This window comes from Pseudomonas sp. B21128 (genome assembly GCF_044218865.1).
Taxonomy (GTDB): Bacteria; Pseudomonadota; Gammaproteobacteria; order Pseudomonadales; family Pseudomonadaceae; genus Aquipseudomonas; species Aquipseudomonas iridis.
This window is the reverse complement of the sequence record NZ_CP162590.1, coordinates 1,666,504-1,721,651: the sequence shown is the minus strand read 5'-3', so window position 1 is coordinate 1,721,651 and position 55,148 is coordinate 1,666,504. Positions and strand designations below refer to the sequence as shown.

Here is a 55,148-nt window from a genome sequence, read left to right as displayed (position 1 = left end):
AGAACCGGGTAAAGCTGATTCCGCTGCAGGAAAAGTATCGGTTGCAGCAGCACATCGGCGTGGTGTTTTTGAAGGCCAAGGAGCGCGATCCGAATTTGCTCGCGTTGTTGGCGGAGTGTCGGATGTATGCCAATCGCCAGGTCTGAAACCGAGTTGTCTGAATCGCTGGCAAGCCAGCTCCCACAGTGTGTTGCGCCGCACAATAAATCTGTGTTCAACACATCGCCCTGTGGGAGCGGGCTTGCCCGCGATGGCGTCAGCTCAGGTAACAAACAACCAAAGCCCTACCCCACCAACCCCCGCATCACCAAAAACAACACCGAAGGCCCAAGCAAACACCCAAGCGCGGTATAGAACGCCGCCGTCAGACAACCGTAAGGCACCAGCTTCGGATCCGTCGCCGCCAGCCCGCCAGCCACGCCACTGGAAGTGCCCATCAACCCGCCGAAGATCACCGCGCTGCGCGGGTTGTTCAAGCCGATCATCGGCGCTACGAACGGCGTCATCACCATCACCAGAATGGCCTTGATCAACCCCGCGGCAATCGACAGCGCCATGACTTCAGAACTGGCACCAATCGCCGCACCGGTCACCGGGCCGACAATGTAAGTCACCGCCCCCGCGCCGATGGTGGTCAGGCTCACCGCATCGGTATAACCGAATGCCATCGCCACACCTACACCGGCGACAAACGACGTGCCCACCCCGACAAACAGCGCCAGTACACCGACAAACCCGGCTCGTTTGAGCTCTTCAACACTCACGCCGAACGCCGTGGCAACGATGGCGAAATCGCGCAGCATCGCTCCGCCCAGCAAACCGATACCGGACAACAGTGGAATATCCACCACGCCTTTCTGTCCACCGGTCAGCGCACCGCCAACGTAGGACAACACCAGCCCGAGCAGAATGGCGATCGCCGAACCGTGCAACCGGCCCTTGGTGAAGGTGTTGGACATCCAGTAGGACACCCACATGGTCAGGCCGACAATCAGGAAACCGCTGATCAGGCCGTAACCGGTGATGACTTTCATCAATGATTCGTACATGGCGATCACCCCACAGTCTTGGGTGGAATGACGGCGGTCGACTCCTTGTTACCAAGGCGTACCAGCACCGGCACCATGGCAAACGCAATCACCACAGCCAGCGTCCCCGCCAGAATCGCCATCGGCCCGCCCTTCAGTGCGCCGTAAACGTTTTGCTGCGCCGCCATGGCGACCACGATCGGAATGTAGATCGCACTCCAGAACTCGACTCCCTGTTCAGTCTTGCCCTTGAGCCAGCCGGTTTTGTTCAGATAACTGCCCAGGCCGATCAACAGCAGCATCGCAATGCCCACGCCGCCGACGTTGGCCGGCACGCCGATCAGCTTGCCGAGCAGTTCACCGACCCAGATACCCACCAGCGTACAAAAGGCGAGAAACGCCACACCGTAAATAATCATTGTTGTAGTCCTCAAAGTGCATCGTCGAATGTTGTTTTTGTTGTTCGAAGCTTGAGTCGGCGTTTTAGGTTCGGCGGCTTCCCTCCTCACGCAACAGCGCCTGCAAGGTGTCGAGGCGAGCACTGTCGAAGGCAGTGACAGTGCCTGATTCAAACACCCGGCGCGCCAGCCCGGTCAGCACCGCACCGGGCGGCAGTTCGATCTGTAGCCGCACGCCGCGCTCGTAGGCGCTTTGCACGGTGCCGCGCCAGTCCACTACGCGGCACATGTTGAAAGCGAGGTCGTCGCGCAGGGCATCGACCTTAGTCACCGGGCGCGCCCGGCTGCCACTCAGGTAAGCGATTTGCGGGGTTTGCAGTTGTATTTTGGCGAAGGCTTCAGCGAGGGCCTGAGCCGGGTGATCCAGCAGCGGACAATGCGACGGCACGCTGACCGCCAGACGTTTCGCCAGCCCCGCGCCACGACTGCGCGCCAGTTCGGCAACCGCTTGCATCGCCTTGTCACTGCCAGCAATGACCGCTTGGTTATCGGCGTTGATGTTGGCCAGATAAACCGGCGTTTCGGCGCTATGAACCTGCACCAGCAACGCTTCGACTGTGGACAACTGCAAGCCGATAATCGCGGTCATGCCAAAGCCCTGTGGATAAGCCTGCTGCATCAACTCACCGCGCAGGCTGACCAGATGCAGTGCATCGCTGAAGCTCAAGGCACCCGCCACCACCGCTGCCGGGTAAGCGCCGATGGACAAACCTGCGACGTAATCCGCCGTCAGTCCGTGCTGCAGCAGTTGCCGCGAAGCGGCTGTGCCTGCGATCAACAGACACAACTGAACCGCCCTTGTCGTGCGCAACGCTTCGGCAGAGTCGAGCAGCAACACGTTTTCGCCGAGCACATCGCTGGCCTCGACTAAGGTTTCCCGAGGCAACCGCTGGAGCATGCCCGGTTGCTGCGCGCCTTGGCCTGGGAACACCAAAAGGCTGCTCACGCTGCCTGCTCCTGCACATTCCATGGATCTGCCACCAGACACGCCTGATGGGCGTTTTTCAGCAGCACCCGCGCTGAGGGGCCAGCCCATTCGCGCAGGGCCACCGCGCCGAATGGCGTCTGCAATTGCATGTCGACCCGGCAGGCTGCCTGATCGAAAAGCGCTACCAGTTTGCGCGCCTGATTACGCGCCAACAGGTGCGGCGTACGCAGGATCAGATCGAGATCGCTGCCCTCATGCATCGCCGCAAAGCCACTGGCCAGTTCAAACCCGGCACTGCCACTGACGCCCCAGACCCAACCGCAATCATCGAGCATCGGCCGCAACCGTTCGAGCGCGCGCAGGGCCGGCACGTCGCGATCACTGTCGACATGACAAAGCGCTTCCGGACTGACCCGACAGGCAATCGAATCGACTGCCATGAACGCCGCCAACCGCTGCTCGCGCAAAACACCGCGCACGCCAACGGCAACAAAACCATCAGCGCTCATTGCCCGGCGCACCACCACCGGTTGCCCGACCCTGAGCGATTCAACCGCCCACTGCGGCGCATCCACCGGCAACTGCGCAGGCGTCATGCCCCAGAGCAGATCGTGGGCCAGAGGCATGTTCACCACTGCGCCCTCAGCAGTTCGCGCACGCGGCTGGAAGCTTCACGATTGTTCGCACCGAGACGACCGCTCAGATCATTGATGCTGACATCGTTGATCGCTTGGTTCAGGCATCCAGTCACCCGGGCCAGATCCTCGGCTGTCGGCTGTTCGATCTGCTGCACCGACAGGGTTTCCCAGAGCAAGCCGAGGCTGGCGTAGCTGTCGATGTCATAAGCCATCGGCGGCACGCTGGCGGCCAGTGCTTCGAGTTCTTCGACGCTGCGCAACGTGACCCGCGCCGCCGACGCCTTGCCCATCGCGTGCACCATCACGCCGGGATCGCGCAGGGCAATCAAACGGTTGGCCTGATAACCGTGGGCAAGAAACGCCCCGGACATCGCTTTGCCCACCAGAAGCCCAATCACCGGATGCCCGGCCAAACGTGCGCGGGCATAACTGTCCGCAGCACCGGCCAAAGCCTGATGAATGCCCAGCGCTTCTTCGCGACGACCATAGGCCTGGCTTGGTACATCGACGATGGCGATCAGTGGGCGCTTCTGTGATTTGTCGCGGTCAGCCGTGATCGCGTCATCCACAGCCTTGGCCAAACCCCAGCCTTCCAACAGCCCGACTTCACCGTTTCGAGCACGGGGAAAACGATTGTGCGGGTCAGCGACCACGGCGATAAAACGCCCGAGCTGGCCATCGGCAACTTTCAACGATGACGGCAACCCTTCGACCTCTACGGCGCCAGCGCTCAACGCGTTGAACCAGTTCAAACCGCGCACGGAATAGCTACTCATGAGCGCTCTCCTTGATACAGATCGCGAACCACCGAAGGCTCGATTTGCTTGTCAGTGTCAAGGCTGGCCAGACGCTGCAGGAACCACTCGGCACGCTGACTGCGCGGTTGCGTCGGCAATCCTTGCTGCAGTAATTCGCCGACCTGCTGACGAATCTGCGCCACATCATCGGCGACATAACGATCCACCAACCCACTGGCGAAACGCTGCTCGCCACCGGTCAGGCTCCAGATAAATGGCCGGTCGCGTGAGTCGTATTCTTCGATCCCGGCTTCCTGCTCGATCACTTGCGGGCCGTTCAGGCCAAGGCGTGCTTCCTGGGTCACCAGCAGATAGCTGCACAGCGCAGCGGCAATCGACATGCCGCCAAAGCAACCCACGCTGCCCGCCACCACACCGACGACCGGTTGGTACTGCTGCAAATCGACAATTGCCGCGTGAATATCGGCAATCGCCGCCAAGCCGAGATTGGCTTCCTGCAAACGCACGCCACCGGTTTCCAGCAGCAATATGGCGCGGGTCGGGATGCCTTTGCGGTTGTCCTCGGCGGCCAGCTCCAGCGCGCCGGCAATCTTCGCCCCGCCGACTTCGCCGAGGCTGCCGCCCTGAAACGCGCCTTCGATGGCGGCGATCACCACCGGCAGCCCATCGACGCTGCCCTTGGCGATCACCACGCCGTCATCGGCCTGCGGCACCACGCCCTGGCGTTCAAGCCATGGCGACATGACGCGCTGGAACGGGTCAAGCAATTCGCGGAAGGTACCGGCATCGAGCAAGGCTTTCGCCCGTTGCCGCGCGCCGAGTTCAACGAAGCTGTGTTTGTGCAAAAGCGCTGCGCTGTCAGTCATGGCCGATCTCCTCGAAACCTTGCTCCAGACGCAACCGCACCACACCCGGCGTCGCGCCGAAATCGTGGATATCGATGGCCATGGCGGGCGGCGTGGTGCCGTCGAACATCCGCGCAAACAAGTGCTGCCAGCGCTGCTGCGCGCCGTTGACCGAGGTCTGCACGTTGATCGTCAACTTGCCGGCCAGTCCCGGTTCGATCAGCACTTCCAGATCGCCCGAGCCAACACAACCGACCAGCGCGCGACCGCGTGGCGGCTGCCCGGCGGGGAATTCAAACGATAGGGTTTCCATCAAAACGCTCCCTGAAAGAGGCCTTCGCGCTCGATTCGGTCGAGCAGTAGCGTGGCGGCGAGCAAGTCGGCGGCGCCACCGGGCGAGGCATTCAATGCGATGAGTTGTTGATCCAGTTCGTGCAGTCGACGGCGGCCGGTGAGGCTGGCGCTACCGCCGGCATCCAGCACCGCTTGCGCGCCTTGCTGCATGGCTTGCAACCCCGCTTCGCCGGCGCGATAGAGCACGCAGGTGTCGGCCAGGTCAGTCATGATCGCCAGCAAGGCGTCGAGTCGGGCGTTCTGTTCGCCCTGACCACAGGCGCGACTGCTTTTGAGCTGCGGCAAGCCGCGTTGCAGCACCGACGGAAAACCCAGTTGCGCTTCTTCGCGAGCACCGCGTGCGCCGTACCGCAGTGCGACTTGCGCGCCGTGACTTAGCGGGCGCGGTGCGTAGCGATCATCGAGCAGCGCCAGACGTGCGGCCCTGACGGAAACAGCACCAACCGTGCTGGATTTCACGTCCAGTGCCGCCGCTGTCACGATCAGGCCCAACGCCCAGATCGCGCCGCGATGGGTATTCACGCCATCAGTGGTCGCGAGCATCGCTTGCTCGCCTTCACGGCCAATCCGCCCAATCGCTTCGCGCAACGGCAAAGCGACTTCGCCGATGTCGACAGCCGCTTCGGCCATCTCCTTGAACGCTGGCCACAACGACAGCGCCGAAGCGTGCATCAGGCCCAGGTGCAGATCGGTGTGCGCGCCGTTGCCACGACGATCCACCAGTGCCGGTTTCGGTGACAGATCCGCTTCGTCGATCAATGCGTCGACCGCCAGATCCGCCAGTCGCTCGGCCAGGCTCAGAGGTTTCGTTTGCAGGTTGAATGCGTGCATTACCAGCTCCTGAACTTGGCGGGCGGGTTGTAGAGGCCGCCGGACCACTCGACCAGATCGGCCACGCTCTTCGCCGCCAGCAGTTCGCGGGTGGCGTCGGTGCGGCGGATGCCGAGGTCTTCGGGCAAGGCGATCAGGCCTTCGCGGCGCATGCGTTCGGTGTCTTTGGGGTTGTGGCGCAGGCCAATGGCGGTGACGCCCGCAACGGCTGCGATCATCGCTTGGCGCTCTTCCAGCGAACGCGCTTTATAGAGGTAAGCGATGCCTTCTTCGGTCAGCAGGTGGGTCACGTCGTCGCCGTAAATCATGATCGGCGCCAGCGGCATGCCGCTCTTCTTCGCCACTTCCACCGCATCGAGGGTTTCGACGAAGGTCGGTTTGCCCCCCTCCTGGAACGTCTCGACCATTTGCACCACGAGTTTCTTGCCGCGTTCTAGCATCGGTTGCTGCGAGTCGTCGTGGCGCATATCGAGCCATGCAGGCGTGCCATGGCGGCGGCCACGCGGGTCGTGGCCCATGTTCGGTGCGCCACCGAACCCGGCGAGTCGGCCACGGGTAACGGTGGAAGAATGGCCGTCTCCATCGACCTGCAGCGTCGCGCCGATAAACAGATCCACCGCGTACTGCCCGGCTAGTTGGCAGAACATCCGGTTGGAACGCAGCGAGCCGTCGCGACCGGTGAAGAACACGTCTGGCCGGGCGGCGATGTAATTTTCCATGCCCAGTTCGGTGCCGAAGCAATGCACGCTTTCAACCCAGCCACTTTCAATCGCCGGGATCAGAGTCGGGTGCGGGTTGAGGGTCCAGTTGCGGCAGATCTTGCCCTTGAGGCCAAGGGATTCGCCGTAGGTCGGCAGGATCAGTTCGATGGCCGCGGTGTTGAAACCGATGCCGTGGTTGAGCGACTGCACGTTGTGTTTTTCGTAGATGCCGCGGATCGCCATCATCGCCATCAACACATGCACAGGCTTGATGTGACGCGGGTCGCGGGTGAATAGCGGTTCGATGTAGAAAGGCTTGTCGGCCACCACCACAAAATCAACCCATGACGCCGGAATGTCCACGCGGGGCAGCTCGCTGACGTCGTCGACCAGTTGATTGACCTGGACGATGACGATGCCGTCACTGAACGCCGCCGGTTCGATCAGCGCCGGGGTGTCTTCGGTGCTTGGGCCGGTATAGATGTTGCCGGCGCGGTCGGCCATGAACCCGGCCGAGAGCACGACGTTGGGGATCAGGTCCACCACCAGCCGTGCGTAGAGTTCGATGTAGGTGTGGATCGCGCCGATTTCCAGCAACCCATCTTCAAGCAACTGGCTGATGCGCAGGCTCTGGGTGCCGGCGAAGGAGAAATCCAGCTTGCGAGCGATGCCGCGTTCGAACAGGTCGAGGTGCTCGGAGCGGCCGACGCTGGGCATGATCATGTGCAGGTCGTGGAGCTTTTCGGGATCAGCCTTGGCGAGAGAGCGGGAGAGGAAATCCGCCTGCTTCTGGTTATTGCCCTCCAGCACTACACGGTCTCCCGGCAGGATCAACGCCTCAAGCGCCGCGACGATCTTGTCGGTGGGCAACACCACACCGTCGGCCAGCCCACGCACCTTGTCGAGACGGCGCTGCTTCTCATCGCGCCGCCGCGTCCAGCGCGAGTCGGGGGAAATTGTTGTTGTCATGCTCACTCCACGGGTTCGCTGTCGTGGAGCTAAGTTAGGCGTGTGGGGTGGGTCCATCAATCAAGCAGGGTGGTGAATCATTACGCTTGGCGTAATGATCAAGAGCACCCTCACCCTAGCCCTCTCCCGGAGGGAGAGGGGACCGATTGGGGGATGCTCAAGAAATATGCCGACCTGACTGTGCTTTACCGAATCCATAATCGACCGGGTTTTCAGGTCGGTGCATAACACCAGACACTGCGATCGGCCTCGTCTCCCTCCGGGAGAGGGCTGGGGTGAGGGGCTTTTGGCTTACTCGGTTGGCACTAACCTGTCCTGCACCCGATTAACCGCCAGCTCCGCCAGCATCACCACTTGCGCGATGCCTTGCAGGGTTTTGCGGTGGGTGCCTTCGACCATCGCCACATGGTTGTGCAGCATGACGGTGGCCGAGCCGAGGGTTTCGCTGGCATCTGCCAAGAGAGACTCGGTATCAGCTTCGGGGTCTGTCATGTACAGCTTGTTGGAGGTTCCCGGGCGTAACACCGAGTGTCTTTAAACATCAGCGCCGGAAAGGGTTTATTGCACTACAGAAATTGCGGATTTGCCTGTCGGCATCTAGCGACGCGACTGGCCTCATCGCTGGCAAGCCAGCTCCCACAGGATTTTGTGTGGTTCACAAGACTCGACTACAACTCGGACACTGTGGGAGCTGGCTTGCCAGCGATAGGGCCATTCAGAGCACCACAAAGGCTGGATTAATGGACAAGCCCCGCCTCCACCAACAACTTCTCCAACCCCAACAAATCCGGCACCTTCGCCACTTGGTCGCCGACCTGCACCGCTGCCTGTTCCAGCGCACACAACGGCACATCAACATAGCTCAACTGGCTATCAAGCTTGTAAGAACGCGGAATTCCCTGCACCAGCAGCGCAATAAACTTCAGCTCCGGCAACCCGCCCAGCGCATTGAGGATGACGATCCTTGCCCGCTCGCCAATCACGATTTTTTGCCCGCAGGCGGACTCAAAACTCAACAGCGGAATCTGCCGCTCGCGCCACGTCACGCGCCCCAGGTACCACGGTGGCGTATCCAGATCGAAGGCGCTGGCCTGATAGTCGATCAGCTCCGCGACTGCCACGTTCGGCAGGATCAGATTGCGATCCGCCAGCGGCAGCAGCAGCCCGGTAAGTTGGCTGGTGCGCGGGTTGTGCCGGCGCTCATGCATGTTTCTTGCTCCAGTGGGCAATGCTTTCGAGCAGCACCGATTCCTGATACGGCTTGCCGAGGTAGTCGTTGACGCCGATGGCCATGGCGCGGTCGCGGTGTTTCTGGCCGGTGCGCGAGGTGATCATGATGATCGGCAGGTGTTGCAGGCGCGCGTCGTTGCGTACCTGGGTCGCCACTTCGAAACCGTCCATGCGCGGCATTTCGATGTCGAGCAGCATCAGGTCGGGCATGTGTTCTTCGAGCAGGAGCATGGCGTCGACGCCATCCTTGGCGGTCAGCACGTTCATGCCGTGGCGCTCAAGCAAACGGCTGGTGACCTTGCGCACCGTCACCGAGTCGTCGACGACCATCACCAGCAGCGGTTTCTGCGGTTCGCTGTCGATTTCCGGGAGCGTCGGATGCTGCGTAACGCGCGCCTGCATCGCGCGGATCGGCGCGAGCAAATCAAGAATCAACACGACCCGACCATCACCCAGAATCGTCGCGCCGGACACGCCCTGCACCGCCGCGAACTGCGCGCCGAGGCTCTTCACCACAATCTCGCGAGTACCTGCCATGGCATCAACCTGCACCGCAATGTGCCGGTCGTTGTAATGCACCAGCAGCACCGGTAATGGCAGATTCTGGCCGAGCAGTTTCGGCCGTGGCGCGGTTTTCAGCAGTTCGCCCAGATAGCACAACTCATAGCGCTGTCCGCCGTATTGATAGCTCGGCGGGTCGAGACGGAAATGCCCTTCGAGGTCATTCGGCAAGACACGGACGATGCCTTCAATGGTGTTCAGCGGAATCGCGTATTGATCCTCTGCGCACTGCACCATCAACGCGCGATTGACGGACACCGTGAACGGCAAACGGATGCGGAAGTGCACGCCCTGCCCCGGCACCGAGTCGATGCTCATGCTGCCGCCAAGTTGGCGGACCTCTTCGTGAACCACGTCCATGCCGACGCCACGCCCGGAAATCTGGGTAATTTTTTCGGCGGTGGAAAACCCCGGCTGAAGGATGAACTGCAACACATCGCGGTCGCTGATCTCGGCGTTGGGTGCCAGCAAGCCACGTTTTATCGCCTTGCGCCGCACGGCTTCCAGCGGCACGCCTGCGCCATCGTCGCGAATGTCGAAAACGATGTCGCCACCCTCGCGAGACAGGTCGAGGCTGACCTGTCCTTGCGCCGGTTTCCCGCCGGCCAGGCGCACCTCGGCAGATTCCAGACCATGGTCGACGGCGTTGCGCAGCATGTGTTCCAGCGGCGCGACCATGCGCTCGAGGACGTTGCGGTCCATCTCGCCTTCGGCATTGCCGACGACGAACGCAACGTCCTTGTTCAGCTCTTCAGCCACCTGACGGACGATGCGTTTGAGGCGCGGCAACATGCGTTCGAAAGGCACCATGCGCGTACGCATCAGGCCTTCCTGCAATTCGGTGTTGATCCGTCCCTGTTGTTGCAGCAGGTTCTCGGCGTCGTGGTTGCGACGGTCGAGGGTTTCCTTGAGGTCGAGCAAGTCCGAGGCGGATTCGAACAGCGCTCGCGACAGTTGCTGCAACTGCGAATGACGGTCCATTTCCAGCGGATCGAATTCTTCATAGCCAAGGCGCTCGGCATCGACCTGCTGCCGGCTGAGAATCCGTCCCTGGGTTTCGGTGTCGAGGCGACGCAGTTGATCGCGCATGCGCTCGATGGTGGTTTCCATCTCGTTGAGCGCTATCTGCGCGTCGTTGACTTGCTGTTCGATACGCCCGCGGAAAATCGAGGTTTCCCCGGCCAGGTTGACCAGTTCGTCGAGCAGTTCGGCGGAGACCTTGACCATGTCAGCGCCGGCGTCGACGGCAGGTGGCGCGGTCTCGGTCTTGACCGCAAGCGGCAACGGCGGTGGGGTTTGCGGCGTCGCTGGATGACTGAAATTGCGAATCGCATTGATCAGCCGATCCGCCGGCGGGCACGGTTGTCCGGCGCGCACGGCATCGAGCATTTGCGCCAGTCGGTCATGGCCACGCTGGACCAATGCGAACAACTCGGTTGACGCTTGTAGCGTGCCGGCGGAGAGACTTTCGTAAAGGTATTCCAGCTCATGGGCAAGGTCGCCGATCGGGCCGATCTCGACCATCCGCGCGCCGCCCTTGAGGGTGTGCAGATCGCGCAGCAGGGTTTCCACTTCCTGGCGATTGCCCGGTTCGGCCTGCCAACGCAGCAGCGCGGCGCCGGAGTTTTCGATGATGTCGAAACCTTCCCCGAGGAAGATTTCCAGCAACTCCGGATCGTGCCCGGCACCTTCGTGATCGACGGCAGGCTGCGTTGTTTCGACACTGGCGCACGAACCTTGGCGAAATTGTCGAATCGCCTCAATCAGATCCTGCGCCGGGTTCAGCGGTTGATGGTTTTGCAGCTGTTCCAGCAGCAGCGCCACACGCTCATGGCTCTTGTGCAGCAAGCGACCGAGGGCTTCGCTGTGGCTGTGGCGCCGATCAACCAGGTCTTCGTAAAGGCTTTCCAACTCTTGGGCCAGGTCCCCAATGGCTTCGACTTCAGCCATCCGCGCGCCACCCTTGAGGGTGTGCAAATCGCGCTGCAACGAGGACAGCGGCGCGGCGTTGTCCGGGTCGTTCAACCAGCGCTGCAAGGCTTGCCCGGCGCTGTCGAGAATGTCCACGGCCTCTTCGAGGAAGATGTCGACGATCTCGTCGTCCGGCGCGGGAACAGACGTGGATTGTGCAAGCTCAGCGGTCGCGGCGCCCAGTTCGCGGATGCTCAAGGTGCGGCTGCCGTCGCTGCGGATCAGGCCCATGGACGAAGGATCAAGACTTTCATCAAGCAGGTCGTGCAATGCACGAATCCGCGCAGGCTGCGGCGTGACTTCCTGGCCGGCGGCCAGCTCGTCGAGCATGTTGATCAGCGCTTCGTGGGCGTTCTGCGCTTCGTGGAAGAACCGGTCGCTGACCGCCAGGCTGCTTTCTTCCACAGCGCCATACAGATCGAGCAAGGCTTCGCACAACACATCGACCGGCAGCAGATCCGCCAGGTGTGCGCCTTCGCCGAGGGTAGTCAGCTCATCCAGCAGCGCGCTCAATTCCTGCCGTTCGCCGGGGTGTTGCTGCCAGCGCTGCAAGAGACTTTCGGCGTCGAGCAGGATGTCCATGCCTTGCGCGAGGAAGTTGTTGATCAGTTGCGGATCACGCTTGATCCGAAGACCGGTGTTCGGCGCATTGAGGATCGATTCCAGACGCTCGGCGAGCAGCGCTTCGGTGCGTTTGATCAGTGACTGCGCGCCGACAATCGGCGCCAGCGGGTCATGCTTGAGCTGACGTAATCCGACACGGAACAGGCCCTCGGCTTCGAGGAGCAATTCCACTTCATCGAGGTCGAGCGGCAGTTGATGCGCCTTGAACTCGCGGGCCAGTTGATCGAGCGGCGCGGCCAGTTCGGCAATCGGCAACACACCCGCCATCGACGCGCTGCCCTTGAGCGTGTGCAAGGCGCGCTGCAATTCGTCGCTGGCTTGCAGCGGCACGTGTTCAGCGGCCTGATCGAGAAAGCGGTTGAGGCTGGCGAGATGGGTTTCGGCTTCGTTGCGGAAGATCTCCAGCAACAATGGATCGAGCGCCGCGACGTCATCAACGTCCTCGGCGGCCAGTGGTTCGTCACCCTTGGCCAAAGAATGAGCACGCGCGGCGAGTTGATCGACATCGCTGCGCTGACGCTGGCGGTTGGTGGCGAACTCGTTGATCAGTTCCGGCAGCAACAACACCGTGTCGGTCAACAGTTGCTGGACTACCGAGCCGGGTTCGACGCTTTGTTCCAGCACGCGGTTGAGCAAGTTTTCCACGGCCCACGCCAGTTCGCCGAGAATCAGCGCACGCACCATGCGTCCGCTGCCCTTCAAGGTGTGGAAGGCGCGGCGCAGTTCGGTCAGCGCGGCGTGATCCTGCGGATTGGCCGACCAGCGCGGCAAGTATTCGTGAAGGACCTCGAGAACCTCGTCGGTCTCTTCGAGGAACACTTCGCGCAGCTCGTCATCCACCGGTTCTTCATCCGCCGGTGGCGGCATCAGGCTGCCGGGCGTGATCCGCGCGGGCGGGTTGAGCACCGACACCGGGCTGGCCAGGACCTCGGCCAGCGACTGCACGACTTCAGGATCGTCCAGCGCCTGTGCGTCCTGCATCACCAGTGCTTCGCTGGGACTGAGCACGTCGTCGAGCACCGGTACAGGTATCTCGCCGGGCTGCTCGCTGGGAAAGAAACCGAGGCTGGCGAGGCTCTTCTGGGCGATATCCAGCAGTTGCTCGCCGGGCGCCAGCGGGTCGTCGGTCAAGCGTTCCAGATAGTACTCAAGACTGCTGATGACATCGGCCAGGTTGTCCAACTGCTCCCAACCCGGTTCATGCGGATCGAGCAGCAGATGTTCGCGAATAAAACCGTTGCAGGCCTCGACCAGGCTCGCCGCACGCGCAAGCGGAATCATCGCCAGTGCACCGCGCACTTGAGTCAGCAGTGCAGGCAGTGGTTGCAAGTGCTGGCGGTCCCAGTCGGCGTCAATGTAGTCGACGATCATGTCCTTGGCCTGTTGCAGGCAGATGCGTGCTTCCTTGATCACGATCTGGTGAATCTGCGTGAGGTCGGTGGTCGGCAGGCGCGCGTCTTCCGGACTTTCCGGTTCGACGGTGCCGACCATCCCGGCCAGGGTCGCTTCGACGTAGAGCAAGGCACCGGCGACGTCCATCAGGACGGCGTCGTTCGGTTCACGCTGGCCTTGGGCGATGCTCAAGACCACCGCCAGTTGGTCAATGATGACTTTGCGCGGCTGGCCGAAACCGAGCACGGCCAGGGTGTCGGCGATCTGCCGCAGTGGTGCCAGCAGACTTTCCAGATCGGACGTATGTTGGCGGTCGCTGCGCACGAACAGGTCGAGCCGCTCCTTGACCCGCACCAGTTCTTCGCACAGTGCCGCGAGCACCGAGCGCATCGCATCGCGGTCGGGACCGGCCAGGCGCGCGCGCTCTTCGTCGACCATCGCGCTGTCGGGCAAGGCATCGTCCAGCGAGTAGCGATCTTTCATGGTCAGCATCTGCCCGGTGGGATGTTCGGCTTTGGCAATATAAAACAACAGGCTTTTGAGCAGCTCCGCCGGCGGCGGTTGATTGAGTCCGCGCAGGCCTTGTTCGAGCAGGCGCTTGAGCTCCTTGTCGGCATCCTTGAACAGGCTGCGTAGCGCCGGGCTGTTGGCGATCACACCCTCACGCATGCCTTCGACCAATGCCGATGCAACTTGCCACAACGGACTCAACGGCGCATCGCCGCTCAGTGCTTCGAGGCGGCTGAAGACCTTGGCCAGATAATCGAGATGCGTCTGATCATCCTGCTCACGCAGCAGCCCGACCAGCGCCATTTGCAGCATCTGACGCAACTTGCGCAGTACGTTCGGCAGTTCGGCCGGCTCCAGCAGCGCCAGCGCTTCTTCACTCAGCGGCGCCAGTTCCGGCAGTTGCGGGCTGAACAGGCTGGTTTCCGAGAGCAGGCTTTCGCCGCGGGCGCTGCGCAAATCATTGATCAGCGGCAAGACCACCAGCGGCAGATCGCGACGGGCGCTCTGCACACGTTCAAGGTAAATCGGCAATTGCCCCAAGGCTTGTAACAGCAGGTGCAGTGCTTCGTCGCGATGGCTGACGCGCTCGTGCTGGAGGGCTTCGACCAGATGCTCCATTTCTTCGGCGAGCAACGCCGCGCCGTAGAACTCGACCATCTGCAAACTGCCGTGGACCTGATGGATGTAACCCAGGCACTCGTCGAGCCCGGGAAAGGCCTGCGAATCATCGAGCACGGCTTCGATCGCCTGATGCGCCTGTTTCAGCGTTTCGGCAATTTCGCCCTTGACCCATTCGAGGGCCACGTAATCGTGCCGATCACCCATAACCGCTCCAATCACACTTTATCCGTCGCCGACGCGAACGCCGCCGGCAAGGTGAAACCGGACACCGAACGGCGCAACTGACTGGCCATTTTCGCCAGATTGCCAATGCTTTCGGCGGTGGCCGTGGAGCCGGACGACGTCTGCGACGTGATCTGCTGGATCACGTTCATGGTCAGGGAAATCTGCCCCGCCGAAGACGTCTGCTGTTGCGCCGCGTTGGAGATGCTTTGAATCAGCGCCGCAAGCGTCTTGGATACGCCTTCGATTTCTTCCAGTGCCACACCGGCATCCTGCGCCAGTCGCGCGCCGCGCACCACTTCGGTGGTGGTCTGTTCCATCGAAATGACGGCTTCGTTGGTGTCGGTCTGAATCGCCCGCACCAGGGTTTCGATCTGGCGTGTGGCGGCAGATGAACGCTCGGCCAAGCGCTGCACTTCGTCGGCGACCACGGCAAATCCGCGCCCGGCATCCCCGGCCATCGATGCCTGAATGGCGGCGTTGAGGGCGAGGATGTTGGTCTGGTCGGCAATGTCGTCGATCAGGCTGACGATGTCGCCGATTTCCTGAGACGACTCACCGAGACGCTTGATGCGTTTGGCGGTGTCCTGAATCTGTTCGCGAATGTTGTCCATGCCGTGGATGGTGTTGTGCACCACCTCGTTGCCCTTGTTGGCGATTTCCACAGAACGCTCGGCCACCGCCGAGGATTCGGCAGCGTTGGCCGACACCTGATCGATGGACTGGGCCATATCGCTGATCGCCGTCGACGCTTCGGAAATCTGCTGGGCCTGATGTTCCGAGGCTTGGGCCAGATGCATGGCAGTGGCCTGGGTTTCCTGCACGGCGGCGGCGACCTGGCCGGCGGTGAGGTTGATGGTCGCCACCAGATCGCGCAGTTGGTCGACGGAATAGTTGATCGAGTCGGCAATGGTGCCGGTGAAGTCTTCGGTCACCGAAGCGGTCACGGTCAGGTCGCCGTCAGCGAGATCTTCGATTTCGTCGAGCAAACGCATGATCGCGTTCTGGTTGCGCTCGTTCTTTTCCGCCGTTTCGCGCAGTTGCCGATTGGTCTCGCGCACCATCACCAGACCGATAAGGATGATCGAGGCCAGCGCCAGCAAGCCGAGCACGTAGCCGCCGATGGTGTCGGTGCTGCGCCCGCCGGCGAGGTTTTCGAAACCGTTGGCCAGGTGTGAGGCTTCGTCGAGCAGGGTTTGCGAGAGGCTGAAGATGTTGCTGGCCGACTCACGGACCTTGAACAGCTCCGGTGAGGTTTCGAGGATTTCATCCACAGAGCCGGAGACGAACTGGAACAGCTCGGAGATTTCACTCAGGCGAGCACGGGCGTCGCGGTCTTCGACCTGGCTGATTTTCAGCGCCGGGTTGCCCTGGAGCATGCCATTGAGCACCTGACCGAAACGCGTGGCATCGCGGCCGAAGGCATCCGCGGCTTGTTGCGAATTTTCGTCGCCAGCAAGCACGGTGTTGACCGCGCCGAGGATGCGCTCAGCCAACAGCGACTGACGCTGGGCCATCGCCACTTGCGTTGCGGGAGCGCCGCGCTGCAAGAGAATTTCGACGACTTTTTCGTATTCGATCTGCAACTGCGGCACGGTTTCAGCCAGGGTCGCGGCGACCTGATGCAGCGACAGCACGGTCTGTTCACTGGAGAGAATGGCGTCGGTGTTTTTCAGCAGGCGCTCCCAATCGAGCTGCACGGCGCGCATTTCCGGGCGCACGGTGGACGGCGCCGGCGGCAGGCCGGTGGCCGGGTCGCCTTTTTTCAAGTAACCCCAGCGCTGGGCGAAATCGTTGCGGGCGTCACTCAGCAGTTTGAACGCGGCAGCCTTGCCGGCGGCGGCTTCGGTGGCGTTCTTGGCGATGCGTTGCGAGAGCACGCGCAGTTCACCGGCATGGCCGATGTACTGCTTATCGTAATTCGCCTGGGTGTTGAGGTACGCGAAGTTGGCGAACAACAGCATGATGAACACGATCAATGCAATAAACAGCACGATGATCTGCGAGCGACTGCGCGATCCCTCTGCTGACTTGCCTGTTTTTGCTTTTGTCATCGGTCCTCGCCTATTCCCGCGCCATTTGAAGCTCACCGAAAACCCTGTGGGAGCGGGCTTGCCCGCGATAAGGCCGGCACATCCGACATCTATTAGCGACTGATCTGGTGCCATCGCGGGCAAGCCCGCTCCCACAGGGTTGGGTGGTGTTTCGACTAAATTGCTACGCTCATGAACACCGGGGATCTGGCCAGCGCAAACAAACTGAACACCCGCCAGTTCTGCTCGCGCCGGAAATAGCCTTTGACGAACTCGGCCTTCGAGCCCTGGCGTTTGCTGATCGACAGCGGTTCAAAACTGTCTTGTTCGAAGTGCTGCAAGCCGATGACTTCATCGACCATCAACCCGGCAAACACCTCCTCATGCTCGACCACCAATACCCGCCGCTGTTTGCGTAGCGGTGACAGTTCATGCCCGAAGAAACCGCACAGGTCCATGATCGGCAGCAAGCGCCCACGCAGGTTGGCCACACCCTTGACCCACGGTTTGACTCCGGGTAGTTGGGTGAAGCGCGGTTCGTGCAGCACCTCGCTGACTTCGCCCATCGGCGCGACATACCAGTGTTCGCCGAGGCGAAACCCGATACCGCTCCAGCGATCCTGGCGCGCGGGTTGCGACGGCAGGTCCGCCGCCAACAAGCGGCAGCGCTGGTCGATCTGCCAGAGCAGTTCGAACGCAGTCAGTGTTTCGCTCATGGCTGCGCGATCAACCGTTCAGCACGTTGTTCAGGGTTTTGATCAGGGTGTCTTCGTCGACCGGTTTGGTCAGGTAATCCTTGGCGCCCTGGCGGGTGCCCCAGACCTTGTCGGTATCCTGATCCTTGGTGGTGATGATGATCACCGGGATATGCCCGGTTTCCGGATCCTTGGTCAACTGACGAGTCGCCTGAAAACCGTTGAGGCCGGGCATGACGATGTCCATCAGCACCGCGTCGGGTTTCTCCTGACGGGCCAGTGCTACGCCGTCGGCGCCGTTTTCGGCCTTGAGCACTTGATGGCCATGCTTTTCGAGCATGCCGGTCAGTTTGTACATTTCAGTCGGCGAATCATCGACGATCAGGATACGTGCCATGGTCTTCCCCATTTTTCTTGCCGACACCCGGCCCGCTGGCCGAGCGTCTCAGTGCTTTTCTTACTGCGGCAAAACGGCGGCGAAGCCCGGAACATGGGCCTGGATCGCGCTGAGCAGTTCTTCCTTGCTGAAAGGCTTGGTCAAAAATTGATCGGAGCCGACAATCCGCCCCTTGGCCTTGTCGAACAGTCCGTCCCGGGACGACAGCATGATCACCGGCGTGGCCTTGAACGCATTGTTGTTCTTGATTAAAGCGCAGGTCTGATAACCATCCAGACGCGGCATCATGATGTCGACGAAAATGATTCCGGGGTGGTTGTCGGCGATCTTCGCCAAAGCGTCGAAACCGTCGATTGCCGTGATGACTTCACAACCGACATTCTTCAACAAGGTTTCGGCGGTACGGCGAATCGTTTTCGAGTCGTCGATCACCATGACCTTCAAGGCGCTGGACTGCTGTTCCATAAGAGGGCTCTACCGTCGCCTTTGCGAATCAATTTGTCCGTTTTGCTATCAGTAATGGCCGGAAACCCTTGATGTTCAAGGGCCGGCACTGCATGGCAGCCTTTTTAGCACAGTCTCCAGATGCAATCTATCGACGGGTTTTCCCTTGACCGAAAACCCTGCCGGCGCCACTCTGGCGGCACTTTTTTCATACCGATCCGGTAGCCAATTTTCGAGGAAAACCCAATGAGCGTTCGCGTCGGGATTGTCATGGACCCTATCGCCAGCATCTCCTATAAAAAGGATAGCTCGCTGGCCATGCTGCTGGCCGCGCAGAAGCGCGGCTGGGAACTGTTCTATATGGAGCAGCGCGACCTGTATCAAGGTGAAGGTCAGGCACGGGCGCGCATGAAGCCGCTGAAAGTCTTCGCCAACCCGGAAAAATGGTTCGAACTGGACGCCGAGCAGGACAACCTGCTGAGCGATCTGGACGTGATCCTGATGCGCAAGGATCCGCCGTTCGACATGGAGTTCGTCTACTCCACCTACTTGCTTGAACAGGCCGAAACCGCCGGCGTGCTGGTGGTCAACAAGCCGCAGAGCCTGCGTGACTGCAACGAAAAGCTGTTCGCCACTCTGTTCCCGCAGTGCACGCCGCCAACCGTAGTCAGCCGCCGCGCCGATGTGTTGCGCGAATTTGCCGCGAAACACGGCGACGTCATCCTCAAACCGCTGGACGGCATGGGCGGCACTTCGATTTTCCGTCACCGCGCTGGCGATCCGAACCTGTCGGTGATTCTGGAAACCCTGACCGCACTCGGCGGCCAGCAGATCATGGGCCAGGCCTATCTGCCGGCGATCAAGGACGGCGACAAGCGCATCCTGATGATCGACGGTGAGCCGGTGGATTATTGCCTGGCGCGGATTCCGGCCCAGGGCGAAACCCGTGGCAACCTGGCGGCTGGCGGTCGCGGTGAAGCCCGTCCGTTGACCGACAAGGATCGCTGGATCGCCGCTCAAGTCGGCCCGACCTTGCGTGAAAAAGGCCTGTTGTTCGTTGGCCTCGATGTGATCGGCGAGCATCTGACCGAAATCAACGTCACCAGCCCGACCTGCATCCGTGAAATCGACAACGCTTTCGGCACTGACATTGGCGGGATGCTCATGGATGCTATTGAAAAGCAGCTGCAAGCTATTAGCCGCAAGCCACAAGCCTGAAGCCAAGCGACAAGCTTCTTACTTGCAGCTTGTAACTAGTAGCTTGCAGCTGCCCCTGTGCATCTTGTCGCTTGAAGCTAGTCACTTGCAGCTAAAAACCAACATTGCGTTATCATGCCGTGCCTTTAAAAACGCGATGTTGGTTTTTCTGTCATGACCCTCCCGTCCGATCTGCCCACTGAACTCGCCCATCGTGGCGTGCGCCCGGCCGATCGCCTCGGATTTACCCTATTCCTCGCCGCGCTGATTCATTTGGCGCTGCTGCTCGGCGTCGGTTTCACGATGGTCGAGCCGAAACAGATCAGCAAAACCCTGGAAATTACCCTCGCCACCTTCAAGAGCGAAAAGAAGCCCGAAAAAGCTGACTTTCTCGCTCAGGAAAATCAGGAAGGCAGCGGCACGCTGGACAAGAAGGCGACGCCGAAGACCACCGAGATCGCGCCGTTCCAGGACAATCAGGTCAAAAAAGTCACCCCGCCACCGGCCGCCAAGCCGCAAGTGCAGGAAGCCGCGCCCAAGGCTGCCGTGACTACGGTTGCGCCGAAGCCAAAGAAGGCTCCGACCAAGAAAGAAGAAACCAAAACCGAAGTCAAACCGTCGGTCGACGCGCCGACGTTCGACAGCTCGCAGCTGTCCAGCGACATCGCCAGCCTTGAAGCCGAGCTGGCCAAGGAACAACAGCTTTATGCCAAGCGCCCGCGAATCCACCGTTTGAGCGCTGCCTCGACCATGCGCGACAAGGGTGCCTGGTACAAAGACGACTGGCGCAAGAAGGTCGAACGTATCGGCAACCTCAACTACCCCGAGGAAGCACGGCGCAAGCAGATCTACGGCAATTTGCGCCTGATGGTGTCGATCAACCGCGACGGCTCGCTGTATGAAGTGCTGGTGCTGGAATCGTCCGGCCAGCCGCTACTGGATCAGGCCGCGCAGCGCATCGTGCGACTGGCGGCGCCGTTTGCCCCGTTTACCGGGGATCTGTCGGATATCGACCGACTGGAAATCATCCGCACCTGGAAATTCGCCCGGGGCGACAAGCTCTCAAGCAATTAAAGAACACCGCAGAACCCTGTGGGAGCGGGCTTGCCCGCGATGGGGCCGGCACATGCGGCATTGATCGTGACTGATCCGACGCCATCGCGGGCAAGCCCGCTCCCACAAAGATCAGCATCGCTCACGGCTTTTGCAGCATTTCCCAGACATCCTCAGCTTGTCAGTTCGCCCCTTGAACGCCACACTAGCGCACATGAAAAACGTCAGCCCCAGCTACCTCAAGCATCAATTCCTGATCGCCATGCCACACATGGCCGACCCGAACTTTGCCCATACCTTGACCTACATCGTCGAGCACACGGCCAATGGCGCCATGGGGATCGTGGTCAATCGACCGCAAGAGCTGAATCTGGCTGACATCCTCGAGCAATTGCGCCCGGACATCGATCCGCCGGCCCTCTGCCAGCATGTGCCGATCTTCATCGGCGGGCCGGTACAGACCGATCGTGGTTTTGTTCTGCACCCGGCGGGCAAGACCTTCCAGGCCACCGCCGAGCTTGAGGGCGACCTGGCACTGTCCACCTCGCAGGACGTGCTGTTCGCCATCGCTGACGGCATGGGGCCGGCCAAAAGCCTGATCGCGCTGGGTTACGCCGGTTGGGAAGCCGGGCAACTGGAGGCCGAAATGGCCGACAACGCCTGGCTGACCTGCCCGTACGACGCCGACATCCTGTTCAACACCAGCAGCGAACGGCGTCTGGAAGCGGCGGCCAGGCACTTGGGGATCAACCTCAACCTGCTGACCAGCCAGGCAGGGCACGCCTGATGGCCCTGCGCCTGATTCTCGGCTTCGACTACGGCACCAAACAGATCGGCGTAGCGGTCGGCCAGGTGATCACCGGCCAGGCCCGTGAGCTGTGCACCTTGAAAGCGCAGAACGGTGTTCCCGACTGGAACCAGGTCGAAGCGCTTATAAAGGAATGGAAACCCGACGCCGTCGTCGTCGGCCTGCCGTTGAACATGGACGGCACCCCCAGCGACATGTGCGTGCGCGCCGAGAAATTCGCCCGCCGCCTCAACGGCCGCTACAACCTGCCCTTCTATACCCACGATGAACGCCTGACCACGTTCGAAGCCAAGGGCGAGCGCCTGGCGCGTGGCGGTCAGAAGGGCAGTTACCGCGACAACCCGGTGGACGCCATCGCTGCCGCTCTGCTGTTGCAGGGCTGGCTCGATGAAAACACTGCTTTATTTGAATCCTGACAAGCGCTACGGCGCTTTTCTTTTGGCTAAAACCTCGAGCCACCTCCGGCAGGACGGAGCTCGGGGCGAAGAAGGAGCAACCATGAGTCTGCCCAATCCCGCCGATCTGATCAGCCAGATGGCGATCCGCCTCAAGGCGCACCTTGCTCAACGCGGCATCAGCGAACCGCGTTACATCGGTATCCGTACCGGTGGCATCTGGGTCGCGCAGGCGCTGCTCAAAGAACTGGGCAGCGACGCGCCGCTGGGCACGCTGGATGTTTCCTTCTACCGCGACGACTTCAGCCAGAACGGCCTGCACCCGCAAGTGCGCCCATCCGCCCTGCCCTTCGAGATCGAAGGCCAGCATCTGGTGCTGATCGACGACGTGCTGATGAGCGGGCGCACCATCCGCGCCGCCATGAACGAATTGTTCGACTACGGCCGCCCGGCCAGCGTGACGCTGGTATGCCTGCTCGACCTGGAAGCTGGCGAACTGCCGATCCGCCCGAACGTGGTCGGCGCGAGCCTGTCGCTGGCCGCTCACGAGCGCGTGAAGCTGTCCGGTCCCGAGCCGCTGACGCTCGAACTGCAAGATTTCACCCTTTAATCCGCCCTATTGAGAGTCCCCCTCGCGATGACGCCTCTAGATACCAAGCGCCCGCTGCAGCTCAATGATCAGGGCCAGCTGCGCCACTTCCTCTCGCTCGACGGTCTGCGCCGCGAGTTGCTGACGGAAATCCTCGACACGGCCGACTCGTTCCTTGAAGTCGGCGCCCGGGCGGTGAAAAAAGTCCCATTGTTGCGCGGCAAGACCGTGTGCAACGTGTTCTTCGAAAACTCCACCCGCACCCGCACCACCTTCGAACTCGCCGCCCAGCGGCTGTCGGCGGATGTGATCACCCTGAACGTGTCGACCTCGTCGGCAAGCAAAGGTGAAACCCTGCTCGACACCCTGCGCAACCTGGAAGCCATGGCCGCCGACATGTTCGTCGTGCGCCACGGTGATTCCGGCGCTGCGCATTTCATCGCCGAGCATGTCTGCCCACAGGTGGCGATCATCAACGGCGGCGACGGCCGTCACGCGCACCCGACGCAAGGCATGCTCGACATGCTGACCATCCGTCGGCACAAGGGCGGTTTCGAAAACCTCTCGGTGGCCATCGTCGGCGACATCCTGCACTCGCGGGTGGCGCGCTCGAACATGCTCGCCCTGAAAACCCTCGGTTGCCCGGACATCCGTGTGATCGCGCCGAAAACCCTGCTGCCGATCGGCATCGAGCAATACGGCGTCAAGGTCTACACCGACATGACCGAAGGCCTGAAAGACGTCGACGTAGTGATCATGCTGCGCCTGCAACGTGAGCGCATGACCGGCGGCCTGCTGCCGAGCGAAGGCGAGTTCTATCGCCTGTTCGGCCTGACCACCGCGCGCCTGGCCGGGGCCAAACCCGATTGCATCGTCATGCACCCGGGGCCGATCAACCGTGGGGTGGAAATCGAGTCGGCAGTGGCCGATGGCCCGCACTCGGTGATCCTCAATCAGGTCACCTACGGCATCGCGATTCGTATGGCCGTGCTGTCCATGGCCATGAGCGGGCAGACTGCCCAGCGCCAATTCGAGCAGGAGAACGCCCAGTGAAGCTCAGCATTCTCGGCGCACGCGTCATCGATCCAAGCAGTGGCCTGGATCAAGTCACCGACATTCACATTGAAGCTTGCAAGATCATCGCCCTCGGCGCGGCGCCGGCCGGTTTCAGCGCGGTGCAAACCATTGATGCCATAGGCCTGGTGGCCGCTCCGGGCCTGGTCGACCTCAACGTCGCCCTGCGCGAGCCGGGCTACAGCCGCAAAGGCTCGATCGCCAGCGAAACCCGCGCCGCAGCGGCCGGCGGTGTGACCAGCCTGTGCTGCCCACCGCAAACCAAACCGGTGCTCGACACCTCCGCTGTGGCCGAACTGATCCTCGACCGCGCCCGCGAGGCCGGTAATACCAAGGTGTTCCCGATTGGCGCCTTGAGCAAAGGTCTGGACGGTGAGCAGCTCGCCGAGCTGGTTGCCCTGCGCGACGCCGGTTGTGTGGCGTTCGGCAACGGACTGGAGAGTTTCCGCAACACCCGCACCCTGTGCCGGGCGCTGGATTACGCGGCGACGTTCGACCTGACGGTGATTTTCAACTCGCAGGATCACGATCTGGCCGAAGGTGGCCTGGCCCATGAAGGCGCGGTGGCCAGTTTCCTCGGCCTGCCGGGGATTCCGGAAACCGCTGAAACGGTGGCGCTGGCTCGGGACCTGTTGCTGGTCGAGCAGACCGGCGTGCGCGCGCACTTCAGCCAGCTGACCAGTGCTCGCGGTGTTGCGCTGATCGCTCAGGCTCAGGCTCGTGGTTTGAAGGTGACGGCGGATGTGGCGCTGTATCAGTTGATTCTGACCGACGAAGCGCTGATCGACTTCAGCAGCCTCTATCACGTGCAGCCACCGCTGCGCACCCGCGCTGACCGCGATGGCCTGCGCGAAGCAGTGAAGTCGGGGGTGATCTCGGCGATTTCCAGCCATCACCAACCCCATGAGCGTGACGCCAAACTGGCACCGTTCGGCGCGACTGAACCGGGCATCAGCAGCGTTGAACTGCTGCTGCCGCTGGCGATGACGCTGGTTGAGGATGGTTTGCTCGATCTGCCGACCTTGCTGGCTCGCCTGAGCGCCGGCCCGGCCGAGGCACTGCGCCTGCCGGCGGGCAAACTGGCGGTGGGCGGTGCGGCGGATATCGTACTGTTCGATCCGAAGGCATCGACGGTGGCCGGTGAACACTGGCTGTCGAGAGGCGAGAACTGCCCGTTCATGGGTCACAGCTTGCCGGGTGTGGTTCGCTATACGCTGGTGGATGGGCGGATCAGCCACCAGGCGTAAAACCGAGTCACTGCATTCGCGAGCAAGCTCGCTCCCACAGAGGATTTGGGGCTGGCACAAATTTTGTGTCCACGACAGATCCAATGTGGGAGCGAGCTTGCTCGCGAAGGCCTACTGAAAGGTGCCGCGGTTCTGCGCGTTGCGCACCGAGACCTGATCATTCAGTGTCCAGAAGTCATACAGCACGCCAACGAAGAACAACCCGCCGGTCAGTAGATACAGCAAGCCGCTGATCCACTTGCCCTGGTACATCCGGTGCACGCCCAGCACGCCGAGAAACGTCAGCAGAATCCACGCCACGTTGTACTCGATCGGCCCGTCGGCAAAGCGCAGATCTGCTTCACGATCCATTGCCGGGATCAGAAACAGGTCGATCAGCCAGCCAATTCCCAGCAAACCGAAGGTGAAAAACCAGATCGTCCCGGTCACCGGCTTGCCGTAATAAAAGCGGTGGGCACCGGTAAATCCGAAGATCCACAGCAGGTAACCGATGATTTTGCTGTGGGTGGTTTTTTCCTTCACACGGGGTAGCTGATAGCTGTTCATGAAGACCTCGATGCACTCGATAGATAAATATTCTTGAATTCTTTGTGACTTTTTTACAGGTAGCCGACGTATGGCAAATGTTACCGTCGCTACCGTGAAAGCCTTATAGCACCGGACCTCTGTCCGACAATCGCGTCAATTTGCCGCTTATTTGGTTCCGTTGCCTCCCGTTTGAATCGACCAACGGCCTCGGAAGTCACAAAAAAGCTGTTATAAAGTTGCGCGCTATCACTTAAGAGCCACGCCTAATGCGACCATTTTTCAAGACATGGCTAACTATTTGCCTATTAATGCCACTGGCCGCCCACGCCACCAATCGTGAGCAACGTCTTCCCAACGTTAACGGCTTTACCCCTAAATCCCATGCTTCTGCCCCATCGAGCAAAAGCAAACAAAGCAAAATCACCACGCTGAGCAGCAAAAGCCGCAGCAGTCTGGTGCCGCCAATGGCGAGCAAGGAAAGCAGCAATGTCCTGAGCCGCGCCGTAAACGTCCTCGGTACTCCTTATCGTTGGGGCGGCAGCAGCCCAAGTAAAGGCTTTGATTGCAGCGGCCTGGTGAAATACGCGTTCAACGACGCCACATTCGATCTGCCACGCACCTCCAATGCCATGGCCAGCGGCCACGGTGAGAAAGTCGACCGCAAGGATTTGAAACCGGGCGACCTGATTTTCTTCAAACTCAAGAGCCGTCGGGTCAATCACGTGGCCATCTACATGGGCAACGACCGCTTTATCCACGCGCCACGTCGTGGCAAGTCGGTGAGCATCGATACGCTGAACAAGCCGTATTGGCAGAAACATTACGTGGTTGCCAAGCGTGTATTGCCCAAAGAGCAAAGCCAGATGCGCGTGGTTCAGCGCTAAAGGTCAAAAGATCGCAGCCTTCGGCAGCGCCTACAGGATTTTGTGTTCATCCCCGATATGTGGACGATCTGACCTGTGTAGGAGCTGCCGAAGGCTGCGATCTTTTGCTTTTAAAAGTTATCCGGCGTACGCGCCTTCTCCCGCGCATGCTCGCGACTGATCAAGCCCTTGGTCACCAGATCTTTCAGGCACATATCCAGTGTCTGCATCCCCAGCGACCCACCGGTCTGAATCGCCGAATACATCTGCGCCACCTTGTCCTCGCGGATCAGGTTACGGATCGCTGACGTTCCCAGCATGATTTCGTGCGCCGCCACCCGCCCGCCGCCGATCTTCTTGATCAACGTCTGCGAGACCACTGCCAGCAGTGACTCCGACAGCATCGAACGCACCATGGATTTCTCGTCACCGGGGAACACGTCCACCACACGGTCGATGGTTTTCGCGGCAGACGTCGTGTGCAGCGTGCCGAATACCAGGTGCCCGGTCTCGGCGGCAGTCAGCGCCAGACGAATGGTCTCCAGGTCGCGCATCTCGCCCACCAGGATCACGTCCGGGTCTTCACGCAGCGCTGAACGCAGAGCCGTAGCGAAACTGCGGGTATCGCGGTGGACTTCACGCTGATTGATCAGGCATTTGCGCGATTCGTGAACAAACTCGATCGGATCTTCGATGGTCAGGATGTGATGGTGGCGATGGGTGTTGAGGTAGTCGATCATCGCCGCCAGCGTGGTCGACTTGCCGGAACCGGTCGGCCCGGTGACCAGCACCAACCCGCGCGGAGCATCGGTGATCTTGCGGAAGACGTCGCCCATGGCGAGATCTTCCATGCTCAGCACTTTCGAGGGAATGGTGCGGAACACGGCACCCGCGCCACGATTCTGATTGAAGGCATTGACCCGAAACCGCGCCACGCCGGGGACTTCGAAGGAAAAGTCGGTTTCCAGATGTTTCTCGAAGTCGACCCGCTGGGTGTCGTTCATGATGTCGTAGATCAATTCGTGCACCTGCTTGTGGTCCAGCGCCGGCAGATTGATCCGCCGCACATCGCCATCGACGCGGATCATCGGCGGCAGACCGGCCGACAGGTGCAGGTCGGAAGCGCCCTGTTTGGCGCTGAAGGCCAGCAGTTCAGTGATATCCATAGCGCTCCTCAATTCCAGTAGAATGCCGCGAACCTTCAGACCCACGGCGCCTCTTGATGTCCACGATAGCAGACAACATCCTTCAGGTTAGTTCGCGCATCCAGGCCGCCACCGCTGCTGCCGGACGCGCTGAAAACAGCGTGCAGTTGCTGGCCGTGAGCAAAACCAAACCTGCCGAGGCGCTGCGCGAAGCTCATGCCGCCGGCCTGCGGGACTTTGGCGAGAACTATCTGCAAGAGGCGCTGAGCAAACAGCTCGAACTGGCCGACCTGCCCTTGATCTGGCACTTCATCGGCCCCATTCAATCGAACAAGACTCGCGCGATTGCCGAGCATTTCGAATGGGTGCACTCCGTGGATCGTCTGAAAATTGCCCAGCGCCTGTCCGAACAGCGCCCGGCCGACCTGCCGCCGCTGAACATCTGTATTCAGGTCAACGTCAGCGGTGAGGCCAGCAAGTCCGGCTGCACCGCGGCCGACCTGCCGGCGCTGGCGAATGCCATCAGCGCCCTGCCACGCCTTAAGCTGCGCGGCTTGATGGCGATTCCCGAGCCGACTGAAGATCGCGCCGAACAGGACGCCGCGTTTGCTGCCGTGCAACGTTTGCAGGCCAGCCTGAATCTGCCGCTCGACACACTTTCCATGGGCATGAGCCATGACCTTGAGTCGGCCATTGCCCAAGGCGCCACCTGGGTGCGGATTGGTACCGCCCTGTTTGGTGCGCGCGACTATTCCCAATCTTGAAATTTTCCAGATAAGGACCTGACATGAGCAACACACGTATTGCCTTCATCGGTGCCGGCAACATGGCCGCCAGTTTGATCGGCGGCCTGCGGGCCAAGGGTCTGGAAGCTGCACACATCCGCGCCAGCGACCCGGGCGAAGAAACCCGCGCCAAGGTCAGCGCCGAACACGGCATTGAAACTTTCGCCGACAACGCCCAGGCCATCGAAGGCGTCGACGTTGTCGTGCTCGCGGTCAAACCCCAGGCGATGAAAGCCGTTTGCGAAGCGATTCGCCCGAGCCTCAAGCCCGATCAACTGGTGGTCTCCATCGCCGCTGGCATTACCTGCGCGAGCATGACTGCATGGCTCGGCGAGCAGCCGATCGTGCGCTGCATGCCCAACACCCCGGCGCTGCTGCGTCAGGGCGCCAGCGGTCTGTACGCCACCCGCGAAGTAACCGCCGAGCAACGCCAGCAAGCCGAAGAGCTGCTGTCCGCCGTCGGCATCGTGCTGTGGCTGGATGAAGAACAACAACTCGATGCGGTGACTGCCGTTTCCGGTTCCGGCCCTGCGTACTTCTTCCTGCTGATCGAAGCCATGACCGCCGCCGGCGTCAAACTCGGCCTGCCGAAAGAAACCGCTGAACAACTGACCCTGCAAACCGCACTGGGCGCCGCGCACATGGCAGCGGCCAGTGACGTCGATGCTGCCGAACTGCGTCGTCGCGTGACCTCGCCGGCCGGTACCACCGAAGCCGCGATCAAATCGTTTCAGGCCGGGGGCTTCGAGGCTCTGGTGGAAAAAGCACTCGGCGCCGCCGCGCACCGCTCGGCCGAAATGGCCGAACAACTGGGCAAATAAGGAGCCTTACATGATTGGATTGAACACTGCAGCGGTTTACGTGCTGCAAACCCTCGGCAGTCTGTACCTGCTGATCGTGCTGCTGCGCTTTGTCCTGCAACTGGTGCGGGCGAATTTCTACAACCCGCTTTGCCAGTTCATCGTCAAAGCGACTCAGCCGCTGCTCAAGCCGCTTCGCCGGATCATCCCGAGCATGTTCGGTCTGGACATGTCGTCGCTGGTGCTGGCGATTCTGGTGCAACTGGCGTTGATGGCGCTGACCCTGCTGCTGACTTACGGCACCATCGGCAACCCGCTGCAACTGCTTATCTGGTCGCTGATCGGCGTGACTGCGCTGTTCCTGAAGATCTTCTTCTTTGCCCTGATCATCAGCGTGATCCTGTCCTGGGTCGCTCCGGGCAGCCACAACCCGGGCGCTGAGCTGGTCAACCAGATCTGCGAGCCAGCCCTGGCGCCGTTCCGCAAATTCCTGCCTAACCTCGGTGGTCTGGATCTGTCGCCGATCTTCGCCTTCCTCGCGCTGAAGCTGATCGACATGCTGGTGATCAACAATCTGGCGGCGATGACGATGATGCCGGAAATCCTCCGTCTGCTGATGTGAGCTGGTTTCGTTGGGACGGTGACGACCTGATTCTGGAGTGTCACCTGCAACCGGCCGCCCGCAGCGATGATTTCTGCGGGCTGCACGGTGATCGCCTGAAAATCCGCCTGACTGCGCCACCGGTCGAGGGCAAGGCCAATGCGTATCTGATGGGCTTTCTGGCCAAGGCGTTTGGGGTGTCCAAGAGCCAGGTCAGTTTGCTCAGTGGCGAGTTGAACCGGCAGAAACGGGTGAAGATTTGCTCGCCGAAGAAGTTGCCGGATTTGCCGGGGTTGGCTGGGCGCTCGTCCTGAATTTTTGTGGCACCCCTGCCCCTCACCCCAGCCCTCTCCCGAGGGAGAGGGGGCCGATCTTCGGTGTTTTCGGGGCCTGAGTCCCCCTACTTAGCCCCCCTTGCCGCTGGATCAGGGAGCCGATTTTGGTGCTTTTCGAGGCCTGAGTTCGGCTCGATAAATCAGGTCGGTGTAGCTCGAGAGAACCCCTCGGTCAGTCCCCTCTCCCTCTGGGAGAGGGTTAGGGTGAGGGCTGCTTGCTGCTAACCCCCGCGGTCTTTAGACTTACGCCTCATTTCAACGAGAGCAGGGTCGATGCCAACTGCCTTTCCCCCCGATTCTGTGGGTCTGGTGACGCCGCAAACGGCGCACTTCAGCGAACCTCTGGCCCTGGCCTGCGGTCGCTCGCTGCCAGCCTATGACCTGATCTACGAAACCTACGGCACGCTGAACGCACAGGCGAGCAACGCCGTGCTGATCTGCCACGCCTTGTCCGGCCATCATCACGCCGCCGGTTATCACAGCGTCGACGACCGCAAACCCGGTTGGTGGGACAGCTGCATCGGCCCCGGCAAACCGATCGACACCCGCAAGTTCTTCGTGGTCAGCCTGAATAACCTGGGCGGCTGCAACGGCTCCACCGGCCCGAGCAGCATCAACCCCGAGACCGGCAAACCGTTCGGTGCCGACTTCCCGGTGCTCACCGTGGAAGACTGGGTGCACAGCCAGGCGCGTCTCGCTGACCTGCTCGGCATCGGCCAGTGGGCCGCGGTGATCGGCGGTAGCCTCGGTGGTATGCAGGCGCTGCAATGGACCATCACTTACCCGGATCGCGTGCGTCACTGCCTGGCCATCGCTTCGGCGCCCAAGCTGTCGGCGCAGAACATCGCGTTCAATGAAGTGGCGCGCCAGGCGATTCTCACTGACCCCGAATTCCACGGTGGTTCGTTCCAGGAAGCGGGTGTAATCCCCAAGCGCGGCCTGATGCTGGCGCGCATGGTCGGCCATATCACCTACCTGTCCGACGACTCGATGGGCGAGAAGTTTGGCCGTGGCCTGAAGAGCGAAAAGCTCAATTACGACTTCCACAGTGTCGAGTTCCAGGTCGAAAGCTACCTGCGTTATCAGGGCGAAGAGTTCTCCGGACGCTTCGACGCCAACACCTATCTGTTGATGACCAAGGCGCTGGATTACTTTGATCCGGCGGCGAACTTCGACGATAACCTGGCGAAAACCTTCGAGAACGCCACTGCCCGGTTCTGCGTGATGTCGTTCACCACCGACTGGCGCTTCTCCCCGGCGCGCTCGCGTGAGCTGGTGGATGCACTGATGGCGGCGCGCAAAGACGTCAGCTATCTGGAAATCGACGCACCGCAGGGCCACGACGCCTTCCTGATTCCGATCCCTCGCTACTTGCAGGCGTTCGGCAATTACATGAACCGCATCACGCTGTGAGAAAGCCATGAGAGCTGATCTGGAAATCATCCAGGAATGGATCCCCGCCGGCAGCCGCGTCCTCGACCTCGGTTGCGGTGACGGCGAACTGCTGACCTGGCTGCGCGACAACAAGCAGGTCACCGGTTATGGCCTGGAAAACGACGCTGACAACATTGCCCAGTGCGTGGCCAAAGGCGTCAACGTCATCGAGCAGGATCTGGACAAGGGCCTCGGCAACTTTGCCAGCAACAGTTTCGACATCGTCGTCATGACCCAGGCCCTGCAAGCCGTGCACTACCCGGACAAGATCCTCGACGAAATGCTGCGGGTCGGTCGTCAGTGCATCATCACCTTCCCCAATTTCGGCCACTGGCGCTGCCGCTGGTATCTGGCGAGCAAGGGGCGCATGCCGGTGTCGGAGTTTTTGCCTTACACCTGGTACAACACGCCGAACATTCACTTCTGCACCTTCGAAGACTTTGAAGAACTTTGCCGCGAACGTGACGCCAAGGTCATTGATCGGCTTGCCGTGGATCAACAGCACCGCCACGGGTGGGCCAGTAAGCTATGGCCTAATCTATTAGGTGAGATTGGTATCTACCGCGTCAGCAGCCCGGTACTGACAGATCACCAAATCGCGGTCTGACATTCGAGGAGAACGAGCATGAGACGTTTGATTGGCACGCTGTTGGCGGCATGTCTGAGCTTTTCGGCGGTCGCCGCCGACGCGATCAAGGGCGAGCGCAAGGAAGTGTTTGGTGATGTCACCGTTCACTACAACACCTTTAATTCCACCTTTCTCACGCCTGACATCGCCAAGGCTGCCGAACTGATCCGCAGCAAGAACCAAGGCGTGATCAATGTCTCGGTGATCAAGGACGGCAAACCCATGGTCGCCAATGTCACCGGCACGGTCAAAGACTTGACCAGCAAAAGCGTGCCGCTGAACTTCCGCCAGGTCACCGAACAGGGCGCGATCTATTACATCGCCCAGTACCCGGTGGAACAGCAGGAAACCCGCACCTTTGAAATCAAGGTGCAGAACGGCGACAAGATCAACACCCTCAATTTCAACCAAGAACTTTTCCCCGGCGAATGATGAACCTCAAGCAGCTCGTACTGGCCAGCCACAACGCCGGCAAACTCAAGGAACTCCAGGCCATGCTCGGCGAGTCGGTGCAACTGCGCTCGATCGGTGAGTGGAGCAACGTGGAGCCGGAAGAAACCGGTCTGTCGTTCGTCGAGAACGCGATCCTCAAGGCACGCAATGCCGCACGCATTTCCGGGCTGCCGGCGCTGGCCGACGATTCCGGTCTGGCCGTGGATTTCCTCGGCGGTGCGCCTGGCATCTACTCGGCGCGTTATGCCGACGGCAAGGGCGATGCGGCAAACAACGCCAAACTGCTCGATGCCTTGAAGGACGTTCCTGAGGCCGAGCGCGGCGCGCAGTTCGTTTGTGTTCTGGCACTGGTGCGTCACGCCGACGATCCGTTGCCGATCCTCTGCGAAGGCTTGTGGCACGGGCGCATGCTGACGGCGGCCAGCGGCGAACACGGTTTTGGTTACGACCCGCTGTTCTGGGTGCCGGAGCGTGATTGCTCCAGCGCCGAGCTGACGCCTGCCGACAAGAACCAGATCAGCCACCGCGCCCGTGCAATGGATCTGCTGCGCCAGCGTCTGGGCTTGAAATGACCCGTGACTCTTCTGCGTCGTCGCTGATAGTCGGCGGCGCCGTTTCTTCGCCACGGGCGCCGTTGCCGACGTTGCCGCCCCTGTCGTTGTACATCCACATCCCGTGGTGTGTGCGTAAATGCCCGTATTGCGACTTCAACTCGCACACCGCCAGCCCGGTGCTGCCGGAGCAGGAGTACGTCGATGCGTTGCTGGCCGACCTCGATCAGGATCTGCATGCGGTCTACGGTCGCGAAATCAGCTCGATTTTCTTCGGTGGCGGTACGCCGAGCCTGTTCAGCGCCGAGGCGCTGGGGCGCTTGCTGGAGGGCGTCGAGCAGCGCATTCCGTTTGCTCACGACATCGAAATCACCCTGGAAGCCAACCCCGGCACCTTCGAGCAAGAGAAGTTCGTTGCGTACCGCAAGCTGGGGATCAATCGCCTGTCGATCGGTATTCAAAGTTTCCAGCAGGAAAAACTCAAGGCCCTCGGGCGTATCCATAACGGCGACGAAGCGGTGCGTGCCGCTGGCATGGCCCGTCAGGCCGGGTTCGATAACTTCAACCTCGACTTGATGCACGGTTTGCCCGATCAGTCGCTGGACGATGCGCTGAGCGATCTGCGCCAGGCCATCGACCTGAATCCCACGCATATCTCCTGGTACCAACTGACGCTGGAGCCGAACACCGTGTTCTGGAATCAGCCGCCGGTGCTGCCGGAAGACGACACGTTGTGGGACATTCAAGAGGCCGGGCAGGCATTGCTGGCTGAACACGGTTACGCGCAATACGAAGTGTCGGCTTATGCCCAGGCCGGGCGCCCGGCGCGGCATAACCTCAACTACTGGAGCTTTGGGGACTTCATCGGGATTGGCGCGGGTGCACATGGCAAGTTGAGTCATCCGGACGGCCGCATCGTACGGACGTGGAAGACGCGCTTGCCGAAAGACTACCTCAACCCGGCAAAAAGCTTTCAGGCTGGCGAGAAGGCCTTGACCAATGATGAGCTGCCGTTCGACTTTCTGATGAACGCGTTGCGTCTGACTGATGGTGTGGCGTCGCGCCTGTATCCGGAGCGCACCGGCCTGTCGCTGGACAGTCTCGCTGAAGGCCGCCGCGACGCAGAACAAAGCGGCCTGTTGCAGGTCGAACCGTCACGTCTGGCGGCCACCGAGCGCGGACAATTGTTCCTCAACGATTTGCTGCAGAAATTTCTGAGCTGAGCCCAACGCCCAATGGCAGCCCTAAGGAAAAACCCATGGATTTGATACTCGACCTGCTCGCCACCGTCTCCCGCTGGAGCCGCAGCAACCTCTCGGAAATCGCCCTGGCACTGGTGGGCTGCCTGCTGGTGCTGTTCGGCGCTGACTTCAAAGGTTGGGTAGAGCAACGTCTGGGCAGCATTGCCGGCGCCCTGCGCGTACCGCTGATGGCGCTGCTGTGCATGGTCGGTAGCGGCGCGGCGCTGATCTACGCCACACCCTGGGTGATCAAAGGCCTGAGCCAGTTCAACAACTACAGCCTGGCGCCGGTGTTGTTGGTGGTACTGGTGCTGATCGGCGTAGTCGCCGACCGCCGCTGAATCGAATACAACACAAAACACTGTGGGAGCGGGCTTGCCCGCGATGGCGGCATAACAGTCGACAAAAATGTTGAATGTCATGGCCTCATCGCGGGCAAGCCCGCTCCCACATTTATTACGACTGCTTTTCGAACTTCAGATCCCACACGCCGTGCCCAAGACGTTCGCCGCGGCGTTCGAACTTGGTGATCGGGCGTTCGGCCGGGCGCGGTACGCACTTGCCGTCTTCGGCGAGGTTGCGGTAGCCCGGGGCGACGTTCATGACCTCCAGCATGTACTCGGCGTACGGCTCCCAGTCAGTAGCCATGTGCAGAATGCCGCCGACCTTCAACTTGCTGCGCACCAGTTCAGCGAACGACGCCTGGACGATACGACGCTTGTGGTGACGGCTTTTGTGCCACGGATCCGGGAAAAACAGCATCAGGCGGTCGAGGCTGTTGTCGGCGATGCAGCGGTTGAGCACTTCGATCGCATCGCAATCGTAGACCCGCAGGTTGGTCAGGCCCTGCGTCAGTACGCCATTGAGCAGCGCGCCGACACCCGGACGGTGAACTTCAACGCCGATGAAGTCCTGATCCGGCGCAGCAGCGGCCATTTCCAGCAGCGAATGGCCCATGCCGAAACCGATTTCCAGCGAGCGCGGTGCCGATCGGCCGAAAACCTGATCGTAATCGACCGGCTCATCGGCCAATGGCAGCACGAACAGCGGTGCGCCTTGATCCAGGCCTTTCTGCTGGCCTTCGGTCATGCGCCCGGCGCGCATCACAAAACTCTTGATGCGGCGGTGTTGGCGCTCGTCGCCCTCTTCCGGCTGGATAGGCGTGTCGTTCGATTCAGTCATCTTGGCTCTTACTTGATCAGACCATCCAGCGGCGAAGAGGCGCTGGCATAGAGTTTTTTCGGCATGCGGCCGGCGAGGTAGGCCAGACGGCCCGCGACGATCGCGTGTTGCATGGCTTGGGCCATCATCACTGGCTGACCCGCGTGGGCAATGGCCGAGTTCATCAGCACTGCGTCACAGCCCAGTTCCATGGCGATGGTGGCATCGGAAGCGGTGCCGACACCGGCGTCTACCAATACCGGAATCTTTGCTTCTTCAAGGATGATCTGCAGGTTGTACGGATTGCAGATACCCAGGCCAGAACCAATCAGACCGGCCAGCGGCATGACGGCGATGCAGCCGATTTCCGCCAGTTGACGGGCGATGATCGGGTCATCACTGGTGTAAACCATCACGTCGAAACCTTCCTTGACCAGTGTTTCGGCGGCCTTGAGGGTTTCGATCACGTTGGGGAACAGGGTTTTCTGGTCAGCGAGTACTTCCAGCTTCACCAGATTGTGGCCGTCGAGCAGCTCACGGGCCAGGCGGCAGGTGCGCACGGCTTCGATGGCGTCGTAGCAACCGGCGGTGTTCGGCAGGAAGGTGTAGCGATCCGGCGACAATACGTCGAGCAGGTTCGGTTCGCCTTCGATCTGGCCGAGGTTGGTGCGGCGCACGGCGAAGGTGACGATCTCGGCACCCGAGGCTTCGATGGCCTGACGGGTTTCTTCCATGTCACGGTACTTGCCGGTACCGACCAGCAAACGCGACTGGTAAGTACGACCGGCCAGCACAAAAGGCTTGTCGCTACGAACGATGCTCATGGGGAATCCTCTTTAGGGGTGAGGGTCTTGCAGAATTCTGTGCCCGTGTGGGCCAGGCGATTAGCCGCCGCCGATGGCGTGAACCACCTCGACGTTATCGCCGTCGTTTAGCGCGGTGTCGGCATGCTGGCTGCGCGGGACGATATCCAGATTGAGTTCGACCGCCACCCGGCGTCCGGTCAGATCCAGACGGGTCAGCAGGGCCGCAACGGTTTCACCGTCGGGCAGTTCAAGGGATTCACCGTTCAACTGAATGCGCATGCGCAATGCCGCCATCATTTTTAGGGGCTGGCATTCTAGCCCGATCATGACCTAAAGGTCAGCACCAAGCGTCAAGCGGTTCATTGCAAGCGCCAGGCAGCCAGGCCCAGGCACACCCAGCCGACGAGAAACGCCAGCCCGCCGAACGGGGTAATGATGCCGAGCTTGCTGATGCCGGTGGTGGTCAGCAGGTAGAGGCTGCCGGAAAACAGCAGGATACCGACAGTGAACGAGATACCGGCCCAAGTGACCAGTCGCCCCTGAATCTGCGTAGCCAGCAATGCCACACCGAATAACGCCAGTGTATGCACCAGTTGATAGGTGACGCCCGTGTGGAAAATCGCCAGATACTCAGGGGTCAGACGGCTTTTCAGGCCGTGGGCGGCAAACGCACCCAGCGCGACACCCGTGAAACCAAAAAAAGCGGCCAGCATCAAAAAGCCACGCAGCATTGGGAACTCCAGTCAGACGCGATCGGCAGGGTCTGTATAATGGCCCGCTCCACGGGTTCGGCCAAGCCATCTCTATGTTGCGTTCAATTTTCCGTCGTCTTACGAAGGCCCTGCTCTGGTTCGCGGGGGGCAGCGTATTGCTGGTTCTGGTATTTCGCTTCGTACCGCCGCCAGGCACCGCGCTGATGGTCGAGCGCAAGGTCGAATCCTGGATAGACGGCGAGCCGATCGACCTGCAGCGTACCTGGAAGCCGTGGGACGAGATTTCCGACGATCTCAAAGTGGCGGTCATGGCTGGCGAAGACCAGAAGTTTCCCGAGCACTGGGGCTTTGATTTCAGCGCAATCCAGGCAGCGCTGGCGCACAACGAACTCGGCGGCTCCATTCGCGGCGCCAGTACGTTGAGCCAGCAAGTGTCGAAAAACCTGTTTCTGTGGGCCGGGCGCAGCTATCTGCGTAAAGGCCTGGAGGCCTGGTTTACTGCGCTGATCGAGGTGTTATGGCCCAAACAGCGGATTCTCGAGGTGTATCTGAACAGTGTCGAGTGGGATGACGGCGTGTTTGGCGCCGAAGCCGCCGCGCGACATCATTTCGGCGTGAGCGCGAAGTCGTTGTCCCGACAGCAGGCGAGTTATCTGGCGGCGGTGTTGCCCAACCCGCGGGTGTGGAGCGCGAGCCATCCGACGGCTTATGTCGCGCGCCGGGCCGGGTGGATTCGACAGCAAATGAGTCAGTTGGGTGGGACGAGTTATCTGGCGGGACTAAATGATTCGCGGCGATCGCCTTGGTCCCACTAACACGGTGAATCCCTGTGGGAGCGAGCTTGCTCGCGAAAGCGCTGCGTCATTCAGCAGTTATGTAACTGCCATAGCGCATTCGCGAGCAAGCTCGCTCCCAAATTGATTGTATGTTGAGCCAAAACAAAAACGCCCCGATCATCGCTGTTCGGGGCGTTTTTTATTGTCGAGGCGCCGGTTAGGCGGCAATCGACAATTTGAGCTTGTTCATCGCACTCTTTTCGAGCTGACGGATTCGCTCGGCCGACACGTTGTACTTCTGCGCCAGGTCGTGCAGCGTGGCCTTCTCTTCTGCCAGCCAGCGCTGGTAGAGGATGTCGCGGCTGCGTTCGTCCAGCACTTCCAAAGCTTCGTGCAGGTTGTTGTTGGAGTTGTCGCTCCAGTCGGCATCTTCCAGTTGACGCGCCGGGTCGTACCGGTGGTCTTCCAGATAGTTGGCCGGCGACTGGAAAGCGCTGTCGTCGTCCGCTTCCGCAGCCGGGTCGAAAGCCATGTCATGGCCGGTCAGGCGACTTTCCATCTCGCGCACTTCACGCGGTTCGACGCCGAGGCTTTCCGCCACACGGTGGACTTCCTCGTTATTCAGCCACGCCAGACGTTTCTTCTGGCTGCGCAGGTTGAAGAACAGCTTGCGCTGGGCCTTGGTGGTCGCGACTTTCACAATGCGCCAGTTGCGCAGGATGAACTCGTGAATTTCCGCCTTGATCCAGTGCACAGCGAACGACACCAGGCGCACACCCATTTCCGGGTTGAAGCGCTTTACGGCCTTCATCAGGCCGACGTTACCTTCCTGGATCAGGTCAGCCTGAGCCAGACCGTAGCCGCTATAGCTACGGGCGATGTGTACGACAAAACGCAGGTGGGCGAGCACCATCTGCCGAGCCGCCCCCAAATCCTGCTCATAATAGAGACTCTCGGCCAGTTCACGCTCCTGCTCCGGCGTCAGCAATGGAATGCTGTTCACGGTGTGCACATAGGCTTCCAGGTTTGCGCCTGGAACCAACGCGTACGCAGGTTGCAAAGAATTGGTCATACGAAAAAACCTCCGACTTACATACTCGTGCTTCTCAGCACTGCGAAAAATTGACCGGGAACTCAAGTACAAGTTCCCAAAAACCGTAAGGCCAATCACGCGCAAAAAAGATTCTACTTCGGCGCCAGCTCCCTGAGATGACGTGCGACTGCAATCCATGCACCGATATAACCCAACAGCACCGCGCCAAGCAAGAGCGACAGACCATCGGCAACTGGCACTCCGGCCAGCGCGAAATCACTGCCGTACAAGCCGGCCAATCCAACCACCGCATCGTTCAGCCAGTCCAGGCCGAACGCCAATACGCCCCAGGACAACAGCCCCGCACCGAAGCCATACAACGCGCCCATATAAAGGAAGGGACGCCGTACATAGCTGTCAGTGCCGCCGACAAGTTTAATCACTTCTATCTCTGTGCGGCGGTTTTCAATATGAAGACGAATGGTATTGCCTATCACCAAAAGTAATGCAGAAACCAGCAGCACCGTCAGACCGAAGACAAAACGATCGCCGAGTTTGAGGATGGCGGCCAGACGCTCGACCCAGACTAGATCAAGTTGCGCCTGTTGTACCTTGGGCAGCTCGGAAAGTTTTTGTCTTAATGCTTCCAGGGTGGTCTTGTCGACCTCGTTAGGCGTCACCAGCACCACGCCCGGCAGCGGGTTTTCCGGCAGCTCGCGCAGGGCTTCGCCCAAACCGGACTGCTGTTGAAACTCTTCCAGCGCCTGATCGCGGCCGACATATTCAGCATCAGCTACGCCAGGCATGCCTTTGATCTGTTCGCGCAACGACTCGCCCTGCTCCGGGCTGGCGTCGAGTTGCAGGTACAGCGAGATCTGCGCCGCACGCTGCCACGATCCGCCGAGACGCTCGACGTTATTGAGCAACAGCGAAAGCCCCATCGGCAGGCTCAGCGCCACCGCCATCACCATGCAGGTGAAGAAACTGCCGATCGGCTGCTTGCCGAGACGACGCAGGCTGTCGAGCAGGCTGGCGCGATGGCTTTCAACCCAGGCGCGGAACAGCGTGGCGAAGTCAGGGCCGTCCTCATCGTCGTGTTTTTTCTTTTTGGCCGATTGCGGATCGGCGGCCTTCGGGGCCACGCGCTCGGAAACCTTCGGACTGCGAGTCGCACTCATACCCCGGCCTCCCCGTCGCCGATCAATCGGCCACGCTGCAAGGTCAGCATGCGGTGACGCATACGGGCGATCAGCGCCAGGTCGTGACTGGCGATCAGCACGCTGGTGCCCAAGCGGTTGATGTCTTCGAACACCCCCATGATCTCGGCCGCCAGACGCGGGTCGAGGTTACCGGTCGGTTCGTCCGCCAGCAGCAGGGCCGGACGATGGACGATGGCGCGGGCGATGCCGACGCGCTGTTGCTGACCGGTGGACAAGTCGCCCGGGTACAGATCGGTTTTATCCGACAGCGCCACGCGCTCCAGCGCCGAATCGACGCGCTTGGCGATTTCGGGCTTGGACAGCCCGAGAATCTGCAACGGCAACGCGACGTTGTTAAACACCGTGCGATCAAACAGCAACTGGTGGTTCTGGAACACCACACCAATCTGCCTGCGCAGGAACGGAATCTGCGCATTGCTGATGGTGCTCAGGTCTTGCCCGGCGAGCAGCAGCTTGCCGCTGGTCGGACGCTCCATCGCCAGCAACAGGCGCAATAGCGTGGATTTACCGGCACCGGAGTGGCCGGTGACAAACAAGAACTCGCCGCGACGGACTCGAAAGCTCAGCTCATGCAAGCCGACGTGTCCGTTCGGGTAGCGTTTACCGACCTGTTCGAAACGAATCATGAACGCTCCCGCTCGGCAAAGAGTGCCTGGACAAAGGGTTCGGCTTCAAAGGTACGCAAATCGTCGATGCCTTCGCCGACGCCGATATAGCGAATCGGCAGACCGAACTGCTTGGCCAGGGCAAAGATCACCCCACCTTTGGCGGTGCCGTCGAGTTTGGTCAGCGCCAGGCCGGTCAGTTCGACAGTCTGGTTGAATTGCTTGGCCTGGTTGATGGCGTTCTGGCCGGTACCGGCGTCGAGTACCAGCAGCACTTCGTGCGGCGCGTCGGTGTCGAGCTTGCCGATCACACGGCGAACCTTTTTCAGTTCTTCCATCAGATTGTCTTTGGTGTGCAGACGACCGGCGGTGTCGGCGATCAACACGTCGATGCCACGCGCCTTGGCGGCTTGTACAGCATCGAAGATCACTGAAGCGGAATCGGCGCCCGTGTGCTGGGCGATCACCGGGATCTTGTTGCGCTCGCCCCAGACCTGCAACTGCTCAACCGCAGCAGCGCGGAAGGTGTCACCGGCGGCCAGCATGACTTTCTTGCCTTCCAGCTGCAGCTTCTTCGCCAGTTTGCCGATGGTGGTGGTTTTGCCGGCACCGTTGACGCCGACCACAAGGATCACGAACGGCTTGTTCTGCGAAACGATTTTCAGCGGCTGCTCGACCGGTTTGAGCATCGCAGCCAGTTCGGCCTGCAGGGATTTGTACAACGCATCGGCGTCGGCCAGCTCCTTGCGAGCGACCTTTTGGGTCAGACGCTGGATGATCTGCGTGGTGGCTTCGACGCCAACGTCGGCGGTCAGCAGACGGGTTTCGAGGTCATCCAGCAGCTCGTCATCAATGGTTTTGCGGCCCAGGAACAGGCTGGCCATGCCCTCGCCAATGCTGGCACTGGTTTTCGACAGACCTTGCTTGAGGCGGGCGAAGAAACCGGCCTTGGTTTCTTCGGTGCGCGGGGCTTCGACGGGGGCTTCGGCAACCGCTCCGACCGGCAAGACTGGAGCAGCAACGACGGGGGCAGGTGCTGGCTCGGGCTGTTGAACGATTGGAGCAACAGGAGCAGCAACGACCGGAGCAACAGGCTCGGAAGCGATAGGTTCAGGGGCAGGCTCTGAAACTACGGGCGCAGCCACCACAGGAGTCGGAGCGACCTCTGGAACAAACGCAGCCGGCGCAGGAATCTGCGGGGTGATATGCGGCGCGGCCTCTTCAACCAACGCCACCGGCTCTTCCGCCACTGGCAAAATCAGCCATGGCTCAGCCGCCGGAGTCAGCGGCAGCTCAACGGCCACAGGCGCTGCAGGCTCCGGTTCTGGCTCAACCGGTTGCAACACCGGTTCGGCATTCGGCAGCACAATCGGCGTCGGCTCTTCTTCTATTAGAGGAGCAGGCGCCGGGGCCGGTTCAGGAATCGCGGGCGGCTGTTCGACGACGGGTTCCTGCGGTTTCTTACGCAGCCATCCGAACAGGCTTTTCTTCTCGCCAGCCGCAGCTGGGGTCTTCTTGTCGTCGTTGGAACCAAACATGGAGGACGGCTATCTCACGGTAGCGACGCGCCATAAGGGCGCCCCGGCAAATAAATATTCGATGCAGAACAGACTGTGTTTAGCCCAGCTTGTTCACGCGCAACATTTTGTCGAGGCGCCAGCGGCACCCCAAAGATTCGTATTAACGAAGGACTAAACCGGAAAAATCGGCGAAAAAGCGAAGTCTAGTCGATAAACCGCTGCTTTCTGCCGCCAACCTATACAGCCGCATCAGGCCTCAAAACCTGATAGGCGTGGTCGCCGGTAAAACGGATCAGTATCCTAGCACCTCCTCGCCCGCCGACGCTAAGACCAAGCGGGCAGCTCAACAGGTTAAAAAACGAATGAATGCTCTAGCCCGCCGCGCTGCAGGCCTGCTGTTCAGCACAGTCTGCCTGCCCCTTTCGGCCCTTGCGGCCGACCCGCAACCGACGCACGAATTCACCCTCGACAACGGCCTGAAGGTCGTCGTGCGCGAAGACCACCGCGCGCCGGTGGTGGTGTCGCAGGTCTGGTACAAGGTTGGGTCCAGCTACGAAACCCCGGGCCAGACCGGTCTGTCTCACGCGCTTGAGCACATGATGTTCAAGGGCAGCGAGAAAGTCGGCCCCGGCGAAGCCTCGCTGATCCTGCGCGACCTCGGTGCCGAAGAGAACGCGTTCACCAGCGATGACTTCACCGCTTATTACCAGGTGCTGGCGCGCGACCGTCTGGGCGTGGCCTTCGAACTGGAAGCCGATCGCATGGCCAACCTGCGCCTGCCGGCCGACGAGTTCGCCAAGGAAATCGAAGTCATCAAGGAAGAGCGCCGTCTGCGCACCGATGACAAACCAATGTCCAAGGCTTACGAGCGTTACAAGGCGATGGCTTACCCGGCCAGCGGTTATCACACGCCGACCATCGGCTGGATGGCTGACCTCGACCGGATGAAGGTTGAAGAACTGCGCCACTGGTATCAATCCTGGTACGTGCCGAACAACGCCACGTTGGTGGTCGTCGGCGACGTCACCCCGGACGAAGTCAAAACCCTCGCCCAACGCTACTTCGGCCCAATCGCCAAACGCGACGTCCCACCGGCGAAACAACCGCTGGAACTGGCCGAGCCCGGCGAGCGCAAGATCACCCTGCATGTGCAGACACAGCTGCCTAGCCTGATGCTCGGCTTCAACGTGCCAAGCATCGCCACTGCCGAAGACAAGCGTTCGGTTAACGCGCTGCGGTTGATTTCGGCACTGCTCGATGGCGGTTACAGCGGACGCATTCCCGCCCAACTGGAGCGCGGCGAAGAGCTGGTGTCCGGCGGCTCGTCGAGCTACGACGCCTACACCCGCGGCGACAGCCTGTTCACCCTCTCGGCCACGCCCAACACGCAGAAGAAAAAGACCCTGGCGCAAGCCGAAGCCGGTTTGTGGAAGCTGCTGGAGCAGTTGAAAACCACTGCGCCGTCCGCCGAAGAACTGGAACGCGTGCGTGCGCAAGTGATTGCCGGCCTGGTCTACGAGCGTGACTCGATCACCAGCCAGGCCACAGCCATCGGTCAGCTTGAGACCGTCGGCCTGTCGTGGAAACTGATGGACACCGAACTGGCCGATCTGGAGAGCGTCACCCCGCAAGACATCCAGAACGCCGCCAAGCTCTATTTCACCCGCGAACGTCTCAGCGTCGCCCACGTACTGCCACTGGAGACGACTCATGAGTGAGCGTAAAACCCCACGCCTGTTGTTGCTTGGTCTGATCGCTGTCGCCGTGATCGGCGCCACCGCTTTCTATCTGTCGCCAGGCGCTGACAGCAAGGCGAGCGAAGCACTGGACAACGCCAAGTCCGCGCAGAAGCTGCAATCGCTGGCCGAACTCGACGGCAAGGCCCCGGCCAGCCGCACACTCGACGTGCAGACCTGGAATACCGCCGAAGGCGCCAAGGTGCTGTTCGTCGAGGCCCACGAGCTGCCGATGTTCGACATGCGCCTGATCTTCGCCGCCGGCAGCAGTCAGGACGGCAACGCGCCGGGTCTGGCGGTGCTGACCAACGCGATGCTCAATGAAGGCGTGGCCGGCAAGGATGTCGGTGCCATCGCCCAGGGTTTCGAAGGCCTCGGTGCGGATTTCGGCAATGGCGCTTTTAAGGACATGGCGCTGGCTTCGCTGCGCAGTCTGAGCGCCGCTGACCAGCGCGAGCCGGCATTGAGTCTGTTCTCGGAAGTCGTCGGCAAACCGACTTTCCCTGCCGACTCGTTCGCGCGCATCAAGAATCAGATGCTCGCCGGATTCGAATACCAGAAACAGAACCCCGGCAAACTTGCCAGCCTGGAGCTGATGAAGCGCCTGTATGGCGATCACCCGTACGCGCATTCGAGCGACGGCAACGAGCAGAGCGTACCGAAGATCACCCTCGCGCAACTGCGTGAATTCCACGCCAAAGCCTACGCTGCCGGCAACGTGGTGATCGCGCTGGTCGGCGACCTGTCCCGCGCTGACGCCGAGGCGATTGCCAATCAGGTGTCCGCTGCCCTGCCGAAAGGCCCGGCAATGGCGAAAATCGCCCAACCACAGGAACCGCAAGCCAGCGTTGGTCACATCGAATTCCCATCGAAGCAGACCAACCTGATGATCGCGCAGTTGGGCATCGATCGTGATGACCCTGACTACGCGGCATTGTCGATGGGTAACCAAATACTCGGCGGCGGTGGTTTCGGCACCCGGTTGATGAGCGAAGTTCGCGAGAAACGCGGGCTGGCCTATGGCGTGTATTCCGGGTTTAGCCCGATGCAGGTTCGTGGCCCGTTCCTGATCAACCTGCAGACCCGCGCTGAAATGAGCGAAGGCACTCTGAAACTGGTGCAGGATGTGCTCGCCGACTACCTGAAAACCGGCCCGACCCAGAAAGAACTCGACGACGCCAAACGCGAACTGGCCGGCAGCTTCCCGCTGTCCACTGCGAGCAATGCCGACATTGTTGGCCAACTCGGCGCCATGGGCTTCTATAATCTGCCGCTGAGCTATCTGGATGACTTCATGCGTCAGTCCCAGAGCCTGACCGTAGAGCAGGTCCGCAACGCACTGAACAAACACTTGAGCACGGACAAAATGGTCATCGTCACCGCTGGCCCGACCGTGCCGCAAAAGCCGTTACCGGCCCCATCTGATAAACCTGCCGAGCAACCGCTCGGGGTTCCGGAGCATTAATGGCTACTCGTCCAAAAAAACCTGTTCACAACGTGCACAACGGCGTGAATCAACTGCGCATCATTGGTGGTGAATGGGGCAGCCGCAAGCTGAGCTTCCCCGATGCGCCGGGCCTGCGCCCTACGCCGGATCGCGTGCGTGAGACGTTGTTCAACTGGCTCGCGCCTTACGTGGAAGGGGCCAAGGTGTTCGATCCGTTCGCCGGCAGCGGCGCGCTGTTTCTCGAAGCACTGTCCCGTGGCGCCGCCATGGGCCAGGCGCTGGACGCCAGTAATATCGCCGTTTCAAGCCTCAAGGAACACCTCGGCACCCTGCGCTGCACCAATGGGCAGGTACAAACCGCCGACGCCCTGCGCTATCTGGAAACGCAAACGGCCACCGCGTACGACCTGGTGTTCCTCGACCCACCGTTCAACCAGAACCTGCTGCCCACCGTGTGCACGTTGCTCGAAGAGCGCCAGTGGCTGGCCGATGACGCCTGGGTTTACACCGAAAGCGAAAGCGCCCCCTCGACCCTCGGCCTGCCGCAAAACTGGCGCCTGCATCGCGAGCAGAAATCTGGTCGCGTGTATTACGCGTTGTGGCATCGTCTGGCAGAAACAATCGCTTGAACACGCCTGAGCAGGCAACTTGACTCCCCGAGTTCCCAACTCGGGGTTTAATTAAGTTGCAATAGTTCAGCAATAGCGAGAGGCCTCTGTTTCATCCATCTTGTGCAAGCGAAATTAGTCGCCTAAACATCATGGATGAAACTTGGATGAATACATCTACCCTTGAATACACCCCTAACCCGCTTCATGAATTCACGCTCGACAATGGCTTGAAAGTTGTAGTGCGAGAAGATCACCGAACACCTCAAGTTGCACTAACACTGACTTTCGCCAGCCGCGGTGACGAGCGCCCTGAAGAATTCGGGACGGGCAACGTGCTACTGCGTGCACTGCGATATCTAAACAACGATTACGAGGCCTTCATTACAGAAAGCGGAGGTACTCGGTTCCGTTATGGCGATTCTCCTGGCTCTGGCCAACTGACTGACTCGCTATTGGTACCGGCAGAACACTTGGAAAGCGCGCTCAAGCTCCAGTCGAAGCTGATGACAACCGATCTGCCGGACGAATCGCTGCACAATGCTCTGAATATCACCAGAGACAGGAACAAGAAGGAATCCTTCTTCTTATCACCGATATGGTACAGCCCAGAAATCGAATGCCTGGTGTACGCAGGCAGCAGGCACTACAGATCCCATCAGGCGGTTTCGGCCAACCTTGAAAGACTGTCTCCCGATCGCATACGGAACTTGCGGCGGAGTCGGCACTGCCCCGACAACGCACAGCTGGCGATCACTGGCGATATTGGAATTGAAGAAGCCCGGCGCTTGGTCGAACGCCACTTCGCAGATATCCCCCGAGGTGAGCCTTCGTTCAGATCTGCGGTGCAAGTTCCGGCAGCGCCCGGCTATCGCCGGATAACGCAGTACCTGGACACTCAACACCCCGAGTACGCCATGATGATCTTCATATTCAATACACCGCTGGCGTATGAACTGGAAGTATTAGGCGCCTTGCTTGAAGGCGATACCCTCCCACGTTTGGCCGCACTCCAGGAACAGCGGAGTGGCGTTGTACCGAGGTTCATTGGAGACAATCAAGGCAATACCATTCTCGGCCTTGCTTTTTATATCCACGGCGACCCACAGGAAGCCGAAGAGAACTTCTGGAAGTTTCTGGATGAAGTGAAGCGTTCCCCTTTCTCTCCTGAAGAGATCGACTCCGCCGTCAACAAAGCCTGTTCGTTGCCTCAAGTCTGGAACAGCTCACTAGAGCACCAGGCCGATGCGCTCTCCTATTTGTATGGATCAGGTCAGCCTTTGCAGTTGCTTGACGATAAAGTCGGGCTGTTGCGCAGCATCACCCCTGAGGACGTTCATGTTGCAGCCAACGCCTACCTCACCCGCGAAAATGTCACCGTCGTTTGTGCATTGCCGATCGGAACAAAACCGAAGTAACGCTTAAAACAGTCTGCGACTGTAGCGGTTCGGTTTTTTAAACCGCTCACTAGCAGCGTCAAGCAACGCAGTGCCTGACGCTCAAGCAATAAATGAAACAGTGAAACGCCACCGGTCTGCTGATCGGTGGCGCCTGGTAACCGTCAGGGTGATGTCGCGTCGAAACAGGCTTTGTGGCAAGTTAGGTTCTTTCATTGAAAGCGTCAGCGCCTGATACGCCCGCCGCTTTGCGCAAGACCTGTCGAGAGTTGCCGTGCCGTCACTGAACCCAACATCCAGCCCCCGTTTTACCCCAGCCTTTGGCCTTGGCAACCCGCACCTGCAAACCTTGTGGGGACCGCTCTGGCGCAAAACCACCCACCTGGACCGCGAACGTGAACGCTTGTGGCTTGCAGACGGTGACTTCCTCGACCTCGACTGGCATGGCCCGCACAGCGCCGATGCGCCGTTGGTGCTGGTGTTGCACGGCCTGACCGGTTCGTCCAATTCGCCTTATGTCGCCGGCCTGCAAAAAGTGCTGGGCGCTCAAGGCTGGGCCAGCGTCGCGCTCAACTGGCGTGGCTGTTCGGGCGAGCCGAATCTGCTGTCGCGCAGCTATCACTCCGGTGCCAGCGAAGACCTCGCCGAAGCCATTCGGCACCTGCGCGCCAAGCGACCACTGGCACCGCTGTATGCCGTCGGCTATTCCCTGGGGGGCAACGTGCTGCTCAAGCACTTGGGCGAAACCGGCAGCGCCAGCGGCGTACTCGGCGCCGTGGCGGTGTCGGTACCGTTTCGACTCGACCAATGCGCCGACCGTATCGGCCAAGGGTTTTCGAAGGTCTATCAGGCGCATTTCATGCGCGAGATGGTCGGCTACATCAAGAACAAGCAACGGCAGTTTCAGCACGATGGCCGCGAAGACAGCCTGGCGGAGCTGGCCGCGCTCGGCTCACTGGAAAACATGCGCACCTTCTGGGATTTCGATGGCCGGGTGACGGCGCCGCTGCACGGATTTACCGATGCGCACGATTACTACCGCCGTGCATCGAGCCGCTACTTTCTTGGTGAGATTCGTACGCCGACATTAATTATCCAGGCAGCGGACGATCCTTTCGTCTTCCCTCACAGCTTGCCGAACGCTGAAGAGTTGTCTGGCTGCACGCAGTTCGAATTGCAGCCCAAGGGTGGCCACGTCGGTTTTGTCGATGGCACGCTTCGCCGACCGGAGTACTACCTTGAACGGCGCATCCCGCAGTGGCTGGCGCGGCTGACGTCTTGAACGATCAAGGCAACCGCACCGCCGACCTTGATCTATTGATCTTATTCGCCGGTGGCAATACCGCGCGAAGGCTCGTTGATCCACTCACTCCAGGACCCGGCATACAGCGAAGCCAATGGGTACCCGGCCAGACACAGCGCAAACAGGTTGTGACATGCCGTCACGCCTGAGCCGCAATAGGCGACCAGTTCCGCCGGCGAGCGCTCGCCAAGCTTTGCGGCAAAGTGCTGTTTGAGCTGATCGGCCGGCAGGAATCGCCCATCACTGCTCAGGTTGTCGGTGAACGCCGCGCATTGCGCGCCGGGAATGTGCCCGGCAATCGGGTCGATCGGTTCCACTTCGCCCTTGAAACGCGGCAAGGCCCGAGCATCGATCAGGGTCAACGCGGGTTGACCGAGGCGTTGCTGCAATTGCTCGGCGCTGAGCAGCAGGCTCATGTCCGGCTGACCACTGAAATGACCAGTCGTGAGAGTCGGCGCATCCAGACTCAGCGGCAGACCCGCTGCATGCCAGGCCTTGAGCCCGCCATCGAGGATGAACACGCCGTCGCGCTTGCCCAGCCACGCCAGCAACCACCAGGCGCGCGCCGCGTAGGCACCGGGGCCGTCGTCATACAAAACCACGTCGCTGTCGGCATTGATGCCCCAGGCTTGCAGGCGCTCGACCAGCGCTGCCGGCTCGGGCAGAGGATGACGCCCGGTTACGCCTTTGACCACTTTGCCACTGAGGTCGCGCTCCAGATCGGCGAAGCCCGCCCCGGCAATGTGCCCCTCGGCATAACTGCGCTGCCCGTAATCCGGGTCATCGAGGGCAAAACGACAATCGAGAATCACCAGCCCCGGCTGTTCCTTGCGGGCATCCAGTGCGTTGGGACTGATCAGTTGCGCAATCGGCATAACGGGCTCCTGTGAATTCAACGAAACGGTTTACTTCACGTCATCGAGGGCCTGGGCCAGCGGCACGTAAAACTCCTCGAACAGCGCATTGACCTCTTCACGCGCCTGCTCGGTGACAAACCCGGCCTCCAGTACCAGCACTTGGTACACGCCACGCTTGATGGCTTGTTCGCTGAGGTGATTGGAGTTTTCCCGAGTGGTGCACAAAAAGCGCACCCAGGACGTCAGGATGATCCAGGCATTGAGGGTCAGGGATTCGATCTGCACGCGGTCCATGTCGAGGATCCCGGCGGCAACAAAACCTTCGTAGATCGCCCCGCCCTGGATCAAGCAGCGCTGGGAAAAACGCCGATAGCGCGCGGCCAGCTCCGGATCGCTGTCGAGCAGATGCTCGAGGTCGCGGTGCAGAAAGCGGTATCGCCACATCGCCGAGAGCAGCTCCTTGAGATAGAAACGCTTGTCTTCGACGGTCGCGGCGCGCCCCTGCGGCGGGCGCAGGAAGCTGTCGACAAGGCTCTCGTACTCACTGAACAACACGGCGATGATCGCCTGCTTGTTGGGGAAGTGGTAGTAGAGGTTGCCCGGAGAAATCTCCATATGGGCGGCGATGTGATTGGTGCTGATGCTGCGCTCGCCCTGTTGATTGAACAGTTCGAGACTGTTCAGCACGATACGCTCGCTGGTTTTTATTCGTGGGGCCATGGGCTTGAGCTTTAATTCAGAGTGCGTTGAGGAGCATCTTACGACCTAACCGGAAATGGATAAAACACTGCTGTGCATGGAAGTCATTTGACTTTCTAGAGCATAGACTCTAAAAAGTGCCTCATTATAATAAATCCGGAGCCGACCATGACTGCCGATATTGCCTACCTGCAAACGCTACAAGAGCCACTGCAAGCACTTGATCGGCAGTTCAATGCGCAACGGGCCGCGTACGCCGCCAACCCGATGCCACCTGCTGCCCAGCGTCGGCAATGGCTCAAGGCGCTGCGCGATTTGCTCAGCAACGAGCGTCAGGCCTTGATCGAGGCGATCAGTGCCGATTTCAGCCATCGCAGCGCCGATGAAACGCTGCTTGCCGAATTGATGCCGAGCCTGCATGGCATTCACTACGCCAGTCGCCATCTCAGAGGCTGGATGAAGGACTCGCCACGCAAGGTCGGCATGGCCTTCCAGCCAGCCTCGGCGAAAGTGGTTTACCAGCCGCTGGGTGTGATCGGCGTCATCGTGCCGTGGAATTACCCGCTGTATCTGGCCATCGGCCCACTGGTCGGCGCATTGGCGGCGGGCAACCGGGTGATGCTCAAACTCAGCGAATCGACCCCAGCCACGGGCCTGTTGCTCAAGGAACTGCTGGCGCGGATCTTTCCCGAAGATCTGGTCTGTGTGGTGCTTGGCGAAGCTGACATCGGCGTAGCGTTTTCCCGTCTGCGCTTCGATCATCTGCTGTTCACCGGCGCTACCAGCATCGGCAAGCACGTGATGCGCGCCGCAGCAGAAAACCTCACGCCCGTGACGCTGGAACTGGGCGGCAAATCCCCCGCCATCGTCTCCCGTGATGTGCCGCTCAAGGACGCCGCCGAACGCATCGCCTTCGGTAAAACCCTCAACGCCGGGCAGACCTGCGTTGCCCCCGATTACGTGCTGGTGCCCGAAGACCGGGTCGGCGGCTTCGTCGAAGCCTACCGCCAGGCCGTGCAGGGTTTTTATCCGACCCTCACCGACAACCCGGACTACACCGCGATCATCAACGATCGCCAGTTGGCCCGACTCAACAGTTACGTCAGTGATGCCACCAGCAAGGGCGCGCTGCTGATTCCGCTGTTCGATCAGGGTCAGGGCCGGCGCATGCCGCACAGTGTGTTGTTGAATGTCAGCGACGAAATGACGGTGATGCAGGATGAAATCTTCGGCCCGCTGTTGCCGATCGTGCCATATCGAGATCTGGAGCAGGCATTCGCTTACATCAATCAGCGGCCTCGACCTCTGGCTCTTTACTATTTTGGCTACGACAAACGCGAACAGAACCGCGTGCTGCACGAAACCCATTCCGGCGGCGTGTGCCTGAACGACACGTTGCTGCACGTGGCGCAGGACGACATGCCCTTCGGCGGCATCGGCGCGTCGGGCATGGGCCATTACCATGGTCACGAAGGGTTCCTGACCTTCAGCAAAGCCAAAGGGGTGCTGATTAAACAGCGCTTCAATGCGGCCCGACTGATTTACCCGCCTTATGGAAAATCGATTCAGAAGCTGATCCAGAAGCTGTTCATCCGCTAAACATTCGTCATCGCCGCCGGGTAATAAAAACAATGCACCCAAGCCTGACCGATACACCTGCACTGTCGCGCCGTGGCCTGCTGAAATTCAGCCTCGGCGCCACGGCATTTCTCGCCACCGCCGGACTCGGCGCCAGCCTCAGCGGCTGCTCGTCGAGCGTCGCAGCCAATGGCTTCGTCTCGTTACGCGACGGCGACCTGCTGTTTCTGCGCGCCCTGATTCCGGTGATGCTTGATGGCGCCGCGGCGCCAGAGAAAATGCCGGATGCAGTGGCTGGCACTCTCAAGTCGCTGGATTACAGCCTCGATCACCTGTCGCCGGAAATGCTCAAACTCACTCGACAGTTGTTCGACGTGCTGAGCATGACCGTGACGCGCGGGCCGCTCACCGGGATCTGGGGCAGTTGGGAAGACGCCAGTCCCGACGCAATGCGCAGCTTTCTTGATCGCTGGGAAAACAGCTCGTTGAGCCTGCTGCGCATGGGCCACAGCTCTTTGCAGCAGATGGTGCTGATGGCCTGGTACAGCCGCGGCGAATCCTGGGCGCACTGCGGTTATCCCGGCCCACCCACGGTCTGAAACCGAATCGCCCCTTCGCGAGCAAGCTCGCTCCCATATGTGAAATGCATTCCCCTGTGGGAGCGAGCTTGCTCGCGAAGGGGCCAGCAAGAACAACAAAAACAAGAGAGCCTGATCGATGCCCGTACCCGACCCCTTCCGCGAAGGCCTCGCCCGAGGCTGGAAAACCTACAATGGCGCGCAACTGGCCGATGATCTGACCCTTGAGGCCGATGTCGCGATCATCGGCAGCGGTGCCGGTGGCGGTACCACCGCGGAAATCCTCAGCGCCGCCGGCTATAAAGTGCTGCTGATCGAAGAAGGCCCGCTGAAAACCAGCACCGACTTCAAAATGCTTGAGGACAAGGCCTACAGCAGCCTCTATCAGGAAGGCATCGGCCGCATGAGCAAGGACGGCGCAATCACCATCCTGCAGGGCCGCGCGGTCGGCGGCACGACGCTGATCAACTGGACATCGAGCTTCCGCACGCCAGCGCCAACCCTCGAACACTGGGCCACCGAGCACAACGTCAAGGGCCACAGCCCTGCCGACATGGCGCCATGGTTCGAAAAAATGGAGCAGCGCCTCGGCGTTGCGCCGTGGATGGTTCCACCGAACCCCAACAACGACGTGATCCGCAAAGGCTGCGAGCAACTCGGCTACAGCTGGCACGTGATTCCGCGCAATGTGCGCGGCTGCTGGAACCTCGGCTACTGCGGTATGGGCTGCCCGACCAACGCCAAGCAATCGATGATGGTCACGACTATTCCGGCCACCCTGGAAAAGGGCGGCGAACTGCTGTACCTGGCCCGAGCGGAAAAGCTGCTGATCAACGGCGACAAAGTGACCGGCCTGCATTGCGTGGCCATGGATGAGCGCTGCGTCGAGGCAACAGGACGCAAAATCACCGTCAAGGCGCGGCATTACGTTTTGGCCGGCGGCGGCATCAACAGTCCGGCTCTGCTGCTGCGCTCCGACGCGCCGGATCCGCATCAGCGCGTGGGCAAACGCACGTTTCTGCACTTGGTGAACATGTCCGCCGGGCGCTTCGACGAGGTGATCAACCCTTTCTACGGTGCGCCGCAATCGATCTATTCCGACCACTTCCAATGGAAGGACGGCGTCACCGGGCCGATAGGCTACAAACTGGAAGTGCCGCCACTGCACCCGGCGCTGGCGGCCACGCTGCTGGGCGGATTTGGTCAGGAGAGCGCGCAGCACATGACCGATCTCCCACACACCCACGCGATGCTGGCGTTATTGCGCGACGGTTTCCACCCGGACAGCCCGGGCGGCAACGTCGAGTTGCGCGGCGACGGCTCGCCGGTGCTCGACTATCAGGTCTCGCCTTACACTTGGGAAGGCTTGCGCCGCGCGTTCCACAACATGGCCGAGATTCAGTTCGCCGGTGGCGCCAAAGCGGTGATGCCAATGCACGCCGATGCGCGTTACGTGAAGACGCTGGCCGAGGCGCGCAGCCTGATCGATGGTTTGCGCCTTGAGTTGTATCGCACACGGCTGGGCAGCGCCCACGTCATGGGCGGCTGCGCGATGGGTGAAGATCCGAAAACCGCAGTCACCGACAGCCACGGCCGCCATCATCAACTGAGCAATCTGTCGATTCATGACGGCTCGCTATTCCCCACCAGCATTGGCGCCAACCCGCAATTGTCGGTGTACGGTCTGACCGCGCAGTTGGCCACTTCCCTCGCCGACCGGCTGAAAAATCCGTGAAAAAGCAGGATATTCCGATCGTCTATAGTGCTTTCTTACCCAACAGGCGACTTGGCCGACCGGGACGGCTGCGATACCATCCGACTCCCCAACGGACTCCCGCCAGGACGACGCGATGAACCGAGTGTTGTACCCAGGTACCTTCGACCCTATTACCAAGGGCCATGGCGATCTGGTCGAACGCGCCTCGCGCCTGTTCGATCACGTGATCATTGCGGTCGCCGCCAGCCCCAAGAAGAACCCGCTGTTCCCGCTGGAACAACGAGTAGAACTGGCTCGTGAGGTCACCAAGCACCTGCCGAACGTGGAAGTGGTCGGTTTCGCGACGCTGCTGGCGCATTTCGCCAAAGAGCAGAACGCCAACGTCTTCCTGCGTGGTTTACGGGCAGTGTCGGACTTCGAATACGAATTCCAGCTGGCCAACATGAACCGCCAGTTGGCGCCGGATGTGGAGAGCCTGTTTCTTACCCCGTCCGAGCGTTATTCGTTCATTTCCTCGACGCTGGTGCGGGAAATCGCCGCGCTGGGTGGTGATATCAGCAAGTTCGTTCACCCGGCCGTGGCCGATGCCCTGACCCTGCGCTTCAAGAAGTAACGACCGTTCAAACGGCGCCTGCGTGCACTGCGGGCGCCAATGCGGCACAATTGCGCGCATTGGTTTATAGCGCCCGGGCTACCGCCCCGGCTGGAGTTAGCATGTCCCTGATCATCACCGACGATTGCATCAACTGCGACGTCTGCGAACCCGAGTGCCCGAACGCCGCCATTTCCCAAGGCGAAGAGATCTACGTGATCGACCCGAATCTGTGCACCCAGTGCGTCGGCCACTACGACGAACCGCAGTGCCAGCAGGTCTGCCCGGTGGATTGCATTCCACTGGACGAAGCGCATCCGGAGACTGAAGAACAGTTGATGGAGAAGTACCGCAAGATTACCGGCAAGGCCTGAGTTCTTCAGCGCCGCTAGCGACGCCATCGCGGGCAAGCCCGCTCCCACAGCGTGCTGTGTGGAACACAAACTGTGTGAACACCAAAACCTTGTGGGAGCGGGCTTGCCCGCGATGAGGCCATCGGCAACACCGCAAAACCCGGATCAGCTCACTCGCGCTGCTCAAACCCCTCCCCGACACACCCCAGACACCGCACAAACGCGGCCTTCGCCGGATCAACCACCAGCGCCTGCCCTGCATCGCCCACTCCGCCACCCAGCGCGGTAAATGGCAACGACACCACAAACGCCCCCGCACCGATCACCGTCGCCACCACCAGCAAAGGTCGGGCGATCAGCAAATCGCCAAGCATGGCGTAGGCCGGTGGGTTCTGGATGGTGTAACGCGGATCACCGCTGCCGGTTTCCGTGGCCTGGACAGCCAGACTGGAACACAGCAGCAGTGCGGCACAGAGGACTTGCAGGGATTTCATGGCACGATCCTTCGGGCT

The 55,148-nt window shown here is 60.7% G+C and carries 58 protein-coding genes and 1 pseudogene (1 of these 59 running past the window's edge); 30 read left to right on the top strand and 29 right to left on the bottom strand.

Annotation, left to right across the window (positions count from 1 at the left end):
* A protein-coding gene (locus AB4P91_RS07630; protein ID WP_150597557.1) for a LysR substrate-binding domain-containing protein crosses the window boundary here: on the top strand, positions 1–146 show its 3' portion. 769 nt of this gene lie to the left of the window's left edge; the window shows 146 of its 915 coding nt (coding positions 770–915); its start codon lies off the left edge, out of view; its stop codon occupies positions 144–146.
* Positions 147–284: 138 nt separating this feature from the next.
* Here the strand turns inward: AB4P91_RS07630 and madM are convergent, their stop codons facing one another.
* The 16 genes and pseudogenes from madM to pilG all read right to left on the bottom strand — a co-directional run bounded on the left by madM (position 285) and on the right by pilG (position 18,231).
* Positions 285–1,049, bottom strand: coding sequence for a malonate transporter subunit MadM (gene madM / locus AB4P91_RS07625; protein WP_042562233.1), 765 nt, complete (start codon positions 1,047–1,049; stop codon positions 285–287).
* 5 nt (positions 1,050–1,054) lie between these two features.
* Complete coding sequence (gene madL / locus AB4P91_RS07620; RefSeq protein ID WP_042561520.1) at positions 1,055–1,447, bottom strand: malonate transporter subunit MadL; 393 nt, start codon at positions 1,445–1,447, stop codon at positions 1,055–1,057.
* A 64-nt stretch (positions 1,448–1,511) separates the two neighbouring features.
* The gene (mdcH, locus tag AB4P91_RS07615; RefSeq protein WP_150687983.1) at positions 1,512–2,432 is read right to left on the bottom strand and encodes a malonate decarboxylase subunit epsilon; all 921 of its coding nucleotides are present in this window, start codon (positions 2,430–2,432) and stop codon (positions 1,512–1,514) included.
* A complete protein-coding gene (locus tag AB4P91_RS07610; protein WP_150687982.1) occupies positions 2,429–3,049 on the bottom strand; it encodes a malonate decarboxylase holo-ACP synthase in 621 nt (206 codons plus the stop codon). The genes mdcH and AB4P91_RS07610 overlap by 4 nt, the downstream gene beginning before the upstream one ends.
* Entirely contained in the window at positions 3,043–3,828 is a 786-nt protein-coding gene (gene mdcE, locus AB4P91_RS07605; RefSeq protein WP_395604579.1) for a biotin-independent malonate decarboxylase subunit gamma, read from the bottom strand. The genes AB4P91_RS07610 and mdcE overlap by 7 nt, the downstream gene beginning before the upstream one ends.
* Complete coding sequence (locus AB4P91_RS07600; RefSeq protein WP_150597561.1) at positions 3,825–4,676, bottom strand: biotin-independent malonate decarboxylase subunit beta; 852 nt, start codon at positions 4,674–4,676, stop codon at positions 3,825–3,827. The genes mdcE and AB4P91_RS07600 overlap by 4 nt, the downstream gene beginning before the upstream one ends.
* Complete coding sequence (locus tag AB4P91_RS07595) at positions 4,669–4,968, bottom strand: malonate decarboxylase subunit delta (RefSeq protein WP_003229075.1); 300 nt, start codon at positions 4,966–4,968, stop codon at positions 4,669–4,671. The genes AB4P91_RS07600 and AB4P91_RS07595 overlap by 8 nt, the downstream gene beginning before the upstream one ends.
* On the bottom strand, positions 4,968–5,840 hold the full coding sequence (locus AB4P91_RS07590) for a triphosphoribosyl-dephospho-CoA synthase (protein ID WP_395604578.1): 873 nt from the start codon (positions 5,838–5,840) through the stop codon (positions 4,968–4,970). Before AB4P91_RS07590 ends, AB4P91_RS07595 begins: the two co-directional genes overlap by 1 nt.
* Positions 5,840–7,510, bottom strand: coding sequence for a malonate decarboxylase subunit alpha (gene mdcA / locus AB4P91_RS07585; RefSeq protein ID WP_150601962.1), 1,671 nt, complete (start codon positions 7,508–7,510; stop codon positions 5,840–5,842). Before mdcA ends, AB4P91_RS07590 begins: the two co-directional genes overlap by 1 nt.
* A 291-nt stretch (positions 7,511–7,801) precedes the next feature.
* A pseudogene (locus AB4P91_RS07580) lies at positions 7,802–8,026 on the bottom strand (DUF6124 family protein); the annotation flags it as partial.
* A gap of 221 nt (positions 8,027–8,247) precedes the next feature.
* A complete protein-coding gene (locus AB4P91_RS07575) occupies positions 8,248–8,718 on the bottom strand; it encodes a chemotaxis protein CheW (protein ID WP_150593611.1) in 471 nt (156 codons plus the stop codon).
* On the bottom strand, positions 8,711–14,623 hold the full coding sequence (locus AB4P91_RS07570) for an Hpt domain-containing protein (RefSeq protein ID WP_395604577.1): 5,913 nt from the start codon (positions 14,621–14,623) through the stop codon (positions 8,711–8,713). The genes AB4P91_RS07575 and AB4P91_RS07570 overlap by 8 nt, the downstream gene beginning before the upstream one ends.
* 11 nt (positions 14,624–14,634) lie before the next feature.
* Complete coding sequence (locus AB4P91_RS07565; RefSeq protein WP_395604576.1) at positions 14,635–16,695, bottom strand: methyl-accepting chemotaxis protein; 2,061 nt, start codon at positions 16,693–16,695, stop codon at positions 14,635–14,637.
* A gap of 155 nt (positions 16,696–16,850) precedes the next feature.
* Complete coding sequence (locus tag AB4P91_RS07560) at positions 16,851–17,390, bottom strand: chemotaxis protein CheW (RefSeq protein ID WP_150593608.1); 540 nt, start codon at positions 17,388–17,390, stop codon at positions 16,851–16,853.
* 10 nt (positions 17,391–17,400) lie between these two features.
* On the bottom strand, positions 17,401–17,766 hold the full coding sequence (pilH, locus tag AB4P91_RS07555) for a twitching motility response regulator PilH (protein ID WP_042561532.1): 366 nt from the start codon (positions 17,764–17,766) through the stop codon (positions 17,401–17,403).
* Positions 17,767–17,826: 60 nt separating this feature from the next.
* The gene (gene pilG / locus AB4P91_RS07550) at positions 17,827–18,231 is read right to left on the bottom strand and encodes a twitching motility response regulator PilG (protein WP_042561533.1); all 405 of its coding nucleotides are present in this window, start codon (positions 18,229–18,231) and stop codon (positions 17,827–17,829) included.
* Positions 18,232–18,456: 225 nt separating this feature from the next.
* On the opposite strand from pilG, the gene gshB reads away from it, so the two are divergent.
* From gshB to AB4P91_RS07515, 7 genes are all read left to right on the top strand, one after another.
* Positions 18,457–19,428, top strand: coding sequence for a glutathione synthase (gshB, locus tag AB4P91_RS07545; protein ID WP_042561534.1), 972 nt, complete (start codon positions 18,457–18,459; stop codon positions 19,426–19,428).
* A gap of 153 nt (positions 19,429–19,581) precedes the next feature.
* A complete protein-coding gene (locus AB4P91_RS07540) occupies positions 19,582–20,481 on the top strand; it encodes an energy transducer TonB (protein WP_395604575.1) in 900 nt (299 codons plus the stop codon).
* 193 nt (positions 20,482–20,674) lie between these two features.
* The gene (locus AB4P91_RS07535; RefSeq protein WP_395604574.1) at positions 20,675–21,247 is read left to right on the top strand and encodes a YqgE/AlgH family protein; all 573 of its coding nucleotides are present in this window, start codon (positions 20,675–20,677) and stop codon (positions 21,245–21,247) included.
* Positions 21,247–21,684, top strand: a complete 438-nt coding sequence (gene ruvX / locus AB4P91_RS07530; RefSeq protein WP_042561537.1) for a Holliday junction resolvase RuvX — start codon at positions 21,247–21,249, stop codon at positions 21,682–21,684. Before AB4P91_RS07535 ends, ruvX begins: the two co-directional genes overlap by 1 nt.
* Before the next feature lie 82 nt (positions 21,685–21,766).
* The gene (gene pyrR / locus AB4P91_RS07525) at positions 21,767–22,273 is read left to right on the top strand and encodes a bifunctional pyr operon transcriptional regulator/uracil phosphoribosyltransferase PyrR (RefSeq protein WP_150593604.1); all 507 of its coding nucleotides are present in this window, start codon (positions 21,767–21,769) and stop codon (positions 22,271–22,273) included.
* A gap of 27 nt (positions 22,274–22,300) precedes the next feature.
* Positions 22,301–23,305 (top strand): aspartate carbamoyltransferase catalytic subunit, encoded by a 1,005-nt coding sequence (locus AB4P91_RS07520; RefSeq protein WP_007913665.1) that lies wholly within the window; start codon positions 22,301–22,303, stop codon positions 23,303–23,305.
* Positions 23,302–24,573: a dihydroorotase gene (locus AB4P91_RS07515; RefSeq protein ID WP_395604573.1), complete on the top strand. Its 1,272-nt coding sequence runs from the start codon at positions 23,302–23,304 to the stop codon at positions 24,571–24,573. Before AB4P91_RS07520 ends, AB4P91_RS07515 begins: the two co-directional genes overlap by 4 nt.
* A gap of 111 nt (positions 24,574–24,684) precedes the next feature.
* Here AB4P91_RS07515 and AB4P91_RS07510 read toward each other — a convergent pair whose 3' ends face one another.
* Complete coding sequence (locus AB4P91_RS07510; protein WP_150593602.1) at positions 24,685–25,119, bottom strand: TM2 domain-containing protein; 435 nt, start codon at positions 25,117–25,119, stop codon at positions 24,685–24,687.
* Positions 25,120–25,367: 248 nt separating this feature from the next.
* On the opposite strand from AB4P91_RS07510, the gene AB4P91_RS07505 reads away from it, so the two are divergent.
* Complete coding sequence (locus AB4P91_RS07505) at positions 25,368–25,985, top strand: C40 family peptidase (protein ID WP_042561542.1); 618 nt, start codon at positions 25,368–25,370, stop codon at positions 25,983–25,985.
* A 110-nt stretch (positions 25,986–26,095) separates the two neighbouring features.
* On the opposite strand, the gene AB4P91_RS07500 is transcribed toward AB4P91_RS07505, so the two are convergent.
* A complete protein-coding gene (locus tag AB4P91_RS07500) occupies positions 26,096–27,130 on the bottom strand; it encodes a type IV pilus twitching motility protein PilT (RefSeq protein ID WP_007953348.1) in 1,035 nt (344 codons plus the stop codon).
* A gap of 56 nt (positions 27,131–27,186) precedes the next feature.
* On the opposite strand from AB4P91_RS07500, the gene AB4P91_RS07495 reads away from it, so the two are divergent.
* From AB4P91_RS07495 to AB4P91_RS07450, 10 genes are all read left to right on the top strand, one after another.
* Positions 27,187–27,873, top strand: coding sequence for a YggS family pyridoxal phosphate-dependent enzyme (locus AB4P91_RS07495; RefSeq protein WP_395604572.1), 687 nt, complete (start codon positions 27,187–27,189; stop codon positions 27,871–27,873).
* A 23-nt stretch (positions 27,874–27,896) separates the two neighbouring features.
* A complete protein-coding gene (gene proC / locus AB4P91_RS07490; RefSeq protein WP_395604571.1) occupies positions 27,897–28,715 on the top strand; it encodes a pyrroline-5-carboxylate reductase in 819 nt (272 codons plus the stop codon).
* A gap of 10 nt (positions 28,716–28,725) precedes the next feature.
* Positions 28,726–29,316, top strand: coding sequence for a YggT family protein (locus AB4P91_RS07485; protein WP_042561545.1), 591 nt, complete (start codon positions 28,726–28,728; stop codon positions 29,314–29,316).
* Positions 29,313–29,609: a DUF167 domain-containing protein gene (locus tag AB4P91_RS07480; protein ID WP_150593597.1), complete on the top strand. Its 297-nt coding sequence runs from the start codon at positions 29,313–29,315 to the stop codon at positions 29,607–29,609. Before AB4P91_RS07485 ends, AB4P91_RS07480 begins: the two co-directional genes overlap by 4 nt.
* A gap of 294 nt (positions 29,610–29,903) precedes the next feature.
* A complete protein-coding gene (locus tag AB4P91_RS07475) occupies positions 29,904–31,043 on the top strand; it encodes a homoserine O-acetyltransferase (RefSeq protein ID WP_150593596.1) in 1,140 nt (379 codons plus the stop codon).
* A gap of 7 nt (positions 31,044–31,050) precedes the next feature.
* Positions 31,051–31,671 carry a methionine biosynthesis protein MetW gene (gene metW, locus AB4P91_RS07470; RefSeq protein ID WP_150593595.1) on the top strand — a complete coding sequence of 207 codons (621 nt, stop codon included), beginning with the start codon at positions 31,051–31,053 and terminating at the stop codon, positions 31,669–31,671.
* A gap of 18 nt (positions 31,672–31,689) precedes the next feature.
* Positions 31,690–32,124, top strand: coding sequence for a DUF4426 domain-containing protein (locus AB4P91_RS07465; RefSeq protein WP_150597572.1), 435 nt, complete (start codon positions 31,690–31,692; stop codon positions 32,122–32,124).
* A complete protein-coding gene (gene rdgB, locus AB4P91_RS07460; protein WP_042561550.1) occupies positions 32,121–32,717 on the top strand; it encodes an RdgB/HAM1 family non-canonical purine NTP pyrophosphatase in 597 nt (198 codons plus the stop codon). The genes AB4P91_RS07465 and rdgB overlap by 4 nt, the downstream gene beginning before the upstream one ends.
* Positions 32,714–33,919 (top strand): radical SAM family heme chaperone HemW, encoded by a 1,206-nt coding sequence (gene hemW, locus AB4P91_RS07455; protein WP_395604570.1) that lies wholly within the window; start codon positions 32,714–32,716, stop codon positions 33,917–33,919. Before rdgB ends, hemW begins: the two co-directional genes overlap by 4 nt.
* Before the next feature lie 35 nt (positions 33,920–33,954).
* On the top strand, positions 33,955–34,278 hold the full coding sequence (locus AB4P91_RS07450) for a DUF3392 domain-containing protein (protein ID WP_150593591.1): 324 nt from the start codon (positions 33,955–33,957) through the stop codon (positions 34,276–34,278).
* A gap of 115 nt (positions 34,279–34,393) precedes the next feature.
* Here the strand turns inward: AB4P91_RS07450 and trmB are convergent, their stop codons facing one another.
* From trmB to AB4P91_RS07430, 4 genes are all read right to left on the bottom strand, one after another.
* Complete coding sequence (gene trmB / locus AB4P91_RS07445) at positions 34,394–35,119, bottom strand: tRNA (guanosine(46)-N7)-methyltransferase TrmB (RefSeq protein ID WP_042561553.1); 726 nt, start codon at positions 35,117–35,119, stop codon at positions 34,394–34,396.
* A gap of 8 nt (positions 35,120–35,127) precedes the next feature.
* Positions 35,128–35,922, bottom strand: a complete 795-nt coding sequence (locus AB4P91_RS07440) for a thiazole synthase (RefSeq protein ID WP_042561554.1) — start codon at positions 35,920–35,922, stop codon at positions 35,128–35,130.
* A 60-nt stretch (positions 35,923–35,982) separates the two neighbouring features.
* Complete coding sequence (gene thiS / locus AB4P91_RS07435) at positions 35,983–36,183, bottom strand: sulfur carrier protein ThiS (protein WP_162184594.1); 201 nt, start codon at positions 36,181–36,183, stop codon at positions 35,983–35,985.
* 80 nt (positions 36,184–36,263) lie between these two features.
* The gene (locus AB4P91_RS07430; protein WP_042561555.1) at positions 36,264–36,635 is read right to left on the bottom strand and encodes a DUF423 domain-containing protein; all 372 of its coding nucleotides are present in this window, start codon (positions 36,633–36,635) and stop codon (positions 36,264–36,266) included.
* Between the two features lie 74 nt (positions 36,636–36,709).
* On the opposite strand from AB4P91_RS07430, the gene mtgA reads away from it, so the two are divergent.
* Positions 36,710–37,432: a monofunctional biosynthetic peptidoglycan transglycosylase gene (gene mtgA / locus AB4P91_RS07425; RefSeq protein ID WP_150597575.1), complete on the top strand. Its 723-nt coding sequence runs from the start codon at positions 36,710–36,712 to the stop codon at positions 37,430–37,432.
* Between the two features lie 178 nt (positions 37,433–37,610).
* On the opposite strand, the gene rpoH is transcribed toward mtgA, so the two are convergent.
* From rpoH to ftsY, 4 genes are all read right to left on the bottom strand, one after another.
* Entirely contained in the window at positions 37,611–38,465 is an 855-nt protein-coding gene (gene rpoH / locus AB4P91_RS07420; protein WP_042561557.1) for an RNA polymerase sigma factor RpoH, read from the bottom strand.
* Between the two features lie 113 nt (positions 38,466–38,578).
* Positions 38,579–39,604 (bottom strand): permease-like cell division protein FtsX, encoded by a 1,026-nt coding sequence (gene ftsX / locus AB4P91_RS07415; protein WP_395604569.1) that lies wholly within the window; start codon positions 39,602–39,604, stop codon positions 38,579–38,581.
* Positions 39,601–40,272, bottom strand: a complete 672-nt coding sequence (ftsE, locus tag AB4P91_RS07410; protein WP_042561559.1) for a cell division ATP-binding protein FtsE — start codon at positions 40,270–40,272, stop codon at positions 39,601–39,603. Before ftsE ends, ftsX begins: the two co-directional genes overlap by 4 nt.
* Positions 40,269–41,789 carry a signal recognition particle-docking protein FtsY gene (gene ftsY / locus AB4P91_RS07405; protein WP_395604568.1) on the bottom strand — a complete coding sequence of 507 codons (1,521 nt, stop codon included), beginning with the start codon at positions 41,787–41,789 and terminating at the stop codon, positions 40,269–40,271. The genes ftsE and ftsY overlap by 4 nt, the downstream gene beginning before the upstream one ends.
* Positions 41,790–42,133: 344 nt before the next feature.
* Between ftsY and AB4P91_RS07400 the strand changes: the two genes are divergently transcribed.
* The 5 genes from AB4P91_RS07400 (at position 42,134) to AB4P91_RS07380 (ending at position 48,241) form a co-directional block, all read left to right on the top strand.
* On the top strand, positions 42,134–43,489 hold the full coding sequence (locus tag AB4P91_RS07400) for a pitrilysin family protein (RefSeq protein ID WP_150597577.1): 1,356 nt from the start codon (positions 42,134–42,136) through the stop codon (positions 43,487–43,489).
* On the top strand, positions 43,482–44,972 hold the full coding sequence (locus tag AB4P91_RS07395) for a pitrilysin family protein (protein ID WP_150687966.1): 1,491 nt from the start codon (positions 43,482–43,484) through the stop codon (positions 44,970–44,972). The genes AB4P91_RS07400 and AB4P91_RS07395 overlap by 8 nt, the downstream gene beginning before the upstream one ends.
* Positions 44,972–45,583 carry a 16S rRNA (guanine(966)-N(2))-methyltransferase RsmD gene (gene rsmD / locus AB4P91_RS07390; protein ID WP_042561563.1) on the top strand — a complete coding sequence of 204 codons (612 nt, stop codon included), beginning with the start codon at positions 44,972–44,974 and terminating at the stop codon, positions 45,581–45,583. Before AB4P91_RS07395 ends, rsmD begins: the two co-directional genes overlap by 1 nt.
* 146 nt (positions 45,584–45,729) lie before the next feature.
* Positions 45,730–46,980 (top strand): M16 family metallopeptidase, encoded by a 1,251-nt coding sequence (locus AB4P91_RS07385; RefSeq protein ID WP_395604567.1) that lies wholly within the window; start codon positions 45,730–45,732, stop codon positions 46,978–46,980.
* A gap of 262 nt (positions 46,981–47,242) precedes the next feature.
* Entirely contained in the window at positions 47,243–48,241 is a 999-nt protein-coding gene (locus AB4P91_RS07380) for a hydrolase (RefSeq protein WP_395604945.1), read from the top strand.
* Between the two features lie 41 nt (positions 48,242–48,282).
* Here AB4P91_RS07380 and AB4P91_RS07375 read toward each other — a convergent pair whose 3' ends face one another.
* Both AB4P91_RS07375 and AB4P91_RS07370 read right to left on the bottom strand, forming a co-directional pair.
* Positions 48,283–49,137: a sulfurtransferase gene (locus AB4P91_RS07375; RefSeq protein ID WP_150593585.1), complete on the bottom strand. Its 855-nt coding sequence runs from the start codon at positions 49,135–49,137 to the stop codon at positions 48,283–48,285.
* A gap of 30 nt (positions 49,138–49,167) precedes the next feature.
* Positions 49,168–49,839, bottom strand: a complete 672-nt coding sequence (locus AB4P91_RS07370; RefSeq protein ID WP_042561566.1) for a TetR/AcrR family transcriptional regulator — start codon at positions 49,837–49,839, stop codon at positions 49,168–49,170.
* A gap of 147 nt (positions 49,840–49,986) precedes the next feature.
* Here AB4P91_RS07370 and AB4P91_RS07365 point away from each other — a divergent pair, with 147 nt between their 5' ends.
* The 5 genes from AB4P91_RS07365 (at position 49,987) to AB4P91_RS07345 (ending at position 54,657) form a co-directional block, all read left to right on the top strand.
* The gene (locus AB4P91_RS07365) at positions 49,987–51,417 is read left to right on the top strand and encodes a coniferyl aldehyde dehydrogenase (RefSeq protein ID WP_395604566.1); all 1,431 of its coding nucleotides are present in this window, start codon (positions 49,987–49,989) and stop codon (positions 51,415–51,417) included.
* A gap of 32 nt (positions 51,418–51,449) precedes the next feature.
* Positions 51,450–51,995, top strand: a complete 546-nt coding sequence (locus AB4P91_RS07360) for a twin-arginine translocation pathway signal protein (protein WP_395604565.1) — start codon at positions 51,450–51,452, stop codon at positions 51,993–51,995.
* 118 nt (positions 51,996–52,113) lie between these two features.
* Positions 52,114–53,709, top strand: a complete 1,596-nt coding sequence (locus tag AB4P91_RS07355) for a GMC family oxidoreductase N-terminal domain-containing protein (RefSeq protein WP_395604564.1) — start codon at positions 52,114–52,116, stop codon at positions 53,707–53,709.
* A gap of 115 nt (positions 53,710–53,824) precedes the next feature.
* A complete protein-coding gene (coaD, locus tag AB4P91_RS07350) occupies positions 53,825–54,304 on the top strand; it encodes a pantetheine-phosphate adenylyltransferase (RefSeq protein ID WP_150593581.1) in 480 nt (159 codons plus the stop codon).
* A gap of 101 nt (positions 54,305–54,405) precedes the next feature.
* A complete protein-coding gene (locus tag AB4P91_RS07345; protein WP_003195146.1) occupies positions 54,406–54,657 on the top strand; it encodes a YfhL family 4Fe-4S dicluster ferredoxin in 252 nt (83 codons plus the stop codon).
* A gap of 149 nt (positions 54,658–54,806) precedes the next feature.
* Here the strand turns inward: AB4P91_RS07345 and AB4P91_RS07340 are convergent, their stop codons facing one another.
* Entirely contained in the window at positions 54,807–55,130 is a 324-nt protein-coding gene (locus AB4P91_RS07340; protein ID WP_150593580.1) for a multidrug transporter, read from the bottom strand.
* Between the last annotated feature and the right edge of the window lie 18 nt (positions 55,131–55,148).

What these genes read in the sequence shown, in the direction of transcription:
- coaD (WP_150593581.1), top strand. Translation starts at nt 53,825, where the DNA reads ATGAACCGAGTGTTGTACCCAGGTACCTTCGACCCTATTACCAAGGGC.
- AB4P91_RS07565 (WP_395604576.1), bottom strand. Translation starts at nt 16,695, where the DNA reads ATGACAAAAGCAAAAACAGGCAAGTCAGCAGAGGGATCGCGCAGTCGC.
- AB4P91_RS07385 (WP_395604567.1), top strand. Translation starts at nt 45,730, where the DNA reads ATGAATACATCTACCCTTGAATACACCCCTAACCCGCTTCATGAATTC.
- mdcE (WP_395604579.1), bottom strand. Translation starts at nt 3,828, where the DNA reads ATGAGTAGCTATTCCGTGCGCGGTTTGAACTGGTTCAACGCGTTGAGC.
- AB4P91_RS07450 (WP_150593591.1), top strand. Translation starts at nt 33,955, where the DNA reads ATGGATTTGATACTCGACCTGCTCGCCACCGTCTCCCGCTGGAGCCGC.
- AB4P91_RS07355 (WP_395604564.1), top strand. Translation starts at nt 52,114, where the DNA reads ATGCCCGTACCCGACCCCTTCCGCGAAGGCCTCGCCCGAGGCTGGAAA.
- AB4P91_RS07495 (WP_395604572.1), top strand. Translation starts at nt 27,187, where the DNA reads ATGTCCACGATAGCAGACAACATCCTTCAGGTTAGTTCGCGCATCCAG.
- rsmD (WP_042561563.1), top strand. Translation starts at nt 44,972, where the DNA reads ATGGCTACTCGTCCAAAAAAACCTGTTCACAACGTGCACAACGGCGTG.
- AB4P91_RS07570 (WP_395604577.1), bottom strand. Translation starts at nt 14,623, where the DNA reads ATGGGTGATCGGCACGATTACGTGGCCCTCGAATGGGTCAAGGGCGAA.
- AB4P91_RS07340 (WP_150593580.1), bottom strand. Translation starts at nt 55,130, where the DNA reads ATGAAATCCCTGCAAGTCCTCTGTGCCGCACTGCTGCTGTGTTCCAGT.
- AB4P91_RS07535 (WP_395604574.1), top strand. Translation starts at nt 20,675, where the DNA reads ATGAAAAACGTCAGCCCCAGCTACCTCAAGCATCAATTCCTGATCGCC.
- AB4P91_RS07485 (WP_042561545.1), top strand. Translation starts at nt 28,726, where the DNA reads ATGATTGGATTGAACACTGCAGCGGTTTACGTGCTGCAAACCCTCGGC.
- hemW (WP_395604570.1), top strand. Translation starts at nt 32,714, where the DNA reads ATGACCCGTGACTCTTCTGCGTCGTCGCTGATAGTCGGCGGCGCCGTT.
- AB4P91_RS07540 (WP_395604575.1), top strand. Translation starts at nt 19,582, where the DNA reads ATGACCCTCCCGTCCGATCTGCCCACTGAACTCGCCCATCGTGGCGTG.
- mdcA (WP_150601962.1), bottom strand. Translation starts at nt 7,510, where the DNA reads ATGACAACAACAATTTCCCCCGACTCGCGCTGGACGCGGCGGCGCGAT.
- ruvX (WP_042561537.1), top strand. Translation starts at nt 21,247, where the DNA reads ATGGCCCTGCGCCTGATTCTCGGCTTCGACTACGGCACCAAACAGATC.
- mtgA (WP_150597575.1), top strand. Translation starts at nt 36,710, where the DNA reads ATGTTGCGTTCAATTTTCCGTCGTCTTACGAAGGCCCTGCTCTGGTTC.
- AB4P91_RS07500 (WP_007953348.1), bottom strand. Translation starts at nt 27,130, where the DNA reads ATGGATATCACTGAACTGCTGGCCTTCAGCGCCAAACAGGGCGCTTCC.
- AB4P91_RS07370 (WP_042561566.1), bottom strand. Translation starts at nt 49,839, where the DNA reads ATGGCCCCACGAATAAAAACCAGCGAGCGTATCGTGCTGAACAGTCTC.
- proC (WP_395604571.1), top strand. Translation starts at nt 27,897, where the DNA reads ATGAGCAACACACGTATTGCCTTCATCGGTGCCGGCAACATGGCCGCC.
- AB4P91_RS07430 (WP_042561555.1), bottom strand. Translation starts at nt 36,635, where the DNA reads ATGCTGCGTGGCTTTTTGATGCTGGCCGCTTTTTTTGGTTTCACGGGT.
- pyrR (WP_150593604.1), top strand. Translation starts at nt 21,767, where the DNA reads ATGAGTCTGCCCAATCCCGCCGATCTGATCAGCCAGATGGCGATCCGC.
- AB4P91_RS07590 (WP_395604578.1), bottom strand. Translation starts at nt 5,840, where the DNA reads ATGCACGCATTCAACCTGCAAACGAAACCTCTGAGCCTGGCCGAGCGA.
- trmB (WP_042561553.1), bottom strand. Translation starts at nt 35,119, where the DNA reads ATGACTGAATCGAACGACACGCCTATCCAGCCGGAAGAGGGCGACGAG.
- AB4P91_RS07560 (WP_150593608.1), bottom strand. Translation starts at nt 17,390, where the DNA reads ATGAGCGAAACACTGACTGCGTTCGAACTGCTCTGGCAGATCGACCAG.
- ftsY (WP_395604568.1), bottom strand. Translation starts at nt 41,789, where the DNA reads ATGTTTGGTTCCAACGACGACAAGAAGACCCCAGCTGCGGCTGGCGAG.
- AB4P91_RS07600 (WP_150597561.1), bottom strand. Translation starts at nt 4,676, where the DNA reads ATGACTGACAGCGCAGCGCTTTTGCACAAACACAGCTTCGTTGAACTC.
- metW (WP_150593595.1), top strand. Translation starts at nt 31,051, where the DNA reads ATGAGAGCTGATCTGGAAATCATCCAGGAATGGATCCCCGCCGGCAGC.
- pilG (WP_042561533.1), bottom strand. Translation starts at nt 18,231, where the DNA reads ATGGAACAGCAGTCCAGCGCCTTGAAGGTCATGGTGATCGACGACTCG.
- AB4P91_RS07345 (WP_003195146.1), top strand. Translation starts at nt 54,406, where the DNA reads ATGTCCCTGATCATCACCGACGATTGCATCAACTGCGACGTCTGCGAA.
- ftsE (WP_042561559.1), bottom strand. Translation starts at nt 40,272, where the DNA reads ATGATTCGTTTCGAACAGGTCGGTAAACGCTACCCGAACGGACACGTC.
- AB4P91_RS07520 (WP_007913665.1), top strand. Translation starts at nt 22,301, where the DNA reads ATGACGCCTCTAGATACCAAGCGCCCGCTGCAGCTCAATGATCAGGGC.
- thiS (WP_162184594.1), bottom strand. Translation starts at nt 36,183, where the DNA reads ATGCGCATTCAGTTGAACGGTGAATCCCTTGAACTGCCCGACGGTGAA.
- AB4P91_RS07505 (WP_042561542.1), top strand. Translation starts at nt 25,368, where the DNA reads ATGCGACCATTTTTCAAGACATGGCTAACTATTTGCCTATTAATGCCA.
- AB4P91_RS07475 (WP_150593596.1), top strand. Translation starts at nt 29,904, where the DNA reads ATGCCAACTGCCTTTCCCCCCGATTCTGTGGGTCTGGTGACGCCGCAA.
- madM (WP_042562233.1), bottom strand. Translation starts at nt 1,049, where the DNA reads ATGTACGAATCATTGATGAAAGTCATCACCGGTTACGGCCTGATCAGC.
- AB4P91_RS07375 (WP_150593585.1), bottom strand. Translation starts at nt 49,137, where the DNA reads ATGCCGATTGCGCAACTGATCAGTCCCAACGCACTGGATGCCCGCAAG.
- AB4P91_RS07440 (WP_042561554.1), bottom strand. Translation starts at nt 35,922, where the DNA reads ATGAGCATCGTTCGTAGCGACAAGCCTTTTGTGCTGGCCGGTCGTACT.
- AB4P91_RS07365 (WP_395604566.1), top strand. Translation starts at nt 49,987, where the DNA reads ATGACTGCCGATATTGCCTACCTGCAAACGCTACAAGAGCCACTGCAA.
- AB4P91_RS07575 (WP_150593611.1), bottom strand. Translation starts at nt 8,718, where the DNA reads ATGCATGAGCGCCGGCACAACCCGCGCACCAGCCAACTTACCGGGCTG.
- madL (WP_042561520.1), bottom strand. Translation starts at nt 1,447, where the DNA reads ATGATTATTTACGGTGTGGCGTTTCTCGCCTTTTGTACGCTGGTGGGT.
- AB4P91_RS07400 (WP_150597577.1), top strand. Translation starts at nt 42,134, where the DNA reads ATGAATGCTCTAGCCCGCCGCGCTGCAGGCCTGCTGTTCAGCACAGTC.
- gshB (WP_042561534.1), top strand. Translation starts at nt 18,457, where the DNA reads ATGAGCGTTCGCGTCGGGATTGTCATGGACCCTATCGCCAGCATCTCC.
- rpoH (WP_042561557.1), bottom strand. Translation starts at nt 38,465, where the DNA reads ATGACCAATTCTTTGCAACCTGCGTACGCGTTGGTTCCAGGCGCAAAC.
- AB4P91_RS07510 (WP_150593602.1), bottom strand. Translation starts at nt 25,119, where the DNA reads ATGAACAGCTATCAGCTACCCCGTGTGAAGGAAAAAACCACCCACAGC.
- AB4P91_RS07360 (WP_395604565.1), top strand. Translation starts at nt 51,450, where the DNA reads ATGCACCCAAGCCTGACCGATACACCTGCACTGTCGCGCCGTGGCCTG.
- AB4P91_RS07465 (WP_150597572.1), top strand. Translation starts at nt 31,690, where the DNA reads ATGAGACGTTTGATTGGCACGCTGTTGGCGGCATGTCTGAGCTTTTCG.
- AB4P91_RS07595 (WP_003229075.1), bottom strand. Translation starts at nt 4,968, where the DNA reads ATGGAAACCCTATCGTTTGAATTCCCCGCCGGGCAGCCGCCACGCGGT.
- AB4P91_RS07395 (WP_150687966.1), top strand. Translation starts at nt 43,482, where the DNA reads ATGAGTGAGCGTAAAACCCCACGCCTGTTGTTGCTTGGTCTGATCGCT.
- pilH (WP_042561532.1), bottom strand. Translation starts at nt 17,766, where the DNA reads ATGGCACGTATCCTGATCGTCGATGATTCGCCGACTGAAATGTACAAA.
- rdgB (WP_042561550.1), top strand. Translation starts at nt 32,121, where the DNA reads ATGATGAACCTCAAGCAGCTCGTACTGGCCAGCCACAACGCCGGCAAA.
- ftsX (WP_395604569.1), bottom strand. Translation starts at nt 39,604, where the DNA reads ATGAGTGCGACTCGCAGTCCGAAGGTTTCCGAGCGCGTGGCCCCGAAG.